At 71.2% G+C, this 56,282-nt stretch carries 52 protein-coding genes, 1 tRNA gene and 1 other RNA gene (2 of these 54 cut by a window edge); 33 read left to right on the top strand and 21 right to left on the bottom strand.

From position 1 onward, the window contains the following. On the top strand, window positions 1–187 hold the 3' end of the coding sequence (locus ASE56_RS11860; protein WP_056229702.1) for an aldo/keto reductase. The gene continues 806 nt to the left of window position 1, outside the view; only the last 187 of its 993 coding nucleotides appear in the window; the start codon falls outside the window, past its left edge; its stop codon occupies window positions 185–187. A 64-nt stretch (window positions 188–251) separates the two neighbouring features. Here ASE56_RS11860 and ASE56_RS11855 read toward each other — a convergent pair whose 3' ends face one another. The 4 genes from ASE56_RS11855 to ASE56_RS11840 form a co-directional block, all read right to left on the bottom strand. Further along, on the bottom strand, window positions 252–704 hold the full coding sequence (locus tag ASE56_RS11855; protein ID WP_056229698.1) for an SRPBCC family protein: 453 nt from the start codon (window positions 702–704) through the stop codon (window positions 252–254). Window positions 705–819: 115 nt separating this feature from the next. Then, entirely contained in the window at window positions 820–2,013 is a 1,194-nt protein-coding gene (locus ASE56_RS11850; protein ID WP_056229695.1) for an NAD(P)/FAD-dependent oxidoreductase, read from the bottom strand. Window positions 2,014–2,097: 84 nt separating this feature from the next. Then, the gene (locus tag ASE56_RS11845) at window positions 2,098–2,424 is read right to left on the bottom strand and encodes a hypothetical protein (RefSeq protein ID WP_056229691.1); all 327 of its coding nucleotides are present in this window, start codon (window positions 2,422–2,424) and stop codon (window positions 2,098–2,100) included. A 115-nt stretch (window positions 2,425–2,539) separates the two neighbouring features. Continuing rightward, complete coding sequence (locus ASE56_RS11840) at window positions 2,540–3,472, bottom strand: helix-turn-helix transcriptional regulator (protein ID WP_056229684.1); 933 nt, start codon at window positions 3,470–3,472, stop codon at window positions 2,540–2,542. A gap of 158 nt (window positions 3,473–3,630) precedes the next feature. Here ASE56_RS11840 and ASE56_RS11835 point away from each other — a divergent pair, with 158 nt between their 5' ends. Further along, on the top strand, window positions 3,631–3,990 hold the full coding sequence (locus tag ASE56_RS11835) for a hypothetical protein (RefSeq protein ID WP_056229680.1): 360 nt from the start codon (window positions 3,631–3,633) through the stop codon (window positions 3,988–3,990). A 203-nt stretch (window positions 3,991–4,193) separates the two neighbouring features. Here the strand turns inward: ASE56_RS11835 and ASE56_RS11830 are convergent, their stop codons facing one another. Continuing rightward, on the bottom strand, window positions 4,194–4,649 hold the full coding sequence (locus ASE56_RS11830; protein ID WP_056229676.1) for an Hsp20/alpha crystallin family protein: 456 nt from the start codon (window positions 4,647–4,649) through the stop codon (window positions 4,194–4,196). 244 nt (window positions 4,650–4,893) lie between these two features. Between ASE56_RS11830 and ASE56_RS11825 the strand changes: the two genes are divergently transcribed. Together ASE56_RS11825 and ASE56_RS11820 are read left to right on the top strand one after the other, a co-directional pair. Beyond that, complete coding sequence (locus tag ASE56_RS11825; RefSeq protein WP_056229673.1) at window positions 4,894–5,775, top strand: manganese catalase family protein; 882 nt, start codon at window positions 4,894–4,896, stop codon at window positions 5,773–5,775. Next, entirely contained in the window at window positions 5,772–6,341 is a 570-nt protein-coding gene (locus ASE56_RS11820; RefSeq protein WP_200914176.1) for a DUF2231 domain-containing protein, read from the top strand. The genes ASE56_RS11825 and ASE56_RS11820 overlap by 4 nt, the downstream gene beginning before the upstream one ends. Window positions 6,342–6,396: 55 nt before the next feature. Here ASE56_RS11820 and ASE56_RS11815 read toward each other — a convergent pair whose 3' ends face one another. Next, window positions 6,397–7,287, bottom strand: coding sequence for an SDR family oxidoreductase (locus tag ASE56_RS11815; RefSeq protein ID WP_056229670.1), 891 nt, complete (start codon window positions 7,285–7,287; stop codon window positions 6,397–6,399). Window positions 7,288–7,525: 238 nt separating this feature from the next. Here ASE56_RS11815 and ASE56_RS11810 point away from each other — a divergent pair, with 238 nt between their 5' ends. Continuing rightward, window positions 7,526–8,353, top strand: a complete 828-nt coding sequence (locus ASE56_RS11810; RefSeq protein ID WP_082450519.1) for a UbiA family prenyltransferase — start codon at window positions 7,526–7,528, stop codon at window positions 8,351–8,353. 77 nt (window positions 8,354–8,430) lie between these two features. Here the strand turns inward: ASE56_RS11810 and ASE56_RS11805 are convergent, their stop codons facing one another. The 5 genes from ASE56_RS11805 to ASE56_RS11785 all read right to left on the bottom strand — a co-directional run bounded on the left by ASE56_RS11805 (window position 8,431) and on the right by ASE56_RS11785 (window position 12,967). Next, a complete protein-coding gene (locus ASE56_RS11805) occupies window positions 8,431–9,543 on the bottom strand; it encodes an NAD(P)/FAD-dependent oxidoreductase (protein ID WP_056229666.1) in 1,113 nt (370 codons plus the stop codon). Then, a complete protein-coding gene (locus tag ASE56_RS11800) occupies window positions 9,536–10,231 on the bottom strand; it encodes a methyltransferase domain-containing protein (protein ID WP_268768227.1) in 696 nt (231 codons plus the stop codon). Before ASE56_RS11800 ends, ASE56_RS11805 begins: the two co-directional genes overlap by 8 nt. A 5-nt stretch (window positions 10,232–10,236) precedes the next feature. Continuing rightward, window positions 10,237–11,331: a type III polyketide synthase gene (locus ASE56_RS11795; protein ID WP_056229663.1), complete on the bottom strand. Its 1,095-nt coding sequence runs from the start codon at window positions 11,329–11,331 to the stop codon at window positions 10,237–10,239. A 77-nt stretch (window positions 11,332–11,408) separates the two neighbouring features. Beyond that, complete coding sequence (locus ASE56_RS11790; protein ID WP_056229660.1) at window positions 11,409–12,605, bottom strand: glycosyltransferase; 1,197 nt, start codon at window positions 12,603–12,605, stop codon at window positions 11,409–11,411. Window positions 12,606–12,778: 173 nt separating this feature from the next. Further along, on the bottom strand, window positions 12,779–12,967 hold the full coding sequence (locus ASE56_RS11785; protein WP_056229655.1) for a hypothetical protein: 189 nt from the start codon (window positions 12,965–12,967) through the stop codon (window positions 12,779–12,781). Window positions 12,968–13,184: 217 nt separating this feature from the next. Between ASE56_RS11785 and ASE56_RS11780 the strand changes: the two genes are divergently transcribed. After that, window positions 13,185–13,637, top strand: a complete 453-nt coding sequence (locus tag ASE56_RS11780) for a MarR family winged helix-turn-helix transcriptional regulator (RefSeq protein ID WP_056229651.1) — start codon at window positions 13,185–13,187, stop codon at window positions 13,635–13,637. Between the two features lie 37 nt (window positions 13,638–13,674). Here the strand turns inward: ASE56_RS11780 and ASE56_RS11775 are convergent, their stop codons facing one another. Next, entirely contained in the window at window positions 13,675–14,016 is a 342-nt protein-coding gene (locus ASE56_RS11775; RefSeq protein ID WP_056229648.1) for a hypothetical protein, read from the bottom strand. A 425-nt stretch (window positions 14,017–14,441) separates the two neighbouring features. Here ASE56_RS11775 and ASE56_RS11770 point away from each other — a divergent pair, with 425 nt between their 5' ends. Then, window positions 14,442–15,377: an AraC family transcriptional regulator gene (locus ASE56_RS11770; RefSeq protein ID WP_056229644.1), complete on the top strand. Its 936-nt coding sequence runs from the start codon at window positions 14,442–14,444 to the stop codon at window positions 15,375–15,377. A 26-nt stretch (window positions 15,378–15,403) separates the two neighbouring features. Here ASE56_RS11770 and ASE56_RS11765 read toward each other — a convergent pair whose 3' ends face one another. Beyond that, window positions 15,404–16,897: a SulP family inorganic anion transporter gene (locus ASE56_RS11765; protein ID WP_056229640.1), complete on the bottom strand. Its 1,494-nt coding sequence runs from the start codon at window positions 16,895–16,897 to the stop codon at window positions 15,404–15,406. A gap of 118 nt (window positions 16,898–17,015) precedes the next feature. On the opposite strand from ASE56_RS11765, the gene ASE56_RS11760 reads away from it, so the two are divergent. Continuing rightward, a complete protein-coding gene (locus ASE56_RS11760; RefSeq protein ID WP_056229636.1) occupies window positions 17,016–17,387 on the top strand; it encodes a MerR family transcriptional regulator in 372 nt (123 codons plus the stop codon). Then, on the top strand, window positions 17,384–17,959 hold the full coding sequence (locus ASE56_RS11755) for a GNAT family N-acetyltransferase (RefSeq protein WP_082450516.1): 576 nt from the start codon (window positions 17,384–17,386) through the stop codon (window positions 17,957–17,959). Before ASE56_RS11760 ends, ASE56_RS11755 begins: the two co-directional genes overlap by 4 nt. Before the next feature lie 3 nt (window positions 17,960–17,962). Here ASE56_RS11755 and ASE56_RS11750 read toward each other — a convergent pair whose 3' ends face one another. Further along, window positions 17,963–18,706, bottom strand: coding sequence for a FadR/GntR family transcriptional regulator (locus ASE56_RS11750; protein ID WP_056229632.1), 744 nt, complete (start codon window positions 18,704–18,706; stop codon window positions 17,963–17,965). Window positions 18,707–18,784: 78 nt separating this feature from the next. Between ASE56_RS11750 and ASE56_RS11745 the strand changes: the two genes are divergently transcribed. From ASE56_RS11745 to ASE56_RS11730, 4 genes are all read left to right on the top strand, one after another. After that, window positions 18,785–19,675, top strand: a complete 891-nt coding sequence (locus ASE56_RS11745) for a proline iminopeptidase-family hydrolase (protein WP_056229628.1) — start codon at window positions 18,785–18,787, stop codon at window positions 19,673–19,675. A gap of 35 nt (window positions 19,676–19,710) precedes the next feature. Then, window positions 19,711–21,135: an APC family permease gene (locus ASE56_RS11740; protein ID WP_056229625.1), complete on the top strand. Its 1,425-nt coding sequence runs from the start codon at window positions 19,711–19,713 to the stop codon at window positions 21,133–21,135. Continuing rightward, complete coding sequence (locus ASE56_RS11735) at window positions 21,132–22,058, top strand: acetamidase/formamidase family protein (protein WP_056229621.1); 927 nt, start codon at window positions 21,132–21,134, stop codon at window positions 22,056–22,058. Before ASE56_RS11740 ends, ASE56_RS11735 begins: the two co-directional genes overlap by 4 nt. Window positions 22,059–22,214: 156 nt before the next feature. After that, window positions 22,215–22,306, top strand: a tRNA-Ser gene (locus ASE56_RS11730). Between the two features lie 51 nt (window positions 22,307–22,357). Here the strand turns inward: ASE56_RS11730 and ASE56_RS11725 are convergent. The 3 genes from ASE56_RS11725 to ASE56_RS11715 are packed head-to-tail and all read right to left on the bottom strand — an operon-like array spanning window position 22,358 to window position 26,971. After that, a complete protein-coding gene (locus ASE56_RS11725; protein ID WP_056229617.1) occupies window positions 22,358–24,679 on the bottom strand; it encodes a DUF3488 and transglutaminase-like domain-containing protein in 2,322 nt (773 codons plus the stop codon). Then, window positions 24,666–25,922, bottom strand: coding sequence for a DUF58 domain-containing protein (locus tag ASE56_RS11720; protein WP_235556986.1), 1,257 nt, complete (start codon window positions 25,920–25,922; stop codon window positions 24,666–24,668). Before ASE56_RS11720 ends, ASE56_RS11725 begins: the two co-directional genes overlap by 14 nt. Then, window positions 25,919–26,971 (bottom strand): MoxR family ATPase, encoded by a 1,053-nt coding sequence (locus ASE56_RS11715; protein ID WP_081349786.1) that lies wholly within the window; start codon window positions 26,969–26,971, stop codon window positions 25,919–25,921. The genes ASE56_RS11720 and ASE56_RS11715 overlap by 4 nt, the downstream gene beginning before the upstream one ends. 168 nt (window positions 26,972–27,139) lie before the next feature. On the opposite strand from ASE56_RS11715, the gene ASE56_RS11710 reads away from it, so the two are divergent. The 6 genes from ASE56_RS11710 to ASE56_RS11685 all read left to right on the top strand — a co-directional run bounded on the left by ASE56_RS11710 (window position 27,140) and on the right by ASE56_RS11685 (window position 35,761). Beyond that, window positions 27,140–28,072 (top strand): ROK family protein, encoded by a 933-nt coding sequence (locus ASE56_RS11710; RefSeq protein ID WP_056229614.1) that lies wholly within the window; start codon window positions 27,140–27,142, stop codon window positions 28,070–28,072. A gap of 88 nt (window positions 28,073–28,160) precedes the next feature. After that, on the top strand, window positions 28,161–29,366 hold the full coding sequence (locus ASE56_RS11705) for an ROK family transcriptional regulator (RefSeq protein ID WP_056229609.1): 1,206 nt from the start codon (window positions 28,161–28,163) through the stop codon (window positions 29,364–29,366). Window positions 29,367–29,503: 137 nt separating this feature from the next. Next, on the top strand, window positions 29,504–30,862 hold the full coding sequence (locus ASE56_RS11700; RefSeq protein WP_056229606.1) for an extracellular solute-binding protein: 1,359 nt from the start codon (window positions 29,504–29,506) through the stop codon (window positions 30,860–30,862). A 2-nt stretch (window positions 30,863–30,864) separates the two neighbouring features. Beyond that, on the top strand, window positions 30,865–31,797 hold the full coding sequence (locus ASE56_RS11695; RefSeq protein ID WP_056229602.1) for a carbohydrate ABC transporter permease: 933 nt from the start codon (window positions 30,865–30,867) through the stop codon (window positions 31,795–31,797). Continuing rightward, complete coding sequence (locus ASE56_RS11690; protein WP_143017913.1) at window positions 31,794–32,705, top strand: carbohydrate ABC transporter permease; 912 nt, start codon at window positions 31,794–31,796, stop codon at window positions 32,703–32,705. The genes ASE56_RS11695 and ASE56_RS11690 overlap by 4 nt, the downstream gene beginning before the upstream one ends. A gap of 29 nt (window positions 32,706–32,734) precedes the next feature. Next, window positions 32,735–35,761: an alpha-mannosidase gene (locus tag ASE56_RS11685; protein WP_056229598.1), complete on the top strand. Its 3,027-nt coding sequence runs from the start codon at window positions 32,735–32,737 to the stop codon at window positions 35,759–35,761. 68 nt (window positions 35,762–35,829) lie between these two features. Here ASE56_RS11685 and ASE56_RS11680 read toward each other — a convergent pair whose 3' ends face one another. The 3 genes from ASE56_RS11680 to ASE56_RS11670 are packed head-to-tail and all read right to left on the bottom strand — an operon-like array spanning window position 35,830 to window position 38,098. Continuing rightward, window positions 35,830–36,654 (bottom strand): alkaline phosphatase family protein, encoded by an 825-nt coding sequence (locus tag ASE56_RS11680; protein WP_056229593.1) that lies wholly within the window; start codon window positions 36,652–36,654, stop codon window positions 35,830–35,832. Then, window positions 36,651–37,343, bottom strand: a complete 693-nt coding sequence (locus ASE56_RS11675) for a phosphonatase-like hydrolase (RefSeq protein ID WP_056229591.1) — start codon at window positions 37,341–37,343, stop codon at window positions 36,651–36,653. Before ASE56_RS11675 ends, ASE56_RS11680 begins: the two co-directional genes overlap by 4 nt. Continuing rightward, on the bottom strand, window positions 37,340–38,098 hold the full coding sequence (locus tag ASE56_RS11670) for a GntR family transcriptional regulator (protein ID WP_056229588.1): 759 nt from the start codon (window positions 38,096–38,098) through the stop codon (window positions 37,340–37,342). Before ASE56_RS11670 ends, ASE56_RS11675 begins: the two co-directional genes overlap by 4 nt. Window positions 38,099–38,270: 172 nt before the next feature. Between ASE56_RS11670 and ASE56_RS11665 the strand changes: the two genes are divergently transcribed. The 6 genes from ASE56_RS11665 (at window position 38,271) to ffs (ending at window position 43,589) form a co-directional block, all read left to right on the top strand. After that, window positions 38,271–39,398 (top strand): TIGR03364 family FAD-dependent oxidoreductase, encoded by a 1,128-nt coding sequence (locus ASE56_RS11665; RefSeq protein ID WP_327037366.1) that lies wholly within the window; start codon window positions 38,271–38,273, stop codon window positions 39,396–39,398. Window positions 39,399–39,453: 55 nt separating this feature from the next. Continuing rightward, complete coding sequence (locus tag ASE56_RS11660) at window positions 39,454–40,626, top strand: ABC transporter substrate-binding protein (RefSeq protein ID WP_056229580.1); 1,173 nt, start codon at window positions 39,454–39,456, stop codon at window positions 40,624–40,626. 7 nt (window positions 40,627–40,633) lie between these two features. After that, window positions 40,634–41,548, top strand: coding sequence for an ABC transporter permease subunit (locus ASE56_RS11655; protein ID WP_056229577.1), 915 nt, complete (start codon window positions 40,634–40,636; stop codon window positions 41,546–41,548). Beyond that, window positions 41,545–42,357: an ABC transporter permease gene (locus ASE56_RS11650; RefSeq protein WP_056229916.1), complete on the top strand. Its 813-nt coding sequence runs from the start codon at window positions 41,545–41,547 to the stop codon at window positions 42,355–42,357. Before ASE56_RS11655 ends, ASE56_RS11650 begins: the two co-directional genes overlap by 4 nt. Then, window positions 42,354–43,433, top strand: a complete 1,080-nt coding sequence (locus ASE56_RS11645; RefSeq protein ID WP_056229572.1) for an ABC transporter ATP-binding protein — start codon at window positions 42,354–42,356, stop codon at window positions 43,431–43,433. Before ASE56_RS11650 ends, ASE56_RS11645 begins: the two co-directional genes overlap by 4 nt. 59 nt (window positions 43,434–43,492) lie before the next feature. After that, an RNA gene (gene ffs, locus ASE56_RS16605) (signal recognition particle sRNA small type) lies at window positions 43,493–43,589 on the top strand. Window positions 43,590–43,634: 45 nt separating this feature from the next. Here the strand turns inward: ffs and ASE56_RS11640 are convergent. After that, complete coding sequence (locus ASE56_RS11640; protein ID WP_082450513.1) at window positions 43,635–44,303, bottom strand: NUDIX domain-containing protein; 669 nt, start codon at window positions 44,301–44,303, stop codon at window positions 43,635–43,637. A gap of 41 nt (window positions 44,304–44,344) precedes the next feature. On the opposite strand from ASE56_RS11640, the gene ASE56_RS11635 reads away from it, so the two are divergent. The 8 genes from ASE56_RS11635 to ASE56_RS11600 form a co-directional block, all read left to right on the top strand. After that, window positions 44,345–45,106: a DeoR/GlpR family DNA-binding transcription regulator gene (locus ASE56_RS11635; protein WP_056229568.1), complete on the top strand. Its 762-nt coding sequence runs from the start codon at window positions 44,345–44,347 to the stop codon at window positions 45,104–45,106. A gap of 58 nt (window positions 45,107–45,164) precedes the next feature. Then, entirely contained in the window at window positions 45,165–47,309 is a 2,145-nt protein-coding gene (pta, locus tag ASE56_RS11630; protein WP_056229565.1) for a phosphate acetyltransferase, read from the top strand. Beyond that, complete coding sequence (locus tag ASE56_RS11625) at window positions 47,306–48,538, top strand: acetate/propionate family kinase (protein ID WP_056229562.1); 1,233 nt, start codon at window positions 47,306–47,308, stop codon at window positions 48,536–48,538. Before pta ends, ASE56_RS11625 begins: the two co-directional genes overlap by 4 nt. A 126-nt stretch (window positions 48,539–48,664) precedes the next feature. Next, complete coding sequence (locus ASE56_RS11620) at window positions 48,665–49,399, top strand: HAD family phosphatase (protein ID WP_056229557.1); 735 nt, start codon at window positions 48,665–48,667, stop codon at window positions 49,397–49,399. 122 nt (window positions 49,400–49,521) lie between these two features. After that, window positions 49,522–52,059, top strand: coding sequence for a glycoside hydrolase family 65 protein (locus tag ASE56_RS11615; RefSeq protein ID WP_056229552.1), 2,538 nt, complete (start codon window positions 49,522–49,524; stop codon window positions 52,057–52,059). A 332-nt stretch (window positions 52,060–52,391) separates the two neighbouring features. Then, window positions 52,392–55,370: a DNA polymerase III subunit gamma and tau gene (locus ASE56_RS11610; protein WP_056229549.1), complete on the top strand. Its 2,979-nt coding sequence runs from the start codon at window positions 52,392–52,394 to the stop codon at window positions 55,368–55,370. After that, on the top strand, window positions 55,370–55,963 hold the full coding sequence (recR, locus tag ASE56_RS11605; RefSeq protein WP_056229546.1) for a recombination mediator RecR: 594 nt from the start codon (window positions 55,370–55,372) through the stop codon (window positions 55,961–55,963). Before ASE56_RS11610 ends, recR begins: the two co-directional genes overlap by 1 nt. A 289-nt stretch (window positions 55,964–56,252) precedes the next feature. Further along, window positions 56,253–56,282 carry the start of a hypothetical protein gene (locus ASE56_RS11600; RefSeq protein ID WP_056229542.1) on the top strand. Its footprint extends 504 nt past the window's final position, so only the first 30 of its 534 coding nucleotides appear in the window; it begins with the start codon at window positions 56,253–56,255; its stop codon lies off the right edge, out of view.

Below are 56,282 nucleotides of genomic sequence, written 5' to 3'. Positions count from 1 at the left end.
GGCGTGGATCGCGTCGCGCGAGGGGATCACCTCGGTGATCCCGGGTGCCCGTTCCACCGATCAGGCGGCTTCGAACGCTCGCGCGGCGGACCTCCTCGACGGCGGGTTCGACGTCGAGGCCTTCGACGCGCTCGTGCGCGAGGTGTACGACCGACGACTGCGGGCGGAGATCCACCCCCAGTGGTGAGCCGCTCATGACGAAAGCCGGGCCCGTCCTCACGGACGGGCCCGGCTTCTCTCATCGGTCGACGTCAGCTGACGTCGCCGCGCCAGGCGCCGGACTCGGCACCGCGCGACTCGATGTACTTCTTGAAGTTCTCGAGGTCCTTCTTCACGGAGTGATCGTCGGCGCCGAAGGCGGCACCGAGCTTCTCGAGAACGCCGGAGGGCGCCCAGTCGATCTGGACCGTGACGCGCGTCTCGTCGTCGGACAGGCGGTGGAAGGTGACGACGCCGGCGTGGTTCTCGTCGCCGCCCACGCTGTTCCACGCGACGCGCTCGTCGGGGTGCTGCTCGGTGATCTCGGCGTCGAACTCGCGCTCGGCACCGGCGATCTTGACCTTCCAGTGCGTGAGGGTCTCGTTCTTCTGCGTGATCGACTCCACGAAGCTCATGAAGTGGGGGAACTCCTCGAACTGCGTCCACTGGTTGTACGCGACGCGGACGGGAACGTTGACGTCGACGGTTTCGATGACCTGTGCCATGGTGTCCTCTTTTCGTGTGGTTTCCGGGGCTGCCCCCAGTCTTCGTTCGCCGCCGGTCTTGAGGCCCGGGGGTTGAGGGATCGCGCCTCGTGGCCTATACGCGGGAGGGCGGCGGTCAGGCGCGGCCGCGCAGGATGAGGTGCCAGTAGACCCACGGTAGGATGCGTCGATCCGCGAGCCACGACAGTCGCCGCTCGCGGTAGAGCGAGCGCCAGAACGGCACCGTCGGCTGCAGTCGGCCCCTCCGGTCGAATTCTGCGAACACGACGGTGCCGCGCGAGACGGTGAAGGGGACGACGCTGTAACCGTTGTATTTCGCGGAGGGCGTACGCCCCGCCATCGCGGCCTTCATGTTCTTCACGAGCGCCTTCGCCTGCTGTCTGATCGCCCCTCCCGAGCGTCGGGTCGCGACGGTCGCTGCGTCGCCCACGGCCCAGATCTGCGGGTGGCGCACGTGCTGGAAGGTCTCGGGATCCACATCGACGAAGCCATGCGGATCGTCGGATGCCGCCAGCCCGCTGCCCGCGATCCACTCCGGCGCCCGCTGCGGGGGGACCGCGTGCAGGACGTCGTACGCCATCGTCTCCTCGGTGTCGCCCCGGCCGATGACGAGCGTGCGGGAGTCGGCATCCACCCGTCGAAGATCCTGGCTGTACCGCACCTCGATGCCGTACTCGTCGAGCTTGCGGCGAAGCTCGTCGTCGATCGCCGGGACCCCGAAGGGGACGGGGTCGGGGCAGACGAACACGACGCGGATGTCGTCGCGCACCCCGATCGCCCGCCACCAGTCGCACGCGAGGTACATGGGCTTCTGCGCGGCCGCTCCGCAGGAGGCGGGTTCGGGTGGCTGCGTGAAGACGACCGTCCCGAAGCGCAGGTCGCGCAGCACGGGGGAGGCCTTCGCGGCGAGCCGGTAGTCGTAGTTCGAGATTCCGGTGGGGGCGGTCATGGCCTCGGGGAGACCGGGGATCTGTTCCCAGGCCATGCGCATTCCCGCACAGACGACGAGCTGGTCGTAGTCGATCCGCCCGCCCGAGACGAGGTGCACGCGCCGGGCGTCGGCATCCACCGTGAAGGCCTCATCGCGCAGCCACCGCACCCCCGGAGGGATGACGTCGGCCTGCGGCCGCGCGGCTTCGGACGCGCGCGCGGCGCCTCCGGCGATGTGCGATTGGAGAGGGGCGAAGACGTGGGTCGTGCGCGGCTCGATCACGGTGATCTCGCCGAGGCGCGCGCGGTGCAGGCGCCCGGCGACGGACAGGCCGGCGTTTCCGCCGCCGATCACGACGATGCGCGGGGAGTCGGTCATGGGGGATCCTCTCGTCTCCCTCACGGTGGGGCCTCGAGCGGCTTACGGCCAGCGCCTTGACACCCGCGGTCCGCGGCCGATGTGTCAGGCGAAGGACTCCGGTGGGGCGGCGTCTTCGGCGGGCTCGGGCACGACGTAGAGCCCGGTGGGCGAGTTCGCCGTCGACATGAGGGCCTCGAGCCACGCGCGGTTCAGGGTCGGCGGGCGTCCTCCGTTGAACTTGAAGACCAGGTTCGAGCGCGGGTGGACCCACACCGAGGTGCGGCCGCCTCCCGTGCTGATGTCGTCCTTCCACACGAAGTAGAACGGTTCGCCCCGTCGCAGCTTGTTGCCGACGACGACCTGCAGGTGTGCGAGGAGACGGTCTTCGAATTCGTTGCGAACGCCGCTCTCGTAGATGAACTTGCCCAACGTGGTCCTCTCGCGGGCACCGTGCCCGCTCCGCTTTTCACTGTGCATTCGCTGTGTGCGATCGGGCACGGCCCGGCACGCCGCGCGCAACGACGAGACCGAAGGCGTTACGGCGTCAGAACATGCGCGCGACCTGCGCGGGGTTCTGCCCGTAGTGCTCGCGGTGATAGCGCGCGAAGCGCGAGGCGCTCGAGAAGCCCCAGCGCCGGGCCACCTCGGCGACCGATACCGGGACGCCCGCGCGCAACTCCTCGTGCGCGCCGACGACGCGGACCAGGCGCAGATACTCCATCGGCGTCGTGTCGAGCGCGCGGCGGAACGCGTGCTGGAGTCCGCGGGAGGAGATCCCGGATGCCACGGCGATGTCCTCGAGCGTGAGGGGTTCCTTCGCGTGCGCCTCGATGTGGGCGATCGCGCGGCGCACGGTGCGCGGGGCGGCCCTGCGCTGGTGTGAGCGTTGCAGGGCGTCGACGTAGGGGGTGTGGAACGTCGACAGGGTCGTCAGGAGCGCGTGACGCTGCAACTCGGCCGAGAGGATCGGGTCGTCGTGCGCGGCCTCGAGCGAGGCGGAGACGTGAGCGAAGCTGCGCTCCCACTGCGTCGCGGCGGCGCGGTCGCGTGCGGCCGGGTTGAGGCGCCGCAACACGAGGCGGTCGTCGCCCGAGACGATGCGAGCGAGGCGCTCGGCGTCGCTGCGATCGAACACCAGAGCGCGCACGCGGGCGGCTCCGCTCCAGTGCGCTTCCGCGCCTCCGTCGGCCGCCAGCCACGGGCGGCGCGGATCGAGCGAGCGCCCCTCGGCCTCGACGCGGATGTCGTCGCCGATCATCCGGCACGCCATGATCTGCTCGTCCATCCGGACGGAAGAGTGGACAGAGGCAGCCAGCTCGTAGGCCACGACCGAGAACCCGGGGAGTTCGACGGAGTTCCACGAGAACGACACCCGCTGCGGGTCCACGCGCTCCAGTCGTGCGCTCGGCACGAAGCGCTGCCAGACGCGCTCCACGTCGTCAATCCCGTGCGAGCGGACCGTCAGCCTGTCAGCCATGGTGTTCCTTCCGCCGCGGCGAGGGGCGGCATCCCGTCTCTTCCCCGTACGAAGGCGGGGACGTGCGTGTCAAGGGGCGGGGTCGCGGGCGGTGCGCCCCGTTTGATGAGGGGACCGCTGATCCCGGCGGTGACGTGCGTCCCACGAAAGGACCCCCCATGAGCGACGCTTCGATCGACCCGACCCCCGACGCGACGACGCCGGCCGCCGACGTGGGTATCGCGGGCGTGCAGCCCCTGCGCGACGGCGACACCTCCATCGAGCCCGACCCGACGCTCGACCCCGCGCAGGCGGAGTGGGACGCCACGACGGCCCTCGACGAGGGCGCCGACCCCGACGACATCAACCCGGCGACCGCGACGGGCGCCGACCCGGCGGAGATCCCCGCCGATGACAGCGACATCCCGCTCGAGGACATCCACCCCGAGTCCACCGGCACCGACTCCCAGGGCATGGACCCGGGCGTGGTCGAACTCGGCGAAGAAGGCCAGGGCGATCTCGCTCCCGAAGACCTCTGACCCACCTTCGAATGCCCCGGGCCCGTTCGCGACGCCCGGGGCTTCGCTGTGTCCCTCGCGCACGCGGCGACGGACGGGCGGGGCACTGCGGCACTCTCCGATCGCGCGGGCGCAAAGGCCAGACCCTTGACAAGCGACGTCGTCATCGCGCCCAGGCGCGCGAAAGGGGCGGCCCCGCAGGACCGCCCCTCGAGGTCGCGCCGTTACTGCTCGATCAGCTGAGGCGTGCTCTCGTGCGCCTCGATGACGCCGTCGCGCTCGTCGGTCGAGACGGCGATGCGGCGGGGCTTCGCCTTCTCGCTGACGGGGATCGTCACGCTCAGCACGCCGTTGCGGTACGACGCGCTGATGCCGTCGGTGTCGATGCCCTGGCCGAGGTTGAGCTGGCGGACGAACGACGCCGTCTCGCGCTCACGCGTGATCCACTTGACGCCCTCACCCGAGCCGAGGGTGCGCTCGGCGCGAATGGTGAGCAGCTGGCCGTCGACGTCGATGTCGACCGAGCCGGGGTCGACACCGGGCAGGTCTGCGGCCAGCACGTAGTGGTCGCCGTCGCGGTAGAGATCCATCGGCATCCGTCGCGGACCACCGCCGCGGCGGGCGTCGAGGAGCGTCGACGCGAGGCGGTCGAGGTCGCGGAAGGGGTCGTAGGTGGCCATGGTCGTTCTCCTTTTCGATCGGTCGGGACTCGGCATCCCGGATGTTCTGTGAAGTTGAGTCAATACGGCTCAACTGCATTCAGATTAGCACTCACCCCATGAGAGTGCCAAGACTCGGGCGCGCCATTGTGGCCCACGCCGCGGCGCCCCACAACCCCCGCGCGTGAAGGGCGGAAACAGACGTTTCGTAGCCCTCACGCGCCACCGGTCACCCGGCCATCCCCCCGGCGCCGTGAGGAGAGACATGTACTTCCACCGGCAAGAACTGCAGCACTCCGCCACCCCCGACAAGCCCGACGCGGTCTACGCCCGCAAACTCCAGGAGGTGCTCGGCGGGCAGTACGGCGAGATCTCCGTCGCGATGCAGTACCAGTTCCAGGCCTGGAACATGCACATGCCCGGCAAGTACCGCGACCTGGTGTTCGGCATCGGCGCGGAGGAGATGGGCCACGTCGAGATGCTCGCGATCATGATCGCCCAGCTGCTTGAGAAGTCGCCGCTCGGCATCACCGAGGAGGCCGTGCAAGACGACCCGACCGTGGCGGCCGTGATCGGCGGCACCGACATCCAGCACGGGATCGTCGCGGGCGCCGGCGCGCGCCCCGTCGATTCCAACGGCAACCCGTGGCAGGGGAGCTTCATCACCGCGAGCGGCAATCTGCTCGCCGACTTCACCGCGAACGCGAACGCCGAGATGCAGGGCCGTGTGCAGGTCGCGCGGCTCTATCACCAGACCGACGACCACGGCGTGAAGGATCTGCTCGCGTTCCTGCTGGCGCGCGACACGATGCACCAGAACCAGTGGGCAGCGGCCGCCGCCGAGTTGCAGGCCGAGGGCTACGAGAAGCTCCCCGTGCCCAGCAACTTCCCTCTCGACAAGGAGGACCGCGACGTGGCGTACCAGTACATCAACTTCAGCGACGGTGCCCAGGCCGGCGACGGCACGTGGGCCTCGGGCCCGACCCCCGACGGCAAGGGCGAGTTCACCTACCTGCCCGAGCCCCCCGCTGGCGTGCCCATGCCCCCGCCCACCAAGCCCGACGTGCGGTTCTACGGGACGACCGAGCTGCCGAACACGGTCGAGAAGCTCGCCGGGCGCGCGCAGGACGCGCTGCACAAGGAATGAGCGGGACGGATGCCGCGACGCCGGGGCCCTCGACGGTCTCGGCGCCGCGGAGCGGGGCGAGCTTCCCCGCGATGCGAGCGGCCAAGGTGCCCCGGGCGATCGTGGCGGGGCCGTACGGGCACCCGTTCCACCCGGTGGCGGTGACCATCCCTATCGGGGCCTGGTCGTCGAGCCTGGTGTTCGATCTGCTCGGCCTGGCCGCCGACGATCCGCGTGGATTCGCGCAGGGCTCGCGCTGGCTCATCGCCATCGGGCTCGGGGGAGCCGTGGGCGCCTCGGTGCTCGGGCTGCTCGACATGTCGCGCATCCCGAAGGGCACCCCCGCTCACCGCACGGCGCTCGCGCATCTCGTGCTGAACGTCACGGCGATGGTCCTGTTCTCGATCGGGCTGGTCGTGCGACTGCTCGACCTCGGGCGCGTGCCGGTGGTGGCGTTCCTGCTCAGCGCGATCGCCGCGGCGGGCCTGAGCGTCTCGGGCTGGCTCGGCGGCAAACTCGCCTACCGCTGGGGCGTCCGCGTCGCCGACGAGAACACGCAGCGAGAGGGCTTCGAGACCGCAGCCTGAAGCTGTCCACGGGACCCCGGATGCCACATGGCCTCCGGGGTCCTTCCCGGTCTGGTCAGCGCGGGCGGCGAAGCGGGATGCGCGACCAGCCCCCGCTCACCGCGCCGGGGTCGTGCTGCGGGGTGAGCACCGCTCCGGTGGTCGCTGCGGCGGGGCGACGGCGCAGCCCCAGGGCATGCTGCAGCGCACGGATGAAGCGGTCGTACACGCGCGGAGCGAAGAACTGCAGGGGGCGGGTCACGAACTGCGCGGCTCCCACCCCGACCTCGTGTCGGGGTCCGCGCGCCACCCGCACGATGGCCCGGGCGACGCGGTCGGCCGACACCACCGGCGGGAGCGGGAAGGGCGTGCGCCCCGTCGAGTTGGCGGCGCGCTGGTAGATGGGCGTGTCGATGCTCGCCGGGAGCACGATCTTCACCCGGATGCCGCGATGCGCGAGCATCTCCTGCCGCAGCGACCGCGTGAACCCGAGCAGTCCGTGCTTGGCGGCGACGTAGGACGAGACGTACGGGCCCGCCACCTGCGCGTACAGGGAGCCGACGAAGACGATCGTGCCCCGGCCCGCCGCGCGGAAATGGGGGATGACCGCGCGGGCCGCGCGCATGTGCCCGGTGAGGTTCGTCTCGATGACGCGGTCGCGCACCTCGTCGGGGGTGTCCTCGACCGAGCCGTACGAGAAGACGGAGGCGGAGGCGACCCACACGTCGATCCGCCCGAACCGCATCAGAGCGAGGTCCACAGCGCGCCGGGGGCCATCGGCGCGGGCGAGGTCGATCGACGCCGTCTGCACCTCGGCGCCCCGGGCTCGGCACTCCGCCGCGGCCGACGCGAGCGCCTCATCGTCTCGGGCCACCAGCACGAGACGCGCCCCCGCTCGGGCGAAGCGCAATGCGGTGGCGCGGCCGATCCCGCGGGATCCTCCGGTGATGACGACGACCTGGGGCATCGGGGCTCCTCGAGGCTTGTGCGGAACGCTGCTGCCCCGGCTCTCGCGACGGTAGGCGGCGACGGGTCGGATGCCGCGGGGGTTGACGGACGGCGGCAGCCACCGGCGCGTGCACGACGGCGGGCCGCGCGGTCGACACGCCGTCCCCGGATGCCGGTCCGCGGCGCGTCGTGAAAGATCTCCGCCGCTATGCACGACGGAGGCCGGCGAACCGCCGCCGCGCGGTAGCGTCGGACGCGTGACGGATAGCGTGACCCCGAGGTCGCCCCTGCGGGCCCTGTGGGGCGCGACCCACCCCGGGCCCACGCTCGTCGTGACCGTCCTGTCGCTCGCCCTCGGCATCGCGGCGGGCGTCGAGCCGTGGCGCCTCGCGGTGCTGGTCGCCGCGGTCTTCGCCGGTCAGGTCTCGGTCGGTCTCTCGAACGACGCGATCGACGGTGCCCGCGACGCCGCGGTCGGACGCACCGACAAGCCCATCGCCGGGGGAGCGGTCACCCCGGAGCGCGCGCTCGCGGTGGCCGTGGCATCCGCGATCCTCGCCGTCGTGCTGTCGCTGCCGCTCGGACCAGGCCTCGTCGCTGCTCACGCCGTCGCTCTCGCCTCGGCCTGGGCCTATAACGCGGGGCTCAAGTCGACGCCCGTCTCGATTGCGCCCTTCGTGCTGAGCTTCGGACTCTTCCCCTCGTTCGCGACCCTGTCCCTTTCGCCGCCGATGCTCGCGGCGTGGTGGGCGTCGCTGGCGGGGGCGGCCCTCGGTGCCGCCGTCCACCTGACCAACGTCGTCCGCGATCTCGACGACGACCGCCGCACGGGGGTGCGGGGCCTGCCGCACCGACTGGGCGCGCGCCGTTCCGTGGTGCTCGCGGCGGTGGGGATCGCCGCCGGGGCGCTCGCCGTCTTCTTCGGGACGGATGCCACGGCCCTCAGCGTCGCCTTCTTCGTCGCCGTTCTCACGCTCGCCGTCGGCGCCGCGGTGCTGGTGTTCGTGCGCCCTCCCGGGCGCGCGGTGTTCCAACTCACGATGCTCGCCGCCCTGGTGCTGGCCGCCCAGCTCGTGGCCGCCTGAGACTCGGCCGATCGACGTCGCGGATGAGGCCGGTTGATCGTCGGCCGCGCCCAACGGTGTCTTCCCCGCCCGGCGGCTCAGGTCCCGGGTGCCGCCCTGTCGAACCGCATCGCGTACGCCCGGGTGAACAGCGCCCCGCCCGGTCCACGCAGGCCCGCGCGCAGCGCCGCGGTACGCACCGCGTGCGCGACGGGGGCGGCGGCCCGACCGAGCAGGGTGTTGAGGAACGCCAGGCGCGCGGCGTGGCAGGCGGACGCGAGCCGGTCGCGCTCCCAACGGTCCAGGCCCGCCTCGTCGCCCGCGCGGACCCACGGGGCAAGTAGCGGCGCGAGGGTCAGCGCGTCGAGCAGTCCAAGGTTCATGCCCTGTCCGCCGATCGGGCTCACCTCGTGCGCGGCGTCGCCGACGACGATCACCCGGCCCCGATGCAGTGCGGGAGCCACCGCCCGCCGGACGGCGAAGGTCGAGGCGCCCGCGGTGTCGACCTCGAGCCCCGTGCGTCGAGCCACGGCGTCGTGGAGGAAGCCCGCGGCATCCGGAACCTCTTCCCGACCCGCCCAGGCGACGAGCCGTCGGCGCCCGCCGGGGAGGGGGAACGATTCGACCACGCCGTCGCGCTCGAGGTGCACGCGCGCGACCGGTCCGCCCGGCGCGGTGACGTCGGCCATGACGTAGCGGTCGGGGTAGTGGTGGGTGCGCACGGCCCCGTCGCGGTACACCAGCGAGCGTCCCGCCCATCCGGAGGCCACGACCACGACCTTCGCGCGCAGCTCGCCGCCGCTCGCGACCCCGACCCGCACGCCGTCGTCGTCCTGTCGCAGGTACTCCACGGTCACGTCGCGCCGCACCGGCGGGGCCAGGGCCGTCAGCACCTCGATCGTGTCGGATTGCGGCAGCGCCGCGACGTACGGATGCCGCGCCCGCAGGCGGTCGAAGCGGATCGCGGCGAGCAAGCGTCCGCCGGCCCGCGCCTCTCCGCGGGCGATCCGCTCCGCGCGGTCGAGGATCCCGTCCGTGGCGCCCGAGGCCTCGAGCAGGGCGAGGGCGGGGGAGTGGATGCCGATCGCCCGCGTTCCCGCGCCGACCTCGGTGCGGCGCTCGACGAGGGCGACGTCGACGCCGCGCGCACGCAGGTCGGCGGCCAACGCCAGTCCCACGGGGCCGGCGCCGACGACGAGGACCTCAGTCATTCCCGGCCTCCCCGCGGGCGACCGCGAGCACCCGGAACGGCGCCGGGGTCTCCACGCGCCAGGGCGAGCCGAGAGCCGCGGCGAGTTCGGGCGCGCGATAGCTGCGGCGGATCGAACGGAGGCCGTCGACGCGCAGGAACGTGCCCGCCGACAGCGGCGCGATGCCGACGGTGTACAGGGCGTACGCCAGACGCCCGCGGGCGATGTCGGCGTGCAGGACGGTGCCGGTCGACAGGGCGAGCGAGTCACCGGTGAAGCTCGCCAGCGCCGCCGCGTCGAGGTGGTGCAGCACGTGGTTCGAGATGACGAGATCGAAACGCTCCCCGGCGGCGAGCAGGGCCGTCGAGTCCTGCGCGACGAAGCGCACCCCGGGGCGGCCGCGGTCGCGAGCGGCTGAGATCGCGCGGGGGTCCGGGTCGGCTCCGACGCACTCGACCGTGAAGCCGTCGCGCGCGGCCAAACCCGCCAGCCGCACGAGCACGTCCCCTCCACCGCACCCCAGGTCGAGGATGCGCGCGGGGCGACCGACCGCGCGCAGCTCGGGGCGCACCCGCGTGCGGTAGACGTGCCCCCAGGCCGAGACCAGGCGGTTCACGAGGTCGAATCGGCGGTAGGTGGCCGCGAGCGCCCGGGGATCGCAGTCGGGGTCGTCCATCAGCTCGGTCAGCGCGACGTCGCGCTGAGACAACCCCGTCACGCCGCCGGGCGGCGCAGCGTCAGACGTGCCGCCTCCACCGTGAGCCCCGGGCCGAACGCGAGAGCCGCGACGCGGTCTCCGTCGCCGCGTGCGGAGTCCGCGAGCAGGTCGCGCAGGATGAACAGCAGCGTCGCGCTCGACATGTTGCCGTTCTGACGCAGCACCTCCCGCGAGGGGGCCAGGGCCGTGGCATCCAGCGACAGGGCGTTCTCCACCCGGTCGAGGATGCTGCGCCCGCCGGGATGCACCGCCCACGCGTCGACCTCGTCGAGGTCGCCGATCACGTCGGCGGCGATCGCCGAGATCTCGCGGCCGATGATGCGCGGAACCTCAGGTGTCAGCGTCATCTCGAACCCCGAGTCGCCGACGGTCCACGCCATGTCCTTCTCGCCCTCGTCGGTCACGTGCGTCGCGAAACCGTCGAGGTCGAAGCCCGCCCGGGAGGGGTCTCCGGATGCCACGACCGCGGCCCCCGCCCCGTCGGCGAACACCGAGGCGGCGACGATCTGGTCGGGGTGGGACGAGGTCTGCCAGTGCAGCGAGCACAGTTCGGTGCACGAGACGAGGACGACCGCGTCGGGGTCGTCGCCGACGATGCGCGCCGCGAGGCGCAGGGCCGGGATCGCCGCCGCGCAGCCGATGAAGCCGAGGTGGTAGCGCTCGACGGTGGGGGAGAGGCCGAGATCACGGACCAGGTGATAGTCGGGTCCGGGCGCGAACATCCCGGTGCACGAGACGGTCACGACGTGGGTGATGGCATCCGGAGTCCGCCCCGACCCGGCGATCGCGGCCCGTGAGGCTTCCGCGGACAGAGGCGGAGCGGTGCGGCGGTACTCGTCGTTGCGCGCTCCGGTCGGGGGCATGAGCAGGGTGTCGCCGTCGAGGACCCCGAGCGCTCCGCCCTCACCGCCCGCGAGCTGCGGGAGCACCACGTGGCGGGTGTCGATGGCCGCCGCATCGAACGCGGCGCCCACCAGACGCTGGGCCTTGCGGTCGAATCCGGGCTGAGCGGCGAACAGGTCACGCAGGGTCGACTGGTCGACACGAGTGTCGGGCAGGGCCGTGCCGATCGAGAGGATGCGGGCGGTCATGACTCACTGTAGACACGGTTCTTCCGCTCCTCGGCGGGGATGGCGTCGTGTCGACCCGCCGTCTACAGTGGCGGGTCTCAGGCCGCGAGCATGCGCGAGACGAGCAGGCCCTCGACGGTCGTCCGGTAGTCGGCGATCATGCGTCCCCGGTCCATCCGCCCCCGGGCCGCGAGAGCGGCTGCCCGCAACGCCGGGCCGAGAGCGAGGGCGTCTCCCCACGCCTCGACGATCGCGTCGACCTCGCGCGCGGTCACGAGCCCGAACCCCTCCACCAGGCGCGCCGCGTCTCCGACGTCCGTGGTCACCGGGACGGCTCCGGATGCCGCTCCCTCGACGAGGCACAGCGGAGACGCCTCACCGAAGGCGCTGGTCAGCGCGACGACGTCGGCGATCCGGTACAGCTCCGGCATGTCCTCGCGAAGCCCGAGGGCGTGCAGGGCCACCCCGTCGTCGACACCGCTGTCGGCCAGCAGCGAGACGAACGCGGGGTTGGTGCGGGTCATACCCGACCCGCACACCACGTAGTGCGTGCCCGGCGCGGTCCGCGCGTGCGCCGCGACGGCGCGGAGGAACAGCCCCGGGTCCTTCATGGCGTCGAAGCGCGCGGCCAGCAGGACGACGGGGGCGGAGTCCGGGATGCCGAGACCCCCGCGGATCCGTCGGCGCTCGGCGCGCGTGCCGGGGCGGAAGCGACGGGTGTCGATGCCGTTGTCGATGACCCACGCCTCACCGGCGGAGACGCCGGCGCGCGCGTAGGCGCGGGAGGTGGATTCGGCGCACGAGATCGTCGCACTCACCGCGCCGGAACCCGCGGCCTCGACCAGCCACCCCAGCGCGGGGCCGGAATGGGTGGGGTCGGAGCGGTGGAGGCAGGCCGCGACGGGTCGGTCGGGCAGCAGTCCGGCGCGCTCGAGCGCGACCACGAGGCTCAACGGCTGTTCCTTGAGCGAGAGGATGACGTCGGCCTCGTCGAACAGTCGAGCGGCGTGCTCCAGTTCGACCCGCGAGAACTCCTCGGGAGTCAGCGGTCGATCGCCCGCGACACGATCGAAGGTGTCGATCCGAACACCGCGGTCCTGCAGGCGGCGGAAGCGGGTGTCGTCGCGGGCGAACTGGAGAGAAGCATCGCGGCGTGCGGCCGAGGTGAGCGACAGCACGCGATGCTCTTGCGATCCGTCGGAGGCGAGGCCCGCCACGACGTCGGAATGCAAGATCCTCGCCCCTCCAGCGAAGAAGCCTTCGTAGAGCGAGAGCACGCGCACGGGTCGGGTCATCGGGGTCGCTTTCCAGCCGGGATCCACCACCGCGGATGCGGTCGTCCCATGCTGAGGCCTCGACCCCGTGCGGTGGGTTACACGGCAGAGACCATCGTGTGAACGCCCGGACACGAGCCGACGCGCCGACTTCCGGGGGAAGAAGCCGACGCGCCGGGTGAAGGGGTGGGTGATTAGGCGCGGGGCGCGACGACCATCGGTTCGCCGGCCGGGGCCGTACGCGACCAGGGCCACCGCTTCGCCGAGCGCGGCGCGGGTGTCTCCTCGATCGAGCGCGGGCCGATGCCGTTGCCCATGGCGGCCGTCATGGCGATGCTCCACACCGAGCCCGTCTGTCGTTCGCTCTGCTGTCCGTAGATCATGGTGTTCTCCTCATTCCCGTCTCCCGACGGGGTCCGGCCGTCTCCCGACGGCTCTTCCTCCGTCATAGACCGCGGTGGCGGGGGCCGAGACCGGCTTGACAGGCGTCACCGGGTGCGCTTGGCCCCCGGTTCACCCCGGTGGGGGCCCGTGGAACACGCGGGGGCGCTCCGTGCAAGCTACGCGCGCGCTGGGGCGGAGTGGGTACGATCATGCGTCGTGCACTCGTCCCCCGATACTTCGCTTCCCCCCTCGCCGGGGTCGGAGCTCGGTCGCGCCCTTCTCTCTTATGGAGAAGCGCGTCGCGTCGCCGCCGCGGAGGCCCGTCGTGAGCTGTCTCTGAACGAGCTCGACGCGCGCGCCCTGCTTTTCGTCGCGGAGAACCCCGGAGCCCGGCCCACGCACGTCCGCGACCATCTCGGCATCACGTCGGCCGGAGTGACCACGCTCATCGACCGGCTCGTGCAGCGCGGAGCCGTACGCCGCGACCTCGACGCCGAGGACCGTCGCGTCAACCACATCACCGCGATCGTCGATCTCGACACTCCGCCGTGGTCGCAGCTGCGCGCGTTCGACGCGGCCGTCGAAGAGGCGATCTCCGAACTCGATCCCGAAGAGGCTCGACGCGTCGCGCGGTTGCTCACGCACATCACGGCGCACGCCGGCAGCTGAGACCCCGAGGCGGTACCGGCCGCGGCGTGAAGAGCGCTCAGATGTTCGCGAGGAACGCTTCCGAACGAGCCTGCAAGAACGAGCAGAGGGCCGAGAGCGTCGCCAGCTCGCCGGCGAGCGCCATCACACGGCCGGCGGGAAGCGGCGCGGCGTCTTCGCGGGGCTCGAAGGTGACGGCCCATTCCGTGGAGTGGGCCTCGGGGCCGGGGGCGACGAAGAACGTCGTCGACACGCTCTTCAGCTGGGCGGCGATGAGTCCGGCATCCGCGCCGTCCTCGCTGTCCTGAGGGATGACGCGCAGAATGCCGGCATCGTCGTAGCCGAGGGCCCGGAAGTCGTCGACCCACTCCTGCAGCGTGCTCATCGTCCGAAACGGCATGGGCGGGGTCCCTTCGACAGCCGGACGCCGGATGGCGGCCCCTCCCATTATGGGGCGCTGACCCGAGCCTCGGAGCGGGGTCACGAGCTCCGCCCCGAGGCGCCGGACGACCACCCGCCGGGGAACGAGGAGCGGTCGGTGCACGGCACGCGTGCCGCGGGGGAATGCTCGCCCGCGTCCGTGATCGCGGTCAATGTGGACGCCGTCCATTTTTCGTATTGAGGATGTCGATTCGCGCCTCGGGGCCGAATGCGCCGAATTGCGCATTGTTTTTCCTATGAGCGATAGCGTGGAATGCGGATGGGGGGCATCCACGACGCCGCAGTCTCCGAAAGCTGTACTGCGTGAGAGCGTTCCCATAGTGGCCCCCGCCACTGGGCGCAATGGTCTTGCCGCACATCCTCGGACTATTTAGGAAACAAGGCGTGGAGCACACCAACATCGAAACCCGCGACGCCGAGACGGTGGAGCACCTCTGGCAGACCGTGGTTCCCGGAGCGCGCATTTCGCGCGCCGAGGTGATCCAGCCGGCGCTCGCCTGGCACGCGGCATCCGAGCCCGGTTTCGCTTTCTGCGACTACACGATCGGGTCGACGATGCTCGTCGAGTCCGACCCGCTCGATCAGGTCGTGGTGGGGCGCATCGCCGGCCCGCGGGTGTCGGGCACGTACCGCCGCGAACGGATCGACACGGCCGTGCCGTTCATGGTGGTGGATCGCCCTCTCGAGATCGCGTTCACGGGTCGTATCGCGGGCACGGCCGTCTCGTTCGCGCGGACCGAGTTCGACGAGGCCGCGCGCCGCATGTCCGGCGATGACACCCTGAGGGTCCGGCCCACCGGTTACGCGCCGGTGAGCGAGCAGCGTCTGCGGTACTGGTCGCGCACCTGGGAGTACGCGCGCGACATCCTGCTGCGCTCGCCCGAGCGCACCCCGATCATCGAGCAGCAGGCGCGCACCCTGCTTCTGGAGGCGTCCCTGCTGGCGTTCCCCACGACCTTCACCGAGGCGCTGGCCGCGGGCCGCCCGTCGCGCCCCCTGCCCGCGCCGGTGCGCCGGGCCAAGGCGTACGTCGAGGCCCACGCGGCCGAGCCGGTCGTGCTGTCGGACATCGCCCAGGCGGCGCGCTTGTCTCCGCGTGGTCTGCAGTACGCCTTCCGCGCGGCCACCGGCCGTACGCCGATGCAGTACCTGCGCCGCGTCCGGCTCGATGCCGCGCGTGCTGAGCTGCGCAGCGCGGATCCCTCCGTCGAGACGGTGGCAGCGATCGCCGCGCGCTGGGGGTTCTCGAACCTGGGACGCTTCGCCGCGATGTACCGCGGAGAGTTCGGCGAGACGCCGTCGACCACGCTGAGGTCGTAGAGCCGAGAGCCCGGGCTGCTCCCACGTCAGTGCCCGGCGCCGAGCCCTCCGCTCAGGCGCGCGTGCAACCGGGCGGCGGTGGCGTTCATGCCCGCGATCTCGACCGTCGTGCCGAGGTGGGCGTACTTCGTCTGCACCGCGTCGAGAGCGGCGACCGTCGAGGCATCCCACACGTGCGAGCGCGAGAGGTCGATGACCACGTGTCGCGGGTCGTCGTGGTACGCGAACTTCGTCGTCAGGTCGTTGCTCGAGGCGAAGAACAGCTCGCCCTCCACGGTGTAGCGGGCGGTGTCGCCCTCCACCTCGCGCGTCACGGAGGTGACGCTGGCGACCCGGCGGGCGAACAGGACGGCGGCGGCGACCACGCCCACTCCCACGCCGATCGCGAGGTTGTGCGTCCACACCGTGATCGCGACCGTGAGGATCATCACGATCGTCTCGCTCAGCGGCATCCGACGAAGAGTCGAGGGGCGGATGCTGTGCCAGTCGAAGGTCGCGATCGACACCACGATCATCACGGCCACCAGCACCGCCATCGGGATGACGGCGACGACATCGCCGAAGGCGAGCACGAGCACGAGCAGGAAGACGCCGGCCAGGAAGGTCGAGATACGGGTGCGCGCCCCCGACGCCTTCACGTTGATCATCGTCTGGCCGATCATCGCGCAGCCGCCCATTCCGCCGAACAGACCCGACAGCACGTTCGCGGCGCCCTGTCCGAGCGACTCGCGCGTCTTCGACGAGGGGGTGTCGGTGATGTCGTCCACGAGGGCGGCGGTCATGAGCGATTCGAGCAGGCCGACGATCGCCATGGCGACGGCGAAGGGCAGGATGATGGCGAGCGTCTCGCCGGTCAGCGGGACATTCGGCAACAGAAGGGCGGGCAGGCTCTCGGGCAGCGCGCCCTGGTCGCCGACCGTGGGGACCGAGATGCCGAAGACGACCGCGGCGCCGGTCAGCAGCACGATCGCCACGAGCGGGGCGGGAACGACCTTGGTGACGCGCGGCAGGAGGTACATGATCGCGAGGCCCGCCGCTGCGATCGGGTAGACGGCCCACGGCACGCCGATCAGCTGCGGCACCTGCGCCGTGAAGATGAGGATCGCGAGCGCGTTGACGAAGCCCACCATGACGCTGCGCGGAATGAAGCGCATGAGCTTGGCCACCCCGAGCAGGCCGAGGATCACCTGCAGGATGCCGCCGAGGATCACCGTCGCGAGCAGGTAGTCGACCCCGTGCTCGCGGGCGACGGGGGCGATGACGAGAGCGATCGCGCCGGTCGCGGCCGAGATCATCGCGGGGCGTCCGCCGAGGAACGCGATGGCGACCGCCATGACGAAGGACGAGAACAGGCCGAGTCGCGGGTCGACGCCGGCGATGATCGAGAACGCGATCGCCTCGGGGATGAGGGCGATGGCGACGACGAGGCCGGCGAGCACCTCGCGGGTCAGCAGGCGGGGGGAGCGAAGGGCCTGCAGGACGGTGGGCTCGGTGCGCGGGCGCGCGATGGCAGAGGTCATGGAGAGTCTCCAGGAGGTAGGGGAGGGGACCCGCGTCGGCGCGGGGAAGAATAGGGGGGTCGCGATCGCGACGAAGGAGACTCTACCGTAACGAGAGGGTTGCGGGATCGGGGATGCGATGACCGAGGTGCGACCGATGCAGATCGGCGAGCTCGCCGAGCGGACGGGGCTGTCGATCCGCACGCTCCGTCACTACGACGAGATCGGTCTGCTGCGTCCCTCGGCTCGAACCGAAGGCGGCTTCCGTCTCTACACGGCCGACGACGAGTCGCGACTGCTCCTCATCCGGCGCATGAAGCCGCTCGGCTACTCCCTCGAGCAGATGGGTGAGCTGCTGGCCGTGGTCGACGGTCTCGAGGCCGACCCCTCCGACGACGCACTCCGCGCGCAGCTCGCCGACATCCGCGACGAAGCGCACCGGCGGCGAGAAGACCTCCGCCGCAAGGTCGCCGCGGCCGACGAGTTCATCGCCCAGTTGGAGGCACGGTGACCGCGCACGAGATCACGCTCGAGGGTCACGGCATCCGGATGTCTCCTGCTCGAGCCGCCGACGCGGCCGAGGCCTGGCCGCTGACCGACGCCGAGCTGTGGAGTCGCATGACCACGCCCTGGGCGGACTCGGTCGAGGCCTACGCCGCGCGCGTCGAGCAGCAGAACGCGACCCCGGGTCTGTACGCCTTCACGGTGCGGGATGCCGAGACCGGCCAGGTCCGCGGCGCCACGACGTTCTACGAGTACGTGCCCGCGCAGGGGCGGGTCGAGATCGGCACGACCTGGTATGGCCGGTCTTTCCAGGGCGGTCGCACCAACCCCGCCGCGAAGCTGCTGCTGCTTGCGCACGCGTTCGAGGGGTGGGGGGTCAATCGCGTGGCGCTGCGCTGCGACGCGCGCAACGAGCGCAGTGCGCGGGCCATCGAGCGCCTCGGTGCGACGCGCGAGGGGCGTCTGCGACAGCACCGCATCGCCCCCGACGGGAGCGTCTCGGACACGCTGTACTTCTCGATCCTGCGCGACGAATGGCCCGCCGTGCGCGCGGGTCTCGAGGAGCGCCTGCGCGGCTGAGGCTCAGCCGGTCGCGGCCTCGGCCGCACGGCGGCGGGCGAACTCCCGCGCCTCGGTGAACAGCTCGAGGTCGATCTGCACGTGTCGGCGGGCGAGCTCGGCGGCCTCGTCGGGGGTGGCCTGCACGATCGCGTCGACGATCGCGTCGTGCTCGCGCGCGGCGCGGGTCTCCATGCGGCGGTGGCTTCCGCGATCGCCCCACGGGTGGGCCGGGGCCGAGAGCGAGAGGTGCCGCTCGTGCTCGAGGAGGATGTCGCGAAGTGCGGTGTTGTGCGCGGCGTCGATGATGGCGAGGTGCAGCAGGCTGTCGGCGCGCTGCTTCGGGTCGCCCGACTCCGCGGCGTGGAAGTCGTCGAGGCGGCCCCGCATCGCGGTGATGTCGGCGTCGGTGCGCCGCTCGGCGGCCAGGCGCGCGAGCGAGGAGTGCAGCATCGAGCTCGCGGTGCACGCGTCGACGAGGTCGCTCCAGCGCTCCTCGAACCACCGGTCGACACCGACCACGATCGAGGCGGGCCAGTCCTGGGCGACGAAGGTGCCCCCGCCCCGGCCGCGACGGCGCTCGATCAGGCCCCGGGTCGACAGGTCGTCGAGGGCCGCGCGCACCGTCGTCCGCCCGACGCCCAGGAGGGGCGAGAGGTCGCGCTCGGCGGGAAGACGGGTGCCCGGGAGGAACTCTCCCACCGCCACGGCGGTGATCAGTCGCTCGGTCACGCGCTCCACCAGGGAGGCGTCGTCGGTGTCGGCCATGGGCTCCCGTCGTTTCTCCCATGTTAATTCCGCAGAAAAGGTTTGCCAACGCACCTTTAAGGGGTCCACGATGACTCCATGCAACGCGAGATCACCGTCCCCTTCCGCGACGGCTACACCTGGGCCCGTCTGACCGAACCGTCCGAGCCCACCGGCGCAGCGCCCCTGTTCGTGCTGCACGGCGGGCCGGGGATGGCGCACAACTACGTCTCGAACCTCGACGCCCTCGCCGATCTGACCGGGCGCACCGTCGTGCACTACGACCAGATCGGGTGCGGCAAGAGCTCGCACCACCCCGACGCCCCGGCTTCGCAGTGGGTGCCGCAGCTCTTCGTCGACGAGTTCCACAACCTGCGCGAGGCCCTCGGCTTCGACGAGTACCACGTGCTCGGTCAGTCGTGGGGTGGCATGCTCGGCGCCGAGATCGCCGTGCGTCAGCCCGCGGGGCTGCGGAGCCTCGAGATCTGCAACTCCCCGGCATCCATGGCCCTCTGGCTCGCGGGAGCGGCGCGACTGCGCGCCGAACTCCCCGATGAGGCCCGCGAGGCCCTCGACCGGCACGAGACCGCCGGCACCCTCGACGACCCCGAGTACGCCGAGGCCACGCGCGTCTTCTACGAGCGTCACGTGTGCCGCGTCACGCCGATGCCGCAGGACTTCGTCGACAGCGAGCAGCAGATGCTCGCCGACCCCACGGTCTACTTCACGATGAACGGCCCGAACGAGTTCCACGTCGTCGGGACGGGCCGTGACTGGACGATCATCGACCGGCTGCCCCAGGTCGCCGTGCCCACCCTGGTGGTCGCGGGCGAGTTCGACGAGGCCACCCCCGAGACGTGGGAGCCCTTCGTCGCGCACATCCCCGGCGCCCGTTCGCACGTGTTCGCCGGAGCGAGCCACTGCACCCACCTCGAGATGCCCGACGCTTTCCGCGCGGTCATCGCCGACTTCCTCGCGCCCCTTCCCTGACACCCGCCCCCACCCCACCCGAACCAGGAGACCCGATGTCGCACCCCGCCCCCGAGGCCCAGCAGTCGCTGGAGTCGTTCGGCTACAAGCAGGAGCTCAAGCGCTCCATGTCCACCTTCGACCTCGTGGTCTACGGTCTCGTCTTCATGGTGCCCATCGCCCCGTGGGCGATCTTCGGCGTCGTGTTCAACGCCGCGAGCGGCATGGTTCCGCTGGTGTACCTCACCGGCGTGATCGCGATGATCTTCACCGCCCTCGCCTACGCGCAGATGTCGAAGGCGTTCCCGATCGCCGGCTCCGTGTTCTCGTACGTCGGTCGCGGCCTGCACCCCACGGTCGGCTTCTTCGCCGGCTGGGCGATCCTGCTCGACTACCTGCTCGTCCCCACGTTGCTCTACGTCTTCGCCGCCTCGTCGATGGCGGGCATCTTCCCCGACGTGCCGCAGTGGATCTGGGCCGTGGCTTTCGTCGTCATCAACACCGTCATCAACGTGCTCGGCATCGGCTCGATCAAAATCGCCAACCGCGTCATGCTCGCCATCCAGCTCGCCTTCGTGGTGATCTTCGTCGTGATCGCCATGGTCGCCCTGTCGTCCGGCACGATCCCGGGCGCCGAGTTCACGATGGCTCCGCTGTGGGATGCCGAGAAGGTCAACCCCGCGCTCATCGCCACCGCCCTCTCGATCGCAGTGCTGAGCTTCCTCGGCTTCGACGGCATCTCCACGATGGCCGAGGAGTCCACCGGTGACCGGAAGTCGGGCGGTCGCGCCATGATCATCGCCCTGCTCGTGGTCGCGGTGCTCTTCATCGCCCAGACCTGGTTCGCCAGCGCTCTCGCGAACGGCACGATCGCCTTCGGTGACGACGAGGTCAACAACGCGTTCTTCGTGCTCGTGGCCAAGGCCGCCGGCAGCGGGTGGGCGACAGCCTTCCTCGCGGTCAACGTCATCGCGGTGGGTATCGCCAACGCGGTCGCGGCCCAGGCGGCGACCTCGCGCCTGCTCTACTCGATGAGCCGCGACCGGCGCCTTCCCGCCTTCCTCTCGAAGGTCACCTCGCGCCAGGTGCCGATGGCGGCGATCCTGCTGGTGAGCGCGATCTCGCTCGTGCTGGTGCTGTTCTTCGTCGGCCAGATCGCCGTCATCTCGTCGCTGGTGAACTTCGGCGCCCTGCTCGGCTTCATGCTGCTGCACGTGTCGGTCGCGGCGTACTACCTCGGCAAGAAGAAGTCGAAGAACTACCTGCTGCACCTCGTGGTGCCCCTGGTCGGCTTCCTGATCATCGGATACGTGCTGCTCAACGCCGACATGACCGCCAAGATCGGCGGCATCCTGTGGCTGGTCGTCGGTGGGATCGTCTACCTGATCTTCGCCCGCAAGAACGGCGGGGCCACCGGCCCGGTGCCCGAGCACGCGACGGCGACCGCCGGCGAGGGCGGCGGAGAGGTGGCCTCCCGATGACCGAGGAGCACTGGCTCGGCAAGGAGCACGGCCGCCCGGGTTACGACGCGTCGGTGCCCCCGGCGCTGCGCATTCGGCCCGGCACCGGCGAGAGGATCGCGTTCGAGACCGACGACGCGGTGTACGCCGAGCTGCACGAGCACGGCGACCTCGGGGCGCTGAAGGCCCCCATCAACCCGGTGACGGGTCCCGTGTACGTCGAGGGGGCGAAGCCCGGCGACGCCCTCACGGTGCACGTGCACGAGATCCGCCTGGGGGACTACGGGTGGTCGCAGAGCCTCCCCGGCGCCGGGGCGCTGCAGCACCGCATGCCGGATCACGTCGTCAGCCGGCGCATCCCGATCGACGCCGAGGGCGTGCACCTCACCGACCGGCACGTGGTGCCCGCCCGCCCGATGATCGGGTGCATCGGCACAGCGCCCGTCACCGGGGCGAACTCGACGGTCATGCCGACGACCGCTCTCGGCGGCAACATGGACCTCACCGACGTCGCCCCGGGTGCCACCGTCTACCTGCCCGTCGAGGTCGAGGGAGCCCTCCTCTCGATCGGCGACATCCACGCGGTGATGGCCCGAGGCGAGTCGTCGTTCGTCGCGATCGAAGCGGCGGGGGTCGCCGTGGTCTCGATCGATCTGATCCCGGATGCCGCTCTGCGCGCGCCCCGCGTCGAGACCGACGAGGAGTGGGTCTTCGTCGGCCTGGGCGACCCGGTGCAGGAGAGCGTCCGGCGCGGCTACGAGGACGTCTTCGACGAGCTCGTCGAGGTGCGCGGATGGGATCGGATGGACGCGTACGCGGTCATGAGCGCCCTCGTGCACAGCGAACTGGGCGGACCGACGGGCTCGGAGGTGCCCGACCCGCTGCATCCGTTCCGCGCCGTGGGAGCGGTGACGCTTCACCGCCTGCCGAAGAGCGTGCTCTGACCCGGGCCGAATCCCGCTGAGACAGCACCTCGCTGGCGAAACGTGCGCAGCCTGCAACCGGCTTGTCAGCGAGATGCAGTCTCGCGGTACCTGCGGGGATGCGGAGACCCGGCACCGATTCGAGCGGGGCCGGAGCGCCGTGTAGGATCGTCCCTTGGAAGTGTGTCCGAGCGGCCTAAGGAGCATGGCTGGAATCCATGTAGGCGGGGTAACTCGCCTCGCAGGTTCAAATCCTGTCACTTCCGCCACACGAAGAGCGTCACCCGAGAGGGTGGCGCTCTTCGCCTTTCACGCGGCGACTACCGCGACACGCTCTCGCGCTCGACCGCGCCGACGGCGCCGGGCCGCACGACGAGCGAGCGAGGGTACGCACGCGCGAGCGCCCGCCGCAGCGGCGTCGCTCTCGCGTCGAGAGCCGCGCGCACGCCCGCGACGGCGGAGACGAGGGCGGGTCCCCGAGCGGGGTCGAGGCTGTCGCCCGCGTAGCTCACCCGTTCGACCGCGTCACGCAGGAGATCGACGTCGTCGGCCGGCGCGCCCTGCTCCTCGACGAGCCGTGCCGCGAAGGCGCGCGGAGACAGAGCGGACGAGACCGGGATGCCGAGATCCACCGCGTCCTCCAGCATCGCCGTCCACGCCGCCACCGGGTCGCCCCTGCGCGCGGCGGCGAGGCGTCGACGACGCAGCACCATCCGGGCCGCGGCCGGGATCCCGGCGAGCAGCAGCAGCGCGAGGACCCCGAGGACCGGGGCGACCCACGCCGTGCTCTGACGCGCGGTCACCGAGCCGCCGCCGGTGGTCTGCGCCCCCGGGTCGTTCTCAGCCGCCGCCGAGGGGGCCGTCGAGGGCTGGTCGGCCGGGGTCTCGGCATCCTGGCTCGGGGCGTTCGGGGCCGTGTTGTTACCGCCCGTCGAGCCCGAGGCGAAGTTCGTCGGAACGCCGAGGCTGTTCGTCGGCTCGAACGGCACCCACCCGATGCCCTCGAAGTACACCTCGGGCCACGAGTGCAGCTGGCTCGAGGTGACCGTGTACTCCGTGCCGCCCTGCTGGGGAAGGCTCGAGGCGGTGCCGGGGAGATATCCGATGACGATGCGCGCCGGGATGCCGAGGGTTCGCGCCATGACCGCGAAGGCCGACGCGTAGTGCACGCAGTATCCGGCGCGCACCTGCAGGAACTGCGCCACCGCGTCGAGGCCCGCCCCGTCGAATCCGGCGTCGACCGGGGCATCGAGGGAGTAGCGGAACTGACTGCTGCGGAACCAGTTCTGCAGCGTCACGAGCTTGTCGTACGGCGTCTGAGCGTTGGCGGTCACCTCGCGGGCGGTGTCGCCGATGACGGCCGGCACGTCGGCGGGGAGAGCGGTCAGAGCGGGATCGAGATCCGTGTCGCCCACCGTCTTGGAACGGATCTGCTCGAGGGTGGGGCGCGGAACGTTCGCCTGCACCTCGTAGACCTGCTCTCGCGTCGACCCCGCGCGCGTGACGACCGTGCGGTTCTGCGGCATGCCGAGCCAGTCGCCGTTGAGGCCCGTGACCGTCGAGGCCGGATAGGGCACCGGCAGCCACGGGCTGTCGAGCTGATCGACGGTGACGGTGGTCGTCCAGTCGGCGAGGGTGATGTCGCCGTCGACGCCGACCCGGTCGAACACGGCGCCGCTCGGGGGGACCGCGACGGTGTCGAAGCTGTCGGGCTGCCACACGGCGCCGTCGAAGCGCGAGAGCGTGACCGCGCGCAGGTACGGGGCCGTCGGACCCGTGGTGCGGACCGTGAGCACCTCGACGTCGCGGGGCTGGCGCAGATCGTTTCCGAGTTCGAGGTTGGGGTTGATGGTGGTTCCCAGCCCACCCGTGCCGCCGCTGGCGAACCGCAGGCCCGGTTGGGGCAGCAGGGGAGTGGCCACCACGGCGACGATCACGGCCACCGCCGCGACCCCCAGGGCCGTCGCCGACACCCCGAACAGGCGGCGGGGCGACGGATCGGGCGAGCGTCCGTCGCGTCGGGGCGGGGCCGCGGTTCGCGCGCGCGTGTCGATCCGCAGCAGGAACAACAGCGCCGCTGCGAGCAGCACGAAGCTCGCGATGTCGACGTCGGAGGGGATCGCGATCGTCGGGATGAGCGAGACGGCGACCAGTCCGACCCCGGCGAGCAACGGCATCCGGGCCGTCAGGACGACGTGGTCGAGCACGATCGCGAGCGCGCCGATCGCCGCGACCAGCAGGAACGCCAGGCCCTCGTCCGGGGGCACGGGGGCGACGCCGTCGCGGATCTCGGCCGAGGCCTGAGCGATCAGACCCGGAACGGAGGCGAAGGTCGAGGGAGTGGGGATCACCAGCAGGATCGCCGTCGTCCGCCCGAAGATCGCGGTGAGCAGAACGATCCAGACGACGAGCTCGGCCACGCTGGCGAGCACCGCCGGCAGGCGCGAGAGCCGCACGATCAGCCCCGCGCCGAGAGCGCCCCCGGCCACGAGGACGGCTCCCGCGACCCACGCGCCCGGGGCGATGACCGAGAGGACCGGCAGCATCGCCGCGGCGATCGCGGCGAACAGGCCGACGGTCAGCAGGGTGGCGTCGCGGCGCCGACGGGGGGAGCGCAGCACGGTGAGGTCAGCGGCCGACACGGGCGTACCCCTGTTCCATCGCGTCGTCCCACGCCAGGGCCACGTCCCCGGCCGGGAGCAGGTGCGTCGCACGCCAGCCGGCGACCTGGAGGGCGTCGAGGTCCGCGTGCTCGGCCACGACGATCAGGACGGGAAGCGCCGAGTGCAGGCCCGCCGCGCCCAGCGTCGCGCGGTCCTCGGGCGACAGGCTTCCGGTGATCACCACGACCGGACCGAGCAGGGCGGACACGGTCGCCGGCACGACGCGGTGGGAGGGGTCGTCGGCGCGGGCGCGCAGGCTCGCGAACCCGGCGGCGGCCGCTCGCGCCTCGACGTCGTCCCCGCCCTCGACGGGATCGGTGAGGAGCGTGCCGTCGCTGTCGACGACGTCGACCGTGTAGCCCTCGTGCACGAGATGGGCGATGGCCGACACGCACGCGGTCACCGCCGTCTCGAACGCGGGGTCGCTCCCGGGGGCGTGCGCGGCCTGCGACGACCACCGCGAGAGCGCACGGTCGATGACGACCGTGGCGGCGGGAGAGGATTCCTGCTCCTCCTGACGCACCATCAGGGTGTCCCGATGCGCGGTCGCCCGCCAGTGGATGCGCCGCATCGAATCGCCCGGAGCGTAGGGGCGCGCGACCAGGTTGTCGGCGCCCTGACCGAGCTGCAGCGCCGCGGTCTGTCGCGTGCCGCCGGCCTCACCCGAGGCGGAGGGCAGGGGCGCGAGATCCACGATCGCCGGGGCCACCGTCACCGCGGTCGTGCGGCCGAGGGCGAGTCGCCGACGCACCAGACCGAACGGGTCGGTCGTGGTCACCTCGAGCGGACCGATCGAATGGATGCCGCGCGACGCACCGACCACGTCGTAGCGCACCTCGACCGTGCCGGCACCGCCGGCCAACGTGGAGGCGAGGGGAGCCGAAGCCCCCTCGGCGCGTCCGGTCAGACCCGCGGGAAGAGTGTCGCTCCACCTGCCCGGACCGGTGGGGAGGGCGCTCGAGAGGCCCGCGCGGACCACGACCGCCGCCGAGCCCCCGACCTCGGGGGTCTCGGGAGTCACGACGCGCGACACCGATCCCGTCCCGCGCGTCAGCAGCAGAGCGATCGCGGATGCCGCCAGCAGGGCGACGAGCAGGGTCGCGAAGTACAGCAACTCCGGGATGCCGGCGCGTTGCGCGATGACGAACCCCGCGACGGCGAGCAGGACCGCCCCCGTGCCCCGGAGGGTGAAGGGCCACAGGCGCTTCACGCCGGCGCTCACGGCCGCGGGGCGAGGGGGACGCGCACGCTCGTCGCGATCCGGTCCAGGGCGTCGGCGACGACCGCGGCTCCGGCGCGGCCGCCCGCGGCGGACCGGTTGGCGATCAGGCGGTGGGCGAACACCGGCGACAGCAGAGCGGTGATGTCGTCGGGGATCACGTAGGCGCGGCCGTCGAGGGCGGCGCGGACCTTCGCGGCGCGAACGAGCTGCAGGGTCGCTCGAGGGCTCGCGCCCAGGCGGATGTCGGGATGGCTGCGCGTCGCCTGCGCGAGGGCGACGACGTACTCCTCGAGCGCGGGGGCCACGTGGACCCCCCGGGCCCAGGCGATCATCGCGGTCACCTGGCGCGCGGTGACGACCGGCGTCAACCCGTCGAGGGGGTTCACCGCGTCGCGCTGACGGAGCATGAGGGCCTCGGCCGCGGCATCCGGGTATCCCATCGAGATCCGCAGGAGGAAGCGGTCGCGCTGCGCCTCGGGGAGAACGTACGTGCCCTCCATCTCGAACGGGTTCTGCGTGGCCACCACCAGGAACGGCGAGGGCAGGACATGCGTGCGCCCGTCGACGGTGACCTGGCGTTCCTCCATGGCCTCGAGCAGCGACGACTGCGTCTTGGGGGAGGAGCGGTTGATCTCGTCGGCGATGACGATGTGGGCGAACACCGCGCCGGGGGTGAACTCGAACTGCCGCTGCACCGGATTGAACACCGACACGCCGGTGATGTCGCCGGGCAGAAGATCGGGGGTGAACTGGATGCGACGGACGTCGGCGTCGACCGTGGCGGCGAGCGCCCGGGCGAGCATCGTCTTGCCGACGCCCGGGACGTCTTCGATGAGCAGGTGCCCCTCGGCCAGCAACGCGATCAGGGCGCTGCGGACGGCCTCGGGCTTACCGTCGATCACCTTCGAGACGGATGCCAGGATCTCCCCGGTCAGGCGGGCGAAAGTCTCTGCGTCGAGAGCGGTGTCGACCCCGGGGCGGGCGGGGCCGCCGGCGGTGTCGGCGCGGCGCAGCCGCGTAGTCGCCTCGGGCGTGACCGTCTCGTCCATGGCATCCCTTGTGTCGCGGAGGCGGAGGCGCGTCGTCGCCGCCGTGACCCGATCGTAACCCGCGTCGCGGCGGCGGGGGTCGGAATACCGCGGGTGCACAGGCGGCACTCGGCGAGAGTGGAGCGCCCCTAGGATCGGGGAGCGTTGGTCCACCCGAGGAGCCCGCGCATGTCGCACACCACCCCGTCCCTGCCCGCCGACCCCCACGTGCTCGCCGTCGACATCGGCGGAACGAAGGTCGACGCGGCCCTGGTCTCGGCCTCGGGCGAGGTGGTCCGCGCGAGCGTCACCCGACGCCCCACCGGTCGCGAGAACGACCGCGACACGATCGCCCGCCACGTGCGCGAGGCCGCCGCCGCGGCGCTGGCCGCCGTGCCCGGGGTCACGGTGACCGCGATCGGCGTCGGCAGCGCGGGCCCGGTCGACCTGCCCTCGCGGTCGGTGTCGCCCCTCAACCTGCCCCTCGCGGCGGGTCTGCCCATCGACGAGGTGCTCTCGGGACTCGTCGACGGCCCGATCCACCTCGCCCTCGACGGCACGTGCATCGCCCTCGCCGAGCACTGGCGCGGTGCCCTGGTCGGCTGCGACGACGCGATGGCGATCGTCGTGTCGACGGGAGTGGGCGGCGGCCTCGTGCTGGGCGGTCGCCCCGTCAGCGGCGCCAGCGGCAACGCGGGTCATCTGGGACAGACCTTCGTCCGTACCATCGAGGGCGACGAGGTCGTCGCGGCCACCCTCGAAGCCGTGGCCGCGGGGCCGGGCACCGTCGCCTGGGCGAAGACTCAGGGTTGGCAGGGCGAGACCGGTCTCGATCTCGCCGCCTCCCACGCGGAGGGGGACGCCGTCGCGATCGCCGCCGTGACCCGGTCGGCGACCGCGGTGGGGCAGGCCATCGCCGCGGCGGCCACCCTGTGCGATCTCGAGGCCGTCGCCATCGCCGGGGGCTTCTCGCAGGTCGCGCCCGACTACGTCGACCAGGTGCGTGCGGCCGCCCAGGCCGCCTCGCTGCACGCGTACGCGCGGCGCTGCCGCATCGTCGGCTCGGGCCTCGACGGAGACGGTCCGCTGCTCGGGGCGGCGGCGTTGGCGCTGCAGTCCTGACGGTTCCGCAGAGGGTGGCGCGCTGATGGGCGGGCGTAATCTGGACGAGAGGGCCCGCGCCGCGGACCGGCGAACGAGGGCAGGGGTCATGCGTACGGGATCCAACCTGCCCGCCGTCGGGGAGTACAACCAGGCTCTCGTGCTGGATCACATCCGCCGCTCGCCCGAGGGGCTCAGCCGGGTCGAACTGTCGGCGCGCACGGGTCTCAGCGCCCAGACGCTCAGCAACGTGACCCGTCGCCTGGCCGACGAAGGGCTGATCGTCGAGGCCGGCAAGGTCATCTCGGGTCCCGGCAAGCCCCGCACGCTGCTCAAGCTCGAGCCGCGCTCGCGGTTCGCGGTCGGGGTGCACCTCGACCCGGTGGTCGACACGGTCGTGGTGGTCGACATGGCGGGTGAGGTCATCGCGCACGACGAGATCGCCCGCCCGGCGGTGTCGACTCCCGCCGGACTGGTGGATGCCGTGGGTGCCGCTGTCGACGCGATCGTCGAGCGCGCCGGCATCCCCCGCGAGCTCGTCCTCGGGGTCGGTGTGGCCGCCCCGGGTCCCTTCGACGCGCGCGGCGGACGCCTTCTCGATCCGCCCCTGCTGCCGGAGTGGCACAACGTGAACGTGCGCGAAGACCTCGGCGCCGTCACGGGCCTGCCGGTGATCGTGGAGAAGGACGTGACGGCCGCGATGGTGGGGGAGATGTGGTTCGACCGCTCCGATGCCCTCGGGGACGCGATGTTCCTGTACTACGGCGCGGGTGTCGGTGTGGGGCTCGCGATCGCGGGTGCGCCGGTGCGCGGACGCACTGGCAACGCCGGCGGCATCGCCCACGTGATCGTCGATCCCGATGGCCCGCCCTGCGCGTGCGGCGCTCGCGGGTGCCTCGGGGTGTCGATCGAGCCGCGTGTGCTGCTGGCCGAGGCCGGGTACGCTCCCGCGGCGGCCGGCGACACGCGCCCCGACCTGGACCGGCTCGTGCGCGACGCCCGTGAGGGCGAGGAGGTGCCGGCCGCGGTGCTACGGCGGGCGGGGGAGCGGATCGCGCGCGCGCTGGTCGTGACCAACAACCTGATCGACGTCGACGAGGTCGTCCTCGGCGGCCCCGTGTGGGAGCGCCTGGCGGGGGTGCTGGGCGATGTCGTCGCCGAGCGCGTCGCCGTCGACACGGCCTCGACCGCGACGCGCGAGATCGTCGTGCGTCGCTCGAGGGTCGGAACCGACGTCGCGGCCGTCGGGGCCGCCTGCCTCATGCTCGACGGCGCCTTCGCGGCCCGGCCGACGCGCATGATGATCGCCCTCTGAGCCCGACCCCTGGCGCGCGGAGCCGCGTGTTTCCCGATCGTTACATGGGCTGCGCCGTTCGGACTTGCCGAGTTAGTCCATTTGATTTATAAAAGGTTCTGGCGACGTGGTGTCTCCACCCGAGCAAGGGAGCTTTCATGAAGAAACTGACGATGGTGACCGGTCTTCTGACCGCCGCCGCCCTGACCGCGGCCCTGGCCGGTTGTTCCGCGGGCAGCGGAGACGCCGGCGACGCGAAGACCATCCGCGTCGCGTACCAGACCACGGCGACCTTCAACCAGATGCAGACGCTGATGGAGACCGCGAAGTCGCAGTACGAGGCCGCGCACCCCGGCATGACCGTCGAGCTCGTGCCGATCCAGGCCGAGGGCGCCGACTACTACACGAAGCTCGCGCTGATGAACAAGTCGGCCAGCACCGCCCCCGACGTCCAGTACGAAGACACCTTCAAGATCCAGTCCGACGCCGCGGCGGGGTACCTGCTGCCCCTCGACGACTACCTCGCGAAGTGGAGCGACTGGTCGCAGTTCGCCGACGGCGCCAAGCAGGCCGGCCTCGGCCCCGACGGCAAGACCTACGGCGTCTCGCTCGGAACCGACACCCGCGGCCTCTGGTACAACAAGGAGATCTTCGCCAAGGCGGGCATCTCCGTCCCGTGGCAGCCCAAGACCTGGGCCGACGTGCTCTCGGCGGCCGAGAAGGTCAAGGCGGCCGATCCCGACGTCATCCCGATGAACGTGTACTCGGGCAAGACGGCCGGTGAAGCGGCATCCATGCAGGGGCTCGAGATGCTCCTCTACGGCACCGAGGACACCCTCTACGACACCTCCTCGAAGAAGTGGGTCGTCGGCAGCCAGGGCTTCAAGGACTCGCTGAAGTTCGTCTCCGACGTCTACCAGGGCGGACTCGGGCCCTCGCTCCAGCAGGCGCTCGACCCCAACATCTTCACCAGTGTGACCGCCGACTGGCTGCCGAAGGGCAAGCTCGCGATCGCCCTCGACGGCTCGTGGCAGTCGGCCGCGTGGGTCGACGGCGGCACCGCCCCGTGGCCCGCGTGGAGCGACACGCTCGGCATCGCCGCGATGCCCACCCAGAACGGTCAGGCGCCCGGCACCACGAGCATGTCGGGCGGGTGGACGCTCGCCATCGGCAAGAACACCAAGAACGCGGACGCCGCCTGGGACTTCCTCTCCACCGCGGTGAACAAGGACAACGCCACGTCTTACGACATCAACAACAGCCAGATCGCCGTGCGCGCCGACGTCGCCCAGTCCAGCGAGTACCTCGACGCCAACCCGAGCTTCGAGACCTTCTCGAGCTTCGTCGACACCACCCACTTCCGCCCGGCGACCGAGGACTACGACAAGATCTCGAACCAGATCCAGGTCGCGATGGAAGCCGTCATGACCGGGCAGTCCAGCGTCGACGACGCCGCCGCAGCCTACGACCAGGCCGTCATCGGCATCGTCGGTCAAGACAACACCCAGCAGGGCTGATCGTGACCGCCCTGGCTCAGACCGGGGCGACCGGAACCGACCGGAGGTCGCGCGCCACCACGCGCGGCCTCCGGTCCTCGGCCCGGGCGCTCCCGCTCCTTCCCGCAGCGCTGCTGCTCGCGGTGTTCCTGCTCGGACCGATCCTCGTGTCGCTGTGGGGCTCGCTCACCAATGCGACCCTGTCGGGCTCGACCGCCGTCGCGAGCCAGTTCATCGGCCTCGACAACTACACCCAGCTCTTCAAGGCCCCCGACTTCCCCGTGGCGGTCGTCAACACGATCGTGTTCGTGTTCTTCTCGGCCGTGATCGGTCAGAACATCCTGGGGCTCGCCCTGGCCCTCATGATGCGCTCGGGCAATCGCGTCGTCACCGCGGTGGTCGGCACGATCGTCGTCACCGCGTGGGTCCTGCCCGAGATCGTCGCGGCCTTCGCCGCGTACGCGTTCTTCCGCGACAACGGAACCCTGAACGTGATCCTCGGCTTCTTCGGTCTCGACCCCGTCAGCTGGCTCTTCACGATGCCGGTGCTCATGGTCATCTTCGCCAACATCTGGCGCGGGACGGCGTTCTCGATGATGGTCTACTCGGCGGCCCTCGCCGACGTGCCGCCCGAGATCACCGAGGCGGCCGAGGTCGACGGGGCGAGCGGCATCAAGCGCCTCTTCCTCATCACGATCCCCATGATCCGCTCGACCATCGGCACGAACTCGATGATCGTGACGCTGCAGACCCTGTCGGTCTTCACGCTGATCTTCGTCATGACCGGCGGTGGCCCCGGCACCAAGAGCACGACGCTGCCGATCCTCGCCTACCAGCAGGGTCTGAAGTTCGGCGAGCTCGGCTACGGCACCGCGATCGCCACGATCATGCTGCTCATCGGCGCGATCTTCTCGTTCTTCTACGTCCGCGCTCTGCGCGAGGAGGTCTCGTCATGACCACCGCCACCCTCCCCGAGGTGACCGGAGCGCGCGTCCGCTCGGCCCGCCGCGCCCCCGCGCGCAAGAAGGCGTCGCTGTCGTCGCCGCGCACGCGCGCCCTCCGCGTCGTCGCCAACACGCTCCTGATCGTGGTCGGCATCCTGTTCGTGGTCCCGCTCGTGTGGCTCGTCACGGCCTCGCTCGACGCGCAGCCCACGCTGGCGATCAAGATGCCCGAGGTCGTCACCCTCGACAACTTCGCGGCCGTGATGAAGCCCGACCTGCTCTTCCAGCCCCTGTGGAACAGCGTGCTTCTGGCCGGGGGCACCTCGATCGCCACGGTCGTGCTCGCCTCGCTGGCGGCCTACCCGCTCTCGCGGTACAAGATGCGCGTCGGCAAGCCCTTCCTCTACGCGGTGCTGTTCGGCACGTGCCTTCCGATCACGGCGATCATGGTGCCCGTCTACAGCCTGTTCGTCCAGCTCAACCTGATCGACTCGATCGGCGGCACGATCCTCTTCCTCACCGCGAGCGCCCTGCCGATCGCGATCTGGATGATGAAGAACTTCATGGACGGGGTTCCCGTCGAGCTCGAGCACGCGGCCTGGATGGACGGCGCGGGGTCGATGCGCACGCTCGTGCAGATCGTGCTGCCCCTCATGCGCCCGGGCATCGCGGTGGTGTTCATCTTCACCTTCATCCAGGCGTGGGGGAACTTCTTCGTCCCCTTCGTGCTGCTGCTCAGCCCCGACTACCAGCCGGCCGCCGTCAGCATCTTCAACTTCTTCGGGTCGTTCGGAGCCGTGGCCTACGGCCAGCTCGCGGCCTACTCGATCGTCTACTCCCTTCCGGTGCTCGGCCTGTACGTCCTCGTGCAGCGCGGACTCGGCGGCCCGTCGGCTCTCGCCGGCGCGGTCAAGGGCTGACCCGTCCCCCCAGACAAGGAACCCACTTCATGCACGACCGCACCGCGCTCATCGAGATGCGTATCGAACGCTTCGTCCGCGAGCGTCTCGCCCCCGCCGTCTACCGCGACCGTCAGCCCCTCGAGATCTCGGCGTGGGAGGCCCCCGGCGAGCCGGTCACCTTCGACGAGGCTCGGGATGCCGAATACCGCCCCTTCGCGATCGGAACGCCGTGGGGCCGGGCGTGGGGGACGACCTGGTTCGCCGTGTCGGGAGAGACCCCCGCCGCGTGGCGCGACGACTCGGGGGTCCTTCCCGCGGGCACCGTCGCCGAATTCGTCGTCGACCTCGGGTTCACGGCCGGGCAGAGCGGTTTCCAGTGCGAGGCGCTGATCTGGAACCGCGACGGGGCCCCGATCAAGGGCATCTCGCCGTTCAACAACGCCACCGCCGCCGCGGTCGACGCCGACGGCCGGATCGACGTCCTCGTCGAGGCCGCGTCGAACCCCGACGTGGGGAGCCTCTTCACCTTCGAGCCGACCCCGGTCGGCGACCCCGTGACGGCGGGCGACGCCCCCCTCTACGTCTTGCGCGAGATGTCGATCGGACTCCGCGACGTCGCGGTGTGGGAACTCCTGCAGGACTTCCGCCTGCTCCACGGTCTGCTGGCCGAGCTCGACGCGACCTCGGCGCGCCGCGCGGCCCTCCTCGAGGGGATGGATGCCGCGATCGACGCGGTCGATCCCCACGATGTCGCCGGGACCGCACAGGCCGGTCGCGAGGTGCTCGCTCCGCTGCTCGCCGCGCCCGCGGCATCCAGCGCCCATGTCCTTCACGCGGTGGGCCACGCCCACATCGACTCGGCGTGGCTCTGGCCGGTGCGCGAGACCGCCCGCAAGGTGTCGCGCACCTTCAGCAACGTGCTCTCGCTGATGGACGAAGACCCCGAGTTCGTCTTCGCCAGTTCGTCGGCGCAGCAGTTCGCGTGGATGAAGGAGCACTACCCGGCGCTGTGGGAGCGCCTCAAGGCGCGCGTCGCCGAGGGACGCTTCGTGCCGGTGGGCGGGATGTGGGTCGAGTCCGACACCAACATGGTCGGCGGCGAGGCGATGGCCCGCCAGTTCGTCGAGGGCAAGTCGTTCTTCCTCGAGGAGTTCGGCATCGACACCGAAGAGGTGTGGCTACCCGACTCGTTCGGTTACAGCGGCGCTCTGCCGCAGATCATGAAGGCGGCGGGAGCCCGCTGGTTCCTCACGCAGAAGATCTCGTGGAACGAGACGAACCGCATCCCGCACCACACCTTCCGGTGGGAGGGCATCGACGGCTCGCGCATCTTCACCCACTTCCCGCCCGTGGACAAGTACAACTCCGAGGTCACAGCGGCCGACCTCGCGCACGCCGAGCGCAATTTCGCCGACAAGGGCCGGGCGCGCACCTCGCTCCTTCCCTACGGCTTCGGCGACGGCGGCGGCGGCCCCACCCGCGAGATGACCGCGACGATCGCGCGCACGGGCTCGCTCGAGGGCGCCCCGATCGTGAAGCACTCGACCCCGCGGGAGTTCTTCGAGACGGCCGAGGCCGAGTACGCCGACCCGGCCGTGTGGGCGGGGGAGCTGTACCTCGAGTTCCACCGCGGCACCTACACCAGCCAGCTGCGCACCAAGCAGGGCAACCGCCGCAGTGAGCACCTGCTGCGCGAGGCGGAGCTGTGGTCGGCGACCGCCGCGGTGCGGGTGGGCGCGACGTACCCGGCCGAGGCGTTGCGGCGCCTCTGGCGCCTCGTGCTGCTGCAGCAGTTCCACGACATCCTGCCCGGCACCTCGATCGCCTGGGTCCACCGCGATGCCGAGCGCAACTACGAAGCGATCGCGACCGAGCTCGAGCAGATCATCACCGACAGCCTGCGCGCGCTCGTCGGCACCGGCGACCACGCGGTCGTGGCCAACGCGGCCCCGCACCGCCGCGCCGGCGCTCCCGCCCTCGCGATCGCTTCCGCGGCACCCGCGGGAGACGTCGCCCCGCGGGCGGACGGCGAGGGCTTCGTCCTCGACAACGGCATCGTGCGCGCGGTCATCGACGGACGCGGTCTGCTCACCTCGCTGGTCGAGGTGGCCAGCGGCCGCGAGGTCGTGCCGGCGGATCGCGCGGCGGGGCTGTTCGAGGTGTTCCGCGATACGCCCACCCAGTGGGACGCATGGGACATCGACGAGACCTACCGGCGCCACGTCACCCCCCTCGACTCCGCCGACGCCGTGCGCCTGGACGGCCACGCTGTCGTCATCGAGCGCAGCACGGGCGCGTCCACGATCGTCACGCGCATCGCCCTGGCGAACGGCTCCCGCACCGTGCGTCTGTCGCTCGACGTCGACTGGCATGAGCAGCAGAAGCTGCTCAAGCTCGGTGTCCCCGTCGACGTCCACACCGATCGCGCGGCTTCGGAGATCCAGTTCGGGCACATCGTCCGCCCCACCCACACGAACACCTCGTGGGATGCGGCACGCTTCGAGACGGCCGCGCACCGCTGGGTGCGGGTCGCCGAGCCGGGCTTCGGCGTTGCCGTCACCAACGACTCCACCTACGGCCACGACATCACACGCCACGAGCGCGCCGCCGGTGGGACCTCGTCGCTCGTGCGCCTCTCGATCATCCGCGCGGCGACCTTCCCCGACCCCGGTCAGGACCAGGGCGCTCATCACCTCGAGGTGGGCATCGTCGTGGGGGCCGACGTGATCGACGCCGTCACTGAGGGGTACCGCACGAACCTGCCCGAGCGGACGATTCCGGATGCCGCCGAGACGGCGGTCGCCCCGCTCGTCGCGATCGACCGGCCCGGTGTCGTCGTCGAGGCGGTCAAGCTCGCTCAGGACGGCTCGGGGGATGTGCTCGTGCGCCTCTACGAGGCTCTGGGGGAGCGCACGCGCGCGCACCTCGAGGCCGGGTTCGCTCTCGCCGGTGTCGTCGAGACGGACCTGCTCGAGCGCGAGGTCGAGGCAACGGCGGTGTCGAAGACGACGGACGGAGTGGTCGAGCTCGACCTGCGTCCGTTCCAGCTGGTGACGCTGCGTCTGAAGCGCTGACGCGGCGGATGAGGGACGGCCGGGGCGCTGATGCCCCGGCCGTTCCGTCGTCCTCGGAGGCAGCTGACTCAGGAGCGAGCAAGATCCGCCCGCAGCAGGTTCACGACTTGCCAGGGCTCGATTCCCACGGGATGGGGGAGCGGGGCGCTTGCACCCACGCGGCCGAGCGCGAGGAACGAACGACGTTCGACCGCCGCGTCCCCGCCGTGACCGCCGGAGTCGAGGTGCCCGTGGTCGGTGGTGACGGCGACGAGCCAGTCCTCCCCGTGCGCGGCGGCGCGCTCCGCCACGGTGTCCAGGATCCCACCGAAGAGCGCATCGACCCGGCGGATCGCGGCGGTGTACTCCGCAGCGATTCCCCCGAAGCGGTGACCCGCCTCGTCGACCTCACCGAGGTACACGAACGACACGTCCGGGCCCAGGGCACGCAGGTGCGCCCGCGCGGCGGCGGCGATCTCGGCATCCATGGGTCCGTATCCGTGGGTCTCGCCGTCGCGGAGGACGACCGTGTGCAGCCCCGTGCGTTCGCGGTCGGGGTTCGGGGCGATGATCGGACCGGGCCCCGCCGGATCGACGAGCGGTGGCCAATCGGCGGCGGCGAAGGTGGTGGCCGTGGGGCGGTCCACCGCTGCGCGAGCGAGCAGATCGAGGTGGCGACGCAGTCGATGCCCGGTGAAGAGGTTGTCGATGACGCCGTGCTCGGCGTGGCGCGTGCCCGTCAGCAGCGACGACCACCCCGGCCCCGAGACGGTGGGCACCTCCATCGTCAGGGGAAGCAGCCGACCGCCCGCGGCGAACGCGGCGAGCCGCGGGGCCGCGGCGGGGGAGCCGAGGGCGTCGTCGACCCGGAGCCCGTCGATGCCGACGAGGAGCAGTTTGCGCGCGGTGCTCATGTGGTCGGAAGCTCGCCCGCGGCATCCAGCAGCGCGGGGATGTCGGCGACGCCGTCCAGGAGGTGGGTGTGCCGCGATCGGCCGAGGTCGGTAGCGGACCCGGCCCCCGTCCGCACGCCGACGACGAAACGGGCGCCGGCGGCGGTTCCGGCCGCGAGGTCGTTGGGGGTGTCTCCCGCGACGAGCACCTCGGCGACCGAGCGGGTGCCGGTGAGCTCCATGGTGCGGAAGACGAGGTACGGGGCCGGTCGCGACGCCGTCACGAGCTCCGACGTCGCGAGGGCATCGACGTCGATCCCCACCTCCCAACCCACTCTCGCGAGCAGCCCCTCGGCCACCTGTCGGGTGTACCCGGTCTGCAGGGCGACCTTGACCCCGGCGGCGCGGAGCGAGGCGATCGCCTCGCGCACTCCGGGGAACAGTGTCGGCGTCGCGGCCGCGTACGCCTCGTCGAGCTGCGCGGCGAATCCCGCGTAGACGGCCTCGGTGCGCGCGGGATCGCCCCCGAGGGTGGTCAGCAGCCCGCGGATGGCCTCGGTCTTGTCGGTTCCGGTCCAGGGCGCGAGGACGTCGGCGGGGACGGGGCAGCCGAGCTCGTCGGCCACGCACCGCGAGAGCAGCTCGTAGACGACGCCGCCCTCGTCGATCGTCGTGCCGGCCATGTCGAGGGAGAGGAGCGAGACGGTCATCGAGAACCTTCCGGAGTCATACTGCGCGAGGCGTGGGGTCCGGCGGGACCCCGCGAGCGGGAGTTGTGGATGATGAGGGCGGCGCGATCGGGGCGGTACCGGTCGTCCGAGACCTCGAGCGCCTCGCCGTCGTCCGACCGCGTGACACGTCTCACCCGTAGGAGCGGGGAACCGGGCTCGACGCCGAGCTCTGCGGCATCCGTCTCATCGGCGGCGACCGCGTCGATGGTGTGCTCGCCCTGATCGAGCGCCACGCCCCGGGCGAGGAGCCCGGCGAAGATCGAGCCCGCGTCGGGGTCCAGGTCGAACAGCAGTCGTCCCACCGGCTCGACGAAGGCGGTGCGCTCGATCATGACCGGTTCGTCGTCGATCGACCGGACGCGCACGAGTTCGACGGCCCGCGCGTCGTCGTCCAGGTCGAGAGCGGCGGCGACGGCGTCGGGGGGACGACGGACGGCGATCTCGAGCGTGCGCTGGCCCGGGGTGCGGCCGAGCGAGGACACCCACGCCGAGAACGAGAAGAAGTCGTCGATGTCCTGGGCGAGCGGGGCGCGCGCGACGGTGGGCACGCGGCCCTGACCGGTCGCGATGAGGCCCTCGGCGGCGAGAGCCGCGAGGGCCTGTCGTACCGGGCCCCGGGACGCGCCGAACTCCACGCACAGTTCCGCTGTCGAGGGCAGAGGCGTGCCCACCGCCAGCGTTCCGCTGACGATGCGCTCGCGCAGCGACGAGTGAACGGTTTCGTGGAGGAGCATGGAATCAGCTTGTCAACACAAGTGCGCGACATGCCACCCGCATAGGCAGTGTTCGGTCGCCGTTCACCTTCGACAGACCCCTCTATAGGCGACGTCCTCGTCGGGTGAACATCGCATGACAAGTGCCGCGAGCGAGCGGATTCGACCCCGTCGACAGGTGAGACTCGTCGGCGTGAACACCCCGTCTGCGTCCCCCGTCGATCTCGTCGTCGTCGGTGCGGGCATCGTCGGCCTCGCCCACGCGTGGCACGCGGTCCGCTCCGGTCTGTCGGTGATCGTCCTCGACCGCGACGATCGCCCCGTCGGCGCGAGCGTGCGCAACTTCGGTCACATCTGCACGAGCGCTCAGGCCGGGCTGGCGCGGCAGTACGCCGAGGTCGCCCGCGACGCGTGGTTGACGCTCGCGGCGAGCGCCGGCATCGAGGTGCGCGAGAGCGGAACGGTCGTGGTCGCCCGCACGGATGCCGAGATGGCGGTGCTCGACGAGTTCGCCGCGGCGCGCCCCGGCGAGGCCGAGATCCTGCGACCCCGCGACGTGGCCGCGCGCCTGGGATGGGCGGCGCCGGACGTGGTGGGGGGAGCATTCCTCGCCCGCGACCTGCGCGTGGACGCGCCGACGGTGATCCCCGCCCTCATCGCACATCTGCGAGAGCTCGGCGTCGACATCCGATTCGGCGAGAACGTGGTGGAGCTGCGGGAGGACGGCGTGCGGACGGCCGCCGGTTGGTTCCCCGCCACTGCCGTCGCGGTGTGCGTCGGTCACGACGTCGACCGCCTGTTCCCCGACATCGCGGGCGAGGGCGCGGTGCGCCGCTGCCGCCTGCGGATGCTCGAGATCGATGCCCCGCACGCGACGCCCATCGACCCCGCACTCTTCACCGGCACCTCGCTGCTCCGCTACGGCGGTTTCGCCGAGACCGCCGCCGCCGACGGCGTTCGCGCCGAACTCGCCGCGACCGACCCCGAGCTGGTGACCCACGTCGTCAATCTCATGGCCACCCAACGTCCCGGCGGACGCGTGGTCATCGGGGACACCCACCATTACGAGCGCACCCTCGACCCGTTCGACGACGAGACCCTCGACGAGCTGCTCCTCGAGCGGTTCCGCCGACTGTTCGGCGTCGACTCCCTCCACGTCCGCCGACGCTGGCGCGGCGTCTACGCCGCGAGTGAGGTCTCGCCGTACCTGCTGGCCTCGCCGCGGCCGGGTCTCGTGATCGCGTCCGTGACCAGCGGCATCGGCATGACCACCGCCCTCGGCTTCGCCCGCGACGCCCTCGAGCGCCACGGCATCCTCTGACTCCTCCTCCGCTGTCTCTCCCTCTCCACTCGAGTACCCGCCCGAAAGGACTCCTATGCCCTCCCCCACCCCCGTGACGGCACGCCGCCTCGTGCGCGCCGTCGTCGCGACCGCGGCCGTCGCCGCCGTCGCCGTGACGCTCTCGGCGTGCTCCGGCGCCTCCGACGCCGCCACCGGTTCGATGACGCTCGAACAGAAGCAGAAGGCCACCAGCGCCGCCGACTTCGGCGGAATGGACGGCCTCGTCGCCGCCGCCAACGCCGAGGGCAAGCTGAACGTCATCACCCTTCCGCCGTCGTGGGCCAACTACGGCAAGATCATCGCGGGCTTTCAAGCGAAGTACCCCGACATCCAGATCGACTCGCAGAACCCCAACGGCTCCAGCGCCGACGAGGTCGCAGCGGCCCAGTCGCAGAAGGGTCAGGACACCGCTCCCGACGTCTTCGACATCGGCACCGCCGTGCTGAGCCAGAACCTCGACCTGGTCACGCCGTACACGGTGTCGAACTGGGGCGACATCCCCGACGACTTCAAGGACCCGAACGGTTCCTGGTTCTACGACTACACGGGACTGATGTCGATCGGCTACGACTCCTCGGTCATCACCACCCCTCCCACCTCGGTCGCCGACCTGCTCTCGCCCGAGTTCCAGGGCAAGGTCGCCATCAAGGGCGACCCGACGCAGGCCAACGAGGCCGCAAGCGCCGTCTACTGGGCGGCTCTGCAGAGCGGCGGAAGCGTGAACGACATCAGCGCCGGCGTCGACTTCTTCTCGAAGCTGAAGAAGGCGGGCAACATGCTGTCGGTCCTGCCGACGCAGGCGACCGTCGCCTCGGGCGAGACCCCCGTGGTGATCCAGTGGAGCTACAACAACCTCGCGTGGGGCCCGGACGGCGGCTCGTCAGGCAACCCGAACTGGAAGACGGTCGTGCTCCCCGGCGTCGCGCTGGGCAGCTACTACAACCAGGCCGTCAACGTCGACGCCCCGCACCCTGCCGCCGCGCGCCTGTGGGAGGAGTACCTCTACAGCCCCGAGGTGCAGAACCTCTACCTGGCCTCGGGGGCGTACCCCTCGACGCTGAAGGCGATGATGGCCAACGGCACGGTCGATCAGTCGGTGCTGCAGAAGGTCGGCGAGCCGCCGGCGCAATTCGTGCAGCTCACGAGCGACCAGGCGGCCGCCGCCGCGAAGGTGCTCGGGTCGACCTGGTCGGCAGCGATCGGCTGATCGCCCCATGACCGCCGCCTCCGCTCGGATCGCGACGGCCACCCCCCGCTCCGGCGTCGGACTGCTCCGACGCCGGAGCCTGGGCTGGTGGGGCTTCTCGCCCTTCGCCGTCTACGTTCTGCTGTTCCTCGCCATCCCCACCGTCTACGCCGTGGCGAGCGGGTTCTTCACCGCGAAGGGGGAGTTCACCCTGTCGAACTTCTCGGCCTTCGTCTCGCCCTTCATCGTCACCACCTTCGTCAACTCCCTGTGGCTCTCGGCCGTGGTCGCGGCGATCTCGGCCGTGCTCGGGGCGATCATCTGCGTGGCCCTCGCGGGGATGGACCCCGAGGGGTGGGTGCGCTCCGCCGCCGATTCGGCGTGCAGCGCTCTCGCGCAGTTCGGCGGGATCATGCTCGCCTTCGCGTTCATCGCCCTGATGGGCGCGCAGGGTGTGCTCACGGTGTGGCTCAAGCAGAGTCTCGGTCTCGACCTGAACTCGCTGACCCCGAACGGTCCTCTGCTCTATCAGGTCGGCGGGCTCGTCTTCCCGTACGTCTACTTCTCGGTGCCCCTGATGGTGCTCACCTTCCTCCCCGCCCTGACGGGGTTGCAGTCGCAGTGGGCGGAAGCGGCGGCGACGCTGGGCGCTCCGCGACGGGTCTACTGGACGCGTATCGCCGCCCCCCTCCTCGCGCCGGCGTTCGGCGGGTCGACGATCCTCGTGTTCGCGAGCGCGTTCTCGTCCTTCGCCACGGCGGCGGCCCTCATCGATCAGGGTGGCATCGTGCCGCTCGCGATCAAACAGCAGGTGACGAGCGAGACCATCCCCGGTCTGGCGAACACCGCCGGTGTCCTGGCGCTGGGCATGGTCGTGGTGATGGCGGTCGTCATGACCGTCTACGCGGTCCTCGATCGTCGCGCGCGGCGGTGGCGGCGGTGAGCCGGCCGGTGGGCGCGGCCCTCGGCCGCTCGGGCGCCGTGGCTGTTCTCGTGGTCGCCGCCGCCGCGTTCGCGCTGCCGCTGGTCGCCCTGCTGCTGTTCACGTTCCGCGTCTCGGGTGACCCCGGTGCCCTGACGCTCGTGCACTACGCGGCGATCGTCGATCCGGCGCAGGAGTTCACCTACGACGGCCTGTTCCGCGGGCTGAGCAACTCGCTGGGCATCTGCGTCGTGACCGTCGCGATCGTGCTGCTCGTCCTCGTGCCCACTGTTCTGCTGGTCGAGATGCGCTACCCGGCGATGCGCCGCGTGGTGGAGTTCGTGTGTCTGTTGCCGTTGACCGTGCCCACGGTGGTGCTGGTGGTCGGCTTCGTGCCGGTCTACAAGGTGGTCTCGGGGGCGTTCGGCAGTGCCGCGTGGACCCTGGCGTTCGCGATCGGCGTCATCGTGCTGCCATACGCCTACCGACCGATCCAGGCGAACATCGCCGCCCTCGACGTGGTCGTCCTGGGCGAGGCGGCGCGGTCGCTGGGAGCGGGGGTCGTCCCGACCGTGTTCCGCGTCATCCTCCCGAACCTTCGCCGCGGCATCCTGTCGGCGTGCCTGCTGACGGTCGCGGTGGTGCTGGGCGAGTTCACGATCGCGTCGTTCCTGTCGCGCACGACCTTTCAGACCGCCCTCTTCCTGTTGCAGCAGAGCGACCCCTACGTCGCTGCGATCTTCTCTCTCGCCGCCCTCGTCTTCGTCTTCGTGCTGCTGCTGGTCATCGGCCGCCTCGGCTCCTTCCGACCCTCCCGGAGAACCTCATGAACGTCCCCCCTCCCACCGCTGCGCCCCTCACCGGCCCGCTGACCGTCACCGGGACCGCGGTCTCGCTCGCCGGCATCCACAAGTCCTTCGGGCCCCACGTGGCACTGCGCGGAGTGAGCCTCGACGTGCGTCCGGGGGAGTTCGTCGCCCTCCTCGGTCCCTCGGGCTGCGGAAAGACGACGCTGCTCCGCGCCCTCTCGGGGTTGGACCGGATCGACGCGGGAACCATCTCGATCGACGGCACCGACGTGTCGCGCGTGCCCGTCGACAAGCGCGACATCGGGATGGTGTTCCAGTCGTACTCCCTCTTCCCGCACCTCACCGCGGCGCAAAACGTCGAGTTCGGCCTGCGGATGCGCAAGGTCGACGCGGCGCGTCGGGCGGTGCGCGTGCAGGAGGCACTCGACATGGTCGGCCTCGGCGACCGCGGCGGTCGCTACGCGCACGAGCTCTCGGGCGGTCAGCAGCAGCGCGTCGCCCTCGCCCGCGCGCTGGTCACCCGGCCCCGCGTGCTGCTCCTCGATGAGCCGTTGTCGGCTCTCGATGCGAAGGTGCGCGTGAAGCTCCGCGAGCAGATCCGTCGCATCCAGCGCGATCTCGGCATCACGACGGTGTTCGTCACGCACGATCAGGAAGAGGCTCTCGCCGTCGCCGATCGTGTCGCCGTCATGCACGACGGCGTCATCGAGCAGATCGGCACGCCCGAGGAGCTCTATCGTCGTCCGGTCTCGCCCTTCGTCGCCGATTTCGTGGGTCTCAGCAACGTCCTCGAGGGCGTCGCCCGCGGCGCCGAGATCGAGGTCTGCGGGCGGGTCCTGCCCGTGCTGGGTCCACCCGTCGAGGGGGACGTCTCGGTGTACGTCCGCCCCGAGGACGTCGCGTTCACGCTCGATTCCGGGGGAGTGGATGCCACGGTGGTGGCGTCCAGCTTCCTCGGATCGCTCCGGCGCACTTCGGTGCGTCTGGCCGACGGGACGATCGTCGCGGTGCAGCACGACGCCTCCGATCGTCGCGAACCCGACGAGGCCGTGCGGCTGCGGTTCGCGGGGTATCCGGTGGTCGTGCGGCCGCGCTGACAGCAGTGCCCGCGCGGCGCCGGTGACCACGAGCGCCCGTTCGCGTCGGGTAGGCTGTACACGGCTCTCCGCGTGGCGGTATCCCGGCCAACTCCCCCAGGACGGAAACGTAGCAAGGGTAACCAGGCTCTACCGGGTGCGCGGAGGGTCTTTTCTTTGCCCGGAAGCCGGAAACCGGAGCCCGACCTCGGATGCCGTGCCTCAGTACCGGGCGAAGGGCCCGTCGAGCACCGCCCACTGCAGCAGCATGATGGTCTTGGCATCCTGGATCGATCCGTCGCGGATCTTCGCCAGCGCGACGTCGATGTCGTACTCGACGATCTCGATCTCTTCGTCCTCCTCGGCAAGGCCCCCGCGGTCGCCCTCGCGCTCGGCGCCGTCGTAGGCCGCGGCGAAGAAGTGCAGCCGCTCGGTGACCGATCCCGGACTCATGTAGACGTCGAACACGTGCTGCACCTCGTCGACCCGCACCCGCGTCTCCTCGTCGGCCTCGCGGCGGATCGCGGTGATCGGATCGTCGTCGTCGAGCAGGCCCGCGGCGGTCTCGATGAGCATGCCGTCGGGGTGGTCGTTGACATAGGCGGGGTAGCGGAACTGCCGGGTGAGCAGAACGGTGCGCCGGTCGGGGTCGTAGAGCAGGATCGTCGCCCCGTTGCCCCGGTCGTAGGTCTCGCGCGTGAGGGTCGTCCACTCGCCGTCGTCTCCGCGGTAGCGGAACGTCGTCGCCCGCAGCACGTGCCAGCCGGCCGCGAGGAGGTCGACGTCGGTGACCTCCACCCGCGGGTTGCGGTCGAGGGCGAGACCCGTGAGGTGCAGCCCGCTGCGACCGCGGTGATCGGGGACGGTGGTGCCGGGGCGAGCGTTGTCCATGATCCGGAACGATAGTGCAGAAACGTGCAACAATGTGAACCATGCTCGCCGCCGCCCGCAAAGACGCTCTGCTCGACCGGCTCCGGCGCGATGGGCGTCTCGTCGTGAAGGACATCGCCGTCGAGTGGGGACTCTCCGAAGACAGCATCCGCCGAGATCTTCGAGAATTGGATGCCGCGGGCCTCGCGGTCCGCGTCTACGGCGGGGCTCTCCCGGCGTCGCCGGCCGTCGCCGACTACTCCGCCCGTCGCGAGGTCGCTCGGGGGAGTAAAGAGCGCGTGGCCGCCGCCGCGGTCGCCCTCATCGAGCCCGACTCCACCGTCCTGCTCGACGGGGGCACGACGACCCTGGCGATGGTCGACCTGCTGCCACGCTCTTTCGGCGGCGCGATCATCACGCACTCGCCGACGATCGCCGCCGCGCTCCTCGATCACGACGCCGAGGTCATCGTGCTCGGTGGGCGCCTCTTCAAGCATTCGGCGGTCGCCTGCGGAGCCGCGGCGATGGAAGCAGCGCAGAGCGTCAGCGCCGACCTCTTCTTCCTGGGTGTGACGGGGGTTCACCCCGAAACGGGACTGTCGACGGGGGATGCCGAGGAGGCGGCCATGAAGCGCGCGCTCGCGGCCCGCGCGGCCGAGACGTTCGTCCTCGCGAGTGAGGAGAAGCTCGGGACGGCGTCGCGCTTCGGCATCCTCCCGCTCGACAGGGTTTCCGGGATCATCGCCGACCTCGACCCCGACGCGGCGCTCGCCGGGGACCTCCGCGCGGCCGGTGCGCGCATCCTGTCCGCGCACCGCTCCTGATCACTCGACGCCGAAGCAACCCCGCGGCGGTGTCGGAGGCCCGCAATAGGCTGGCTCCGTGACGCAGAGCATCTACATCACGTCGGCCGAAGGTCATTCGGGCAAGTCCTCCGTGGCTCTGGGCGTGCTCGACGCCCTGAGTCGCGTCACCCCGCGCGCGGGGGTGTTCCGGCCCATCGCGCGCTCCACCGCCGAGCGCGACTACGTGCTCGAGATGCTGCTCGATCACGACAGCGTCGACCTCGCCTACGACGACTGCGTGGGCGTGACCTACGACGACGTGCGCGACGACGCCGATGCCGCGCTGGCCCGCATCGTCGAGCGCTACAAGGCCGTCGAGGCCCAGTGCGACGCGGTCGTCATCATCGGTAGCGACTACACCGACGTCGGCAGCCCCGCAGAGCTCGCCTACAACGCCCGCATCGCGGCGAACCTGGGCGCCCCCGTGCTGCTCGTGCTCGGCGGTCGCGCGCAGCAGGGGCACAGCGAGACGCTGGGCATGTCGGTCGCGCGCACCCCGAACGAGGTCGGGCAGATCGCCTCGCTCGCCGTCTCCGAACTGCAGCACGAGCGCGCCGCGCTCTTCGCCGTGATCGCCAACCGCGCCGATCCCGACCACCTCGACGAGATCACGGCATCCGTGCGTCAGGTCGTCGACGCGCTTCCGGTCGGGGCTCCGGCCGAGCGTCGCAGCGTGCCCGTCTGGGCCCTCCCCGAAGACCGCTTCCTCATCGCCCCTTCGGTGCGCGGCGTGCTGCGCTCGGTCGAGGGCGAGCTCATCAAGGGCGACCCGGCTCTGTTGACCCGCGAGGTCCTCGACGTCGTCGTCGCCGGCATGTCGATGGTCAACGTGCTGCCGCGACTCAAGGAGTCGGCGGTCGTCGTCATCCCGGCCGACCGCAGCGAGGTGCTCATCGCCGCCCTGCTGGCCAACGCCTCGGGCACGTTCCCCTCGCTCGCGGGCATCGTGCTGAACGGCGGGTTCGAGCTGCCCGACGCGATCGTGCGCCTGATCGACGGCCTCGGCTCGCCCCTGCCGATCATCGCGACCGACCTCGGCACCTACGACACCGCGGTGCGCATCATGAACACGCGCGGTCGCCTCGCCGCCGACTCGCAGCACCGGTACGACACCGCGCTCGCGCTCTTCGAGCGCCACGTCGACACCGAGCTGCTCACGCGCGAGTTGGGCGTCGCCCGCCCGAGCGTGGTCACCCCGCTCATGTTCGAGTACGGCCTCGTCGACCGCGCCCGCAGCGACAAGCGCCGCATCGTGCTGCCCGAGGGCAACGACGACCGCGTCCTGCGCGCCGCCGCCACCGTGCTTTCGCGCGGCATCGCCGACCTCACGATCCTCGGCGAACCGATCGAGGTGCGCGGGCGCGCGATCGAGCTCGGCATCGACATTCGCGACGCCGAGGTGCTCAGCCCCTTCGACGCCGTGCACGTCGACAAGTTCGCAACCGAGTACACGCGGCTCCGCGCCCATAAGGGCGTCACCTATGCCCAGGCCGCCGACACCGTGACCGACGTGTCGTACTTCGGCACGCTGATGGTGCACCTGGGCCTGGCCGACGGCATGGTCTCCGGAGCCGCCCACACCACGGCGCACACGATCCGCCCGGCGTTCGAGATCATCAAGACCGCCCCCGGCGTCTCGGTCGTCTCGAGCGTGTTCCTCATGGCCCTCGCCGATCGCGTGCTCGTGTACGGCGACTGCGCCGTCATCCCCGACCCCACGAGCGAGCAGCTTGCCGACATCGCGGTGTCTTCTGCCGCGACCGCCGAGCAGTTCGGCATCGCGCCGCGCGTGGCCATGCTGTCGTACTCGACGGGGGAGTCGGGCACGGGAGCAGACGTCGAGAAGGTCCGCACCGCGACCGCCCTGGTGCGCGAGCGCGCGCCCGAGCTGCTCGTCGAGGGGCCGATCCAGTACGACGCCGCGGCAGACGCCGCCGTCGCGCGGGCCAAGATGCCCGACTCCGAGGTCGCCGGTCGGGCGACGGTGTTCGTCTTCCCCGACCTCAACACGGGCAACAACACCTACAAGGCCGTGCAGCGCTCGGCCGGCGCGGTGGCCATCGGCCCCGTGCTGCAGGGCCTGAACAAACCCATCAACGACCTCTCGCGCGGCGCCCTCGTCGACGACATCGTCAACACCATCGCCATCACCGCGATCCAGGCCCAGGGGGGCACCCAGTGAGCGTCGTCCTCGTCGTCAACAGCGGTTCGTCGTCGTTCAAGTACCAGTTGCTCGACATGGCGCACGAGCGCGTGCTGGCATCCGGTCTCGTCGAGCGCATCGGCGAGGGCACGGGCGTTGCGACCCACACGGTCACGGCGGCCGCCCTCGCCGCCCCCGACGCTCCGGCACCCACGGTGACGGATGCCACGTACACGATCGAGCGCGAGATCCCCGACCACACCGCGGGCTTCGCGGTCATGCTCGACGCCTTCGCCGCGCACGGGCCTTCGCTCGACGAGTACGCCCCGGTCGCGGTCGGTCACCGCGTCGTGCACGGAGGTGCGCGGTTCTTCGCGCCCACCGTGGTGACCCCCCTCGTCGAGATCAACATCGACGAGCTGTCGGTGCTGGCGCCGCTTCACAACCCCGCGAACCTCGCCGGGATCGTCGCGGCGAAGAAGGCGTTCCCCGACGTCCCGCACGTGGCCGTGTTCGACACCGCCTTCCACCAATCGCTCGCCCCCGAGGCGTACACCTACGCGATCGACCGCGAGGTCGCCGAGGCTCACCGCATCCGCCGGTACGGTTTCCACGGCACCAGCCACAAGTTCGTCAGCGAGGCCGCGGCCGCCTTCGTGGGGCGCCCGCTCGCCGAGCTGAAGCAGATCGTGTTCCACCTCGGCAACGGCGCCTCGGTCGCCGCGATCGAGGGCGGCCGCTCGGTCGACACGTCGATGGGTCTCACTCCGCTCGAGGGGCTCGTCATGGGCACACGCTCGGGCGACCTCGACCCGGCGGTGCTGCTGCAGCTCGCGCGGCGCGCCGACATGTCGACCGCCGACCTCGACACGCTCCTCAACAAGCGCTCGGGCCTGCTCGGCATCGCGGGGGTGTCCGACATGCGCGACATCCAGCAGCGACGCGAGGCGGGAGACCCTGCGGCGCGCCTCGCCTTCGACGTCTACATCCACCGCCTGCGCGCGTACGCGGGCGCTTACCTCGCCCAATTGAACGGGGTCGACGTGATTTCGTTCACCGCGGGAGTGGGCGAGAACGCCGCCGCCGTGCGCGCCGAAGCCATGGCGACGCTCGGATTCGCCGGGGTCGAGATCGACGCCGAGCGCAATGCGACGCGCGGTCGCGGCATCCGGCGCATCTCCGCCGACTCCTCGCGCGTCGAGGTGCTCGTCGTACCCACCGATGAGGAGCTGGAGATCGCTCGGCAGACGCTGTCCGTCGCAAGCTGACCCCCATCGACCCTCTACCGGGTTGAATGAACCGACGCCACGACCCGCCCCGGTGGGGCCCGCCCGCTACTCTGAGAGCGCCGCGGCCCCACCGCCCACGCACCGCATCCCGACCTGGAGCCCGCCGTGACCGACAGCCCCGACCTGCCTGACCTCACCGCATTCGAGGGTGTGCTCTTCGATCTCGACGGCGTGCTCACACCCACGGCCGAGGTGCACATGAGGGCCTGGAAGACCATGTTCGACGAGCTCTTCGCGGCGTGGAAGATCGAGCCGGCCTACACCGATCGCGACTACTTCGAGTACGTCGACGGCAAGAAGCGGTACGACGGGGTCGCGAGTCTGTTGCGCAGCCGCGACGTCGAGGTGCCGTGGGGCGACCCCTCCGACGATCCGTCCGAAGACACCGTGTGCGGGGTCGGCAACCGAAAGAATGTCGTCTTCTCCGAGATCCTCCGTCGCGAGGGGATTGCCCCCTACCCGGGGTCGGTCGCGCTCCTCGACGTGCTCCAGGCGGCGGGGACCCCCATCGCAGTGGTCTCGAGCTCGAAGAACGCCGTCGAGGTCCTCGAAGCCGCGGGCATCCGCGATCGCTTCCCCGTCGTGATGGACGGTGTCATCGCCGAGCGCGATCACCTCTCGTCGAAGCCCGCCCCCGATGTCTTCGCCGAAGCGGCTCGGCTGCTCGGCGTCGACCCCGCGCGGTCCGTAGCCGTCGAAGACGCGCTGAGCGGCGTGCAATCCGCCGTCGCCGCCGGCTACGGCGTCGTCGTGGGGGTCGACCGGGGCGTCGGAGCCGACGACCTCCGCTCCGCCGGGGCCACCGTGGTCGTCGACGACCTCGCCGCGTTCGTAGACTGAGCCGTCACCACCCGAGACACCCCCGCGCCGTCCCGCACGGCGACACCGCGCACCACCCGCGCGAGCGGCCCCCCGCCGTCTCGCGTCGACGTTCGACCCTGCCACCGGAAGGCACGCCCCCGATGATCGATCGCGATCGCTTCCCCGTCGACGAATGGCGCCTCGTCGAGACCGAGTACTCGATCGACGACGTGGGGGTCACCGAGACCCTCTTCGCCGTCGGCAACGGCTACCTCGGCCTGCGCGGCAACTCGATCGAGGGGCGGTTCGCCCTCGAGCAGGGCACGTTCATCAACGGCTTCCACGAGACGTTCCCCATCCGTCACGCCGAGCAGGCCTACGGCTTCGCCGAGGTCGGGCAGACGATCATCAACGCTCCGGATGCCAAGGTCATGCGCGTCTACGTCGACGACGAGCCGCTCTCGCTCGATGTCGCCGACGTCCGCGAGTACGAGCGCGTGCTCGATATGCGCCAGGGGATCCTGCGCCGCAACATCCTGTGGGTCACCCCCTCGGGCAAGCGCGTCCGCATCGAGGACGAACGCTTCGTGTCCTTCGACGAGAAGCACCTCGCGGTGCTCCGCTTGACCGTCACGGTGCTCGACGCCGACGCTCCCGTCACCGTCAGCAGCCAGCTGTTGAACCGGCAGGACGGCGAGGGCATCTACGGCGGCTCGCCGATGGCATCCAAGCAGTCCGGTTTCGACCCGCGGAAGACCGAGAAGCTCAGCGACCGCGTGCTGCAGCCGCGCGAGTACTGGCAGGACGGCAACCGCTCGGCGCTCAGCTACGAGGTCAGCGAGTCGAACATGACCCTCGCGGTCATCGCCGACCACCTCGTCGAGACCGAGAACGAGTACACCTCGCGACAGCTCATCGAGCCCGACATCGCCAAGAACGTCTATCGCGTCCATGCCCGGGCCGGCGTCCCGACCACGATCACCAAGCTCGTGAGCTACCACACCTCACGGGGTGTCCCCACGGGTGAGCTCCTCGACCGCTGCCGTCGCACGCTCGACCGCGCTGTCGAGACGGGCATCGACAAGCTCGTCGAGAAGCAGATCGCCTGGTACGCCGACTTCTGGGACCGCTCCGACGTGCGCATCGGCGGTCACGGCGACCTGCAGCAGGCCACCCGCTGGTGTCTGTTCCAGCTCGCGCAGGCCGCGGCCCGCGCCGACGGACAGGGCGTTCCCGCCAAGGGCGTCACCGGATCCGGCTACAGCGGCCACTACTTCTGGGACACCGAGGTCTACGTCCTCCCGTTCCTGGCGTACACATCGCCGCTCTGGGCGCGCAACGCGCTGCGCATGCGCTATCTCATGCTCCCCGCCGCGCGGAAGCGCGCGCACCAGCTCAACGAGGCCGGGGCGCTGTTCCCCTGGCGCACCATCAACGGCGAAGAGGCCTCCGCGTACTACGCCGCCGGCACCGCGCAGTACCACATCAACGCCGACGTCGCCTTCGCCCTGGCCAAGTACGTCCGCGCGACGGGAGACGAGGAGTTCCTCGCCCGCGAGGGGGTGGACATCGCCGTCGACACCGCGCGCCTGTGGTCGACGCTCGGGTTCTGGCGTTCGAGCGACGCGGCCGACGAGGGCGAGCACGACTCGTTCCACATCCACGGCGTCACCGGGCCCGACGAGTACACGACCGTCGTGAACGACAACCTCTTCACGAACGTCATGGCGCGCTTCAACCTGCGCTTCGCGGCGCGCACCGTGCGCGATCTCGCCGAGAACAGCCCCGAGGCGTACGCCCAGATGGCCGACCGCATGAACCTCGATCCCTCCGAGCCCGAGCGCTGGGACAAAGCCGCCGAGGCCATGCACATCCCGTTCAGCGAGGCCCTCGGCATCCATCCTCAGGACGCCGTCTTCCTCGAGCGCGAGATCTGGGACCTCGAGAACACCCCGCCCGATCAGCGCCCGCTCCTGCTGCACTTCCACCCGCTGGTGATCTACCGGTACCAGGTGCTCAAGCAGGCCGATGTGGTGCTCGCGCTGTTCCTGCAGGGAAACCACTTCACGGATGCCGAGAAGCTCGCCGACTTCGAGTACTACGACCCGCTGACCACGGGCGATTCGACGCTGTCGGCGGTCGTGCAGTCGATCCTCGCGGCCGAGGTGGGCTACCAGGACCTCGCGCTGGAGTACTTCCGTCAGGCGGCGTTCGTCGACCTCGGCGACCTGCACCACAACGCCTCCGACGGGGTGCACGTCGCCTCGGCCGGTGGCGTCTGGACGGCCCTCGTGAGCGGTTTCGGCGGCATGCGCGACCACTTCGGTCTGCTCACCTTCGACCCGCGTCTGCCCGCCGACTGGCCCGAGCTGTCGTACGTGCTGCACTGGCACGGCACGCGCCTCGACATCACCCTCACCGCGTCGGCGCTGACCCTGCGCGCCGGGGGAGAGGGCGAAGCGGTCACCTTCGCGGTGCGCGGAGTGGACTACACCGTCAGCCCGGGCGAGACGGTGCGCGTCGCGCTGCACGGTCAGGGTCCGGTGCGTCCGGGACGCCCGTCAATCCGGCAGCTCGAGGGATCGGTGCGCGAGGACGGCACGCTGCTGTCGGCGTCGGTCCCGATCGTCACCACGGCGATCCCGATCGTCGGCGACGACACCGGCCCGATCGCGGTCGGACTCGACGGCGGCTTCTGAGTCTCCGTGACGCGGCGGCATCCTCCGGGGTGTCGCCGCGTTCGGCGTTTCGGGGGAGCGGTACGGAGCCGGCTTCGGGGGCGCGGCGGATGGCATGAGAACAGGCGGATGCGACGAGAACAGGACGGCGAGAGAAGAACCGGCCTGTTCCGAGGACGTTTCCTGTTCCGGTGACGGCGGGCGGGTCGGTCGAGCGCCGAGCGGCGTGGCGGCGGCGGCGTCGCGGCGTGGAGATCCGGCATCCGGTGCTCGATACACCCCCCACGCGGAGGGTGAGCCGCGCGGGGAGCGGCCGCGGAGGCGATGTCGGAGGTACGCCGTAGGCTGGGGGAGTGACCACAGCCCTGTACCGCCGCTACCGCCCCGAGGCGTTCGGCGAGATGATCGGGCAGTCGCAGGTGACCGAGCCGCTCATGACCGCCCTGCGCAGCGACCGCGTGGGTCACGCGTACTTGTTCTCCGGTCCGCGCGGCTGCGGGAAGACCACGTCGGCCCGCATCCTCGCCCGCTGCCTCAACTGCGCAGCCGGCCCCACCGACACCCCGTGCGGAACGTGCGACAGCTGCGTCGAGCTGGGGCGCGGCGGCGGCGGCTCGCTCGACGTGGTCGAGATCGACGCGGCGAGCCACAACGGCGTCGACGACGCCCGCGACCTGCGCGAGCGCGCGATCTTCGCCCCGGCGCGCGATCGCTTCAAGATCTTCATCCTCGACGAGGCGCACATGGTCACGCAGCAGGGCTTCAACGCCCTGCTCAAGCTTGTCGAAGAGCCGCCCGCGCACGTGAAGTTCATCTTCGCCACGACCGAGCCCGAGAAGGTGCTCGGCACCATCCGCTCGCGTACGCACCACTACCCGTTCCGGCTCGTGCCGCCGGCCGCGATGCTCGAGTACGTCCAAGAGCTCTGCGAGACCGAGGGCGTGGGCGTCGAAGCCGGCGTGCTACCCCTCGTCGTCCGCGCCGGCGGAGGGTCGCCGCGCGACACCCTCTCGTTGCTCGACCAGCTCATCGCGGGCAGCGACGCCGACGCCGACGGGCACGTGCTTGTGCGCTACGAGCGCGCGGTCGCTCTGCTCGGCTACACGCACTCCGAGCTGCTCGACGAGGTCGTCGACGCCTTCGCCGCGAACGACGGGGGAGGAGCCTTCGCCGCCGTCGACCGGGTCGTTCAGACCGGTCAAGATCCGCGTCGTTTCGTCGACGACCTGCTCGAGCGGCTTCGCGACCTGATCGTCGTGGCCGCCACCGGTGCCGGCGCCTCGGCGGTGCTGCGCGGGGTGCCCGACGACGAACTCGAGCGCATGTCGCGCCAGGCGACAGCCTTCGGTGCCGCGCGCCTCTCGCGCACGGCCGACCTGGTCGTCGCGGCTCTCGACGAGATGACCGGGGCCACGTCCCCGCGATTGCAGCTCGAGCTTCTCGTTGCGCGCGTGCTCACCCACGCCGGGGTCGCCCAGGGCACATCGCCCGCCATGGCGCACGACCTCGAGGCGGCACGCGGCGGAGCGTCCGCCCCCGCCCCGGCCACGGGGCGTCCGGCATCGCCCTCCGCTGACATCGCCACCCCGGGTGCGGCTCCGGCGGCCCCCGCGGTCGCGAGCCCGGGTGGTTCTCGGTTCGCCTCGCCGGGGATCGCGGCGCCGGGCGCGGCGTCCGCGCCGGTGGCATCTCCCGGTGTCGCTTCGCCGGGTGTGGCTTCCCCGGGTGTCGCCTCGCCGGGTGTCGCCTCGCCGGGTGTGGCGTCCCCGGGTATCGCGTCGCCGACGGTGGGCTCCCCCACCGTTTCGCCTCGCTCTGGTTCCGCCGCCGTCGCATCGCCGACCGTGGCGTCTCCGGGGCGGATCGCGGCGCCCGAGGTGGCATCCCCCTCCGTCGCCCCCGCCGCGGCGGCGTCGCCGGACTCGGCCCCGTCCGAAGCGATGTCGGCCGCCGTCGCGCCCTCGAGAGACGCTGCTCCCGGCCGACCCGACACGTCCGCCGAGCCCCTGCCGAGCGATGACGACGCCCCGCCGCCGTTCACCGACGACGACGCTCCTCCGCCGTTCGACGACGACGAGCCGATGTCCGCGCCCGCCGCCGCCGTAGATCGCCGGGGGCAGGAGCAGCCCGACCGCGCGTCGATGCCGGGGGCGGCTGTTCCCGCGCGAACCGGTTCCTCCGCGGCTGGTCGTGCCCGCGCGGTCTCCTCCGACGAGGCCCATCCTTTCGACACGGCTCCCACTCCCGAGACCGTCGCCGCAGAGCGCGACGCCGACTCCACGTCGGCGTCGACCGCAGCGGACCCCGCCATGGGCGCGTCGCCTCGCGACGAGGCACCGTCTTCCGCGTCCTCGCCGCCCGTCGCTGAGGCTGGGGACGGCCCGACGGCCGACCCTTCGCCGGTCGAGGCTCCGAGCGCCGACGCTCCGCTCGCCGAGGCTCCGGCCGCCGACGCCGCCAGCGCCGACGCCCCGCCCGCCGACGACGCGTCTCCTCTCGAACCGACCGCGCCCACGCCTCCAGCCACCCCGGTCGGTCCGATCGAGCTCGGCCACGTGCGCGACGCGTGGCCCGAAGTGCTCGGTCAGCTCGAGGTCGCGAGCCGGTCGTCGTGGCTCGTCGTCTCCACCGCCGCGGTCGCCGCCTTCGAGGGCGACGTGCTCACCCTGGCGTTCCGCACGGCCAGCGACCTCACGGCCTTCAAGACGCGCACCCCCGAGGGCGGTCCGAGCGAAGACCTCCGCCAGGCCATCCAGGCCGTCCTCGGCATCCGGGTCAAATACCTCGCGCGCCTCGAGCAGGACGGTTCGGGCGGGCCCGGAGGCTCCGGTCCCGGCGGGCCGTCTCGTGGTCCGGCGGGTTCGGCGCCGACGCACGGTCCCACCTCGGGGGCCCCGGCGTCCGGTCCGCGTGGCTCGCAGACCTCCGCGCCGTACTCGTCGTCGGTCACCGAATGGGCCGTCGCCCCGATTCCCGCATCCGACGGTTCCGCGCCGACCGCCCTCCGGGCTCCCGTGGCACCGTCTACGGCGCTCGCGGTCGACGACGAGCCCGATGAAGCCACGGCCGTCGCTCCTGTGGCGGTGCACGAGGGCGCCGTCCTGCCGCCGCGCGAGGTCACCCCCTCGGTGCCCGCCCCCGACGAGGTCGACGACGACGACGTCATCCCCCCGGTCGACGAGGTCGAGGCGCCCATCCCGCCCGTGGTCGTCCCGCGCATGGCCCCGCTCAGCGGGGGAGTCCAGCGGTACGGCGAGGCCGTGGTCCGCCAGATGCTCGGCGCCACCTACGTGCGCGACGAACCCTACGAGCCCCCGACGAGGTTCAACTGATGTACGACGGCATCGTCCAAGACCTGATCGACGAGTTCGGACGCCTCCCCGGTATCGGCCCGAAGTCGGCGCAGCGGATCGCATTCCACATCCTCCAGTCGCCGTCCTTCGACGTATCGCGCCTGTCGACGCTCCTCGGCGAGATCCGCGACAAGGTGAAGTTCTGCGAGATCTGCGGCAACGTCTCCGAGCAGGATCGCTGCTCGATCTGTCGCGACCCCCGCCGCAACGCGACGCTCATCTGCGTCGTCGAAGACGCCAAAGACGTCGCCGCCATCGAGCGCACCCGTGAGTTCCGCGGGCTGTACCACGTGCTCGGCGGCGCCATCAGCCCCATCGCGGGCATCGGCCCCGACGACCTGCGTGTCACCCAACTCATGCAACGACTCGCCGACGGCACCGTCCAAGAGGTCATCCTGGCGACGAACCCCAACCTCGAGGGCGAGGCGACGGCGACCTACCTCAGCCGGTTGCTGCACACCCTCGAGATCCGCGTGACGAGGTTGGCATCCGGTCTCCCCGTCGGCGGCGACCTCGAATACGCCGACGAAGTGACTCTCGGCCGCGCCTTCGAAGGGCGCCGCACCCTCTGAGCCGACCACCGCGGCGTGTTCGCGGAGGGTCCGTCCTCGGGGTGCGCGCCTCCTGACGCGCGTTCCGTCGCGCGTGTGTCGCTGACGCGACCCGCCGCACGACACCATGCCGGATGAACCGGCTGGTGAACGTCGCTTATGAGTTCACGACGAATCGTTGCGGGGTGGTGAACCGCTCGTTCACCCTCTGCTCGCGCCACGGCCATGCGGGGGGAGGACGTTCTTCTCTGCGGAACAGCGTGGGGGACCCGAAACCCCGACGCAGAGGTCCGTCAGACAGGGGCCTTCCGTGAGCGAACCGCTCTCCACACGACCGACC

Origin of the sequence: Microbacterium sp. Leaf203 (genome assembly GCF_001421275.1) — a bacterium.
Taxonomy (GTDB): domain Bacteria; phylum Actinomycetota; class Actinomycetes; order Actinomycetales; family Microbacteriaceae; genus Microbacterium; species Microbacterium testaceum_A.
This window is presented reverse-complemented; position numbering and strand designations above follow the sequence as displayed.

Excerpts from the sequence above, each read along its gene's own strand:
- ASE56_RS11855 (WP_056229698.1), bottom strand. The coding sequence starts at position 704 with ATGGCACAGGTCATCGAAACCGTCGACGTCAACGTTCCCGTCCGCGTC.
- ASE56_RS11850 (WP_056229695.1), bottom strand. The coding sequence starts at position 2,013 with ATGACCGACTCCCCGCGCATCGTCGTGATCGGCGGCGGAAACGCCGGC.
- ASE56_RS11840 (WP_056229684.1), bottom strand. The coding sequence starts at position 3,472 with ATGGCTGACAGGCTGACGGTCCGCTCGCACGGGATTGACGACGTGGAG.
- ASE56_RS11835 (WP_056229680.1), top strand. The coding sequence starts at position 3,631 with ATGAGCGACGCTTCGATCGACCCGACCCCCGACGCGACGACGCCGGCC.
- ASE56_RS11830 (WP_056229676.1), bottom strand. The coding sequence starts at position 4,649 with ATGGCCACCTACGACCCCTTCCGCGACCTCGACCGCCTCGCGTCGACG.
- ASE56_RS11825 (WP_056229673.1), top strand. The coding sequence starts at position 4,894 with ATGTACTTCCACCGGCAAGAACTGCAGCACTCCGCCACCCCCGACAAG.
- ASE56_RS11820 (WP_200914176.1), top strand. The coding sequence starts at position 5,772 with ATGAGCGGGACGGATGCCGCGACGCCGGGGCCCTCGACGGTCTCGGCG.
- ASE56_RS11815 (WP_056229670.1), bottom strand. The coding sequence starts at position 7,287 with ATGCCCCAGGTCGTCGTCATCACCGGAGGATCCCGCGGGATCGGCCGC.
- ASE56_RS11805 (WP_056229666.1), bottom strand. The coding sequence starts at position 9,543 with ATGACTGAGGTCCTCGTCGTCGGCGCCGGCCCCGTGGGACTGGCGTTG.
- ASE56_RS11795 (WP_056229663.1), bottom strand. The coding sequence starts at position 11,331 with ATGACCGCCCGCATCCTCTCGATCGGCACGGCCCTGCCCGACACTCGT.
- ASE56_RS11790 (WP_056229660.1), bottom strand. The coding sequence starts at position 12,605 with ATGACCCGACCCGTGCGCGTGCTCTCGCTCTACGAAGGCTTCTTCGCT.
- ASE56_RS11785 (WP_056229655.1), bottom strand. The coding sequence starts at position 12,967 with ATGATCTACGGACAGCAGAGCGAACGACAGACGGGCTCGGTGTGGAGC.
- ASE56_RS11775 (WP_056229648.1), bottom strand. The coding sequence starts at position 14,016 with ATGCCGTTTCGGACGATGAGCACGCTGCAGGAGTGGGTCGACGACTTC.
- ASE56_RS11765 (WP_056229640.1), bottom strand. The coding sequence starts at position 16,897 with ATGACCTCTGCCATCGCGCGCCCGCGCACCGAGCCCACCGTCCTGCAG.
- ASE56_RS11760 (WP_056229636.1), top strand. The coding sequence starts at position 17,016 with ATGACCGAGGTGCGACCGATGCAGATCGGCGAGCTCGCCGAGCGGACG.
- ASE56_RS11750 (WP_056229632.1), bottom strand. The coding sequence starts at position 18,706 with ATGGCCGACACCGACGACGCCTCCCTGGTGGAGCGCGTGACCGAGCGA.
- ASE56_RS11745 (WP_056229628.1), top strand. The coding sequence starts at position 18,785 with ATGCAACGCGAGATCACCGTCCCCTTCCGCGACGGCTACACCTGGGCC.
- ASE56_RS11740 (WP_056229625.1), top strand. The coding sequence starts at position 19,711 with ATGTCGCACCCCGCCCCCGAGGCCCAGCAGTCGCTGGAGTCGTTCGGC.
- ASE56_RS11735 (WP_056229621.1), top strand. The coding sequence starts at position 21,132 with ATGACCGAGGAGCACTGGCTCGGCAAGGAGCACGGCCGCCCGGGTTAC.
- ASE56_RS11715 (WP_081349786.1), bottom strand. The coding sequence starts at position 26,971 with ATGGACGAGACGGTCACGCCCGAGGCGACTACGCGGCTGCGCCGCGCC.
- ASE56_RS11710 (WP_056229614.1), top strand. The coding sequence starts at position 27,140 with ATGTCGCACACCACCCCGTCCCTGCCCGCCGACCCCCACGTGCTCGCC.
- ASE56_RS11705 (WP_056229609.1), top strand. The coding sequence starts at position 28,161 with ATGCGTACGGGATCCAACCTGCCCGCCGTCGGGGAGTACAACCAGGCT.
- ASE56_RS11700 (WP_056229606.1), top strand. The coding sequence starts at position 29,504 with ATGAAGAAACTGACGATGGTGACCGGTCTTCTGACCGCCGCCGCCCTG.
- ASE56_RS11690 (WP_143017913.1), top strand. The coding sequence starts at position 31,794 with ATGACCACCGCCACCCTCCCCGAGGTGACCGGAGCGCGCGTCCGCTCG.
- ASE56_RS11685 (WP_056229598.1), top strand. The coding sequence starts at position 32,735 with ATGCACGACCGCACCGCGCTCATCGAGATGCGTATCGAACGCTTCGTC.
- ASE56_RS11680 (WP_056229593.1), bottom strand. The coding sequence starts at position 36,654 with ATGAGCACCGCGCGCAAACTGCTCCTCGTCGGCATCGACGGGCTCCGG.
- ASE56_RS11675 (WP_056229591.1), bottom strand. The coding sequence starts at position 37,343 with ATGACCGTCTCGCTCCTCTCCCTCGACATGGCCGGCACGACGATCGAC.
- ASE56_RS11670 (WP_056229588.1), bottom strand. The coding sequence starts at position 38,098 with ATGCTCCTCCACGAAACCGTTCACTCGTCGCTGCGCGAGCGCATCGTC.
- ASE56_RS11660 (WP_056229580.1), top strand. The coding sequence starts at position 39,454 with ATGCCCTCCCCCACCCCCGTGACGGCACGCCGCCTCGTGCGCGCCGTC.
- ASE56_RS11655 (WP_056229577.1), top strand. The coding sequence starts at position 40,634 with ATGACCGCCGCCTCCGCTCGGATCGCGACGGCCACCCCCCGCTCCGGC.
- ASE56_RS11645 (WP_056229572.1), top strand. The coding sequence starts at position 42,354 with ATGAACGTCCCCCCTCCCACCGCTGCGCCCCTCACCGGCCCGCTGACC.
- ASE56_RS11640 (WP_082450513.1), bottom strand. The coding sequence starts at position 44,303 with ATGGACAACGCTCGCCCCGGCACCACCGTCCCCGATCACCGCGGTCGC.
- ASE56_RS11635 (WP_056229568.1), top strand. The coding sequence starts at position 44,345 with ATGCTCGCCGCCGCCCGCAAAGACGCTCTGCTCGACCGGCTCCGGCGC.
- ASE56_RS11615 (WP_056229552.1), top strand. The coding sequence starts at position 49,522 with ATGATCGATCGCGATCGCTTCCCCGTCGACGAATGGCGCCTCGTCGAG.
- recR (WP_056229546.1), top strand. The coding sequence starts at position 55,370 with ATGTACGACGGCATCGTCCAAGACCTGATCGACGAGTTCGGACGCCTC.